Origin of the sequence: Streptomyces sp. H39-C1 (assembly GCF_027158125.1) — a bacterium.
GTDB lineage: Bacteria > Actinomycetota > Actinomycetes > Streptomycetales > Streptomycetaceae > Actinacidiphila > Actinacidiphila fildesensis.
In genome coordinates this window covers 88,744-145,884 of sequence record NZ_JAPVLS010000008.1, presented here as the reverse complement: position 1 = coordinate 145,884, position 57,141 = coordinate 88,744, and the positions used below count along the sequence as shown (strand labels likewise).

52 protein-coding genes (1 of these 52 only partly in view) are annotated in these 57,141 nt (G+C 70.9%); 36 read left to right on the top strand and 16 right to left on the bottom strand.

Translation table 11 applies throughout. The features are described from left to right. Together O3W51_RS08115 and uvrA are read right to left on the bottom strand one after the other, a co-directional pair. Positions 1–396, bottom strand: the 5' portion of a protein-coding gene (locus tag O3W51_RS08115) for a Rieske (2Fe-2S) protein (RefSeq protein WP_138356318.1). The gene continues 24 nt to the left of window position 1, outside the view; only the first 396 of its 420 coding nucleotides appear in the window; the start codon lies at positions 394–396; the stop codon falls past the left edge of the window. 88 nt (positions 397–484) lie between these two features. Further along, positions 485–3,478: an excinuclease ABC subunit UvrA gene (gene uvrA, locus O3W51_RS08110; protein ID WP_269284908.1), complete on the bottom strand. Its 2,994-nt coding sequence runs from the start codon at positions 3,476–3,478 to the stop codon at positions 485–487. A gap of 221 nt (positions 3,479–3,699) precedes the next feature. Here uvrA and O3W51_RS08105 point away from each other — a divergent pair, with 221 nt between their 5' ends. Together O3W51_RS08105 and O3W51_RS08100 are read left to right on the top strand one after the other, a co-directional pair. Continuing rightward, a complete protein-coding gene (locus O3W51_RS08105) occupies positions 3,700–4,431 on the top strand; it encodes a maleylpyruvate isomerase family mycothiol-dependent enzyme (protein ID WP_138356320.1) in 732 nt (243 codons plus the stop codon). Positions 4,432–4,465: 34 nt separating this feature from the next. Then, the gene (locus tag O3W51_RS08100; RefSeq protein ID WP_138356321.1) at positions 4,466–5,122 is read left to right on the top strand and encodes an MBL fold metallo-hydrolase; all 657 of its coding nucleotides are present in this window, start codon (positions 4,466–4,468) and stop codon (positions 5,120–5,122) included. Between the two features lie 105 nt (positions 5,123–5,227). Here O3W51_RS08100 and O3W51_RS08095 read toward each other — a convergent pair whose 3' ends face one another. Continuing rightward, positions 5,228–6,139 carry a hypothetical protein gene (locus O3W51_RS08095; protein WP_138356322.1) on the bottom strand — a complete coding sequence of 304 codons (912 nt, stop codon included), beginning with the start codon at positions 6,137–6,139 and terminating at the stop codon, positions 5,228–5,230. Between the two features lie 236 nt (positions 6,140–6,375). Here O3W51_RS08095 and O3W51_RS08090 point away from each other — a divergent pair, with 236 nt between their 5' ends. The 11 genes from O3W51_RS08090 (at position 6,376) to O3W51_RS08040 (ending at position 17,280) form a co-directional block, all read left to right on the top strand. Then, positions 6,376–7,023: a papain-like cysteine protease family protein gene (locus O3W51_RS08090; protein WP_138356323.1), complete on the top strand. Its 648-nt coding sequence runs from the start codon at positions 6,376–6,378 to the stop codon at positions 7,021–7,023. Between the two features lie 7 nt (positions 7,024–7,030). Then, the gene (locus O3W51_RS08085; RefSeq protein WP_138356324.1) at positions 7,031–7,903 is read left to right on the top strand and encodes a hypothetical protein; all 873 of its coding nucleotides are present in this window, start codon (positions 7,031–7,033) and stop codon (positions 7,901–7,903) included. A 74-nt stretch (positions 7,904–7,977) separates the two neighbouring features. Continuing rightward, complete coding sequence (gene uvrC / locus O3W51_RS08080) at positions 7,978–9,987, top strand: excinuclease ABC subunit UvrC (RefSeq protein ID WP_138356325.1); 2,010 nt, start codon at positions 7,978–7,980, stop codon at positions 9,985–9,987. 45 nt (positions 9,988–10,032) lie between these two features. Next, positions 10,033–10,956 (top strand): RNase adapter RapZ, encoded by a 924-nt coding sequence (gene rapZ / locus O3W51_RS08075; protein ID WP_138356326.1) that lies wholly within the window; start codon positions 10,033–10,035, stop codon positions 10,954–10,956. Then, positions 10,953–11,960, top strand: coding sequence for a gluconeogenesis factor YvcK family protein (locus O3W51_RS08070; RefSeq protein ID WP_381587700.1), 1,008 nt, complete (start codon positions 10,953–10,955; stop codon positions 11,958–11,960). Before rapZ ends, O3W51_RS08070 begins: the two co-directional genes overlap by 4 nt. Further along, positions 11,951–12,928 (top strand): DNA-binding protein WhiA, encoded by a 978-nt coding sequence (whiA, locus tag O3W51_RS08065; protein ID WP_138356327.1) that lies wholly within the window; start codon positions 11,951–11,953, stop codon positions 12,926–12,928. Before O3W51_RS08070 ends, whiA begins: the two co-directional genes overlap by 10 nt. Positions 12,929–13,312: 384 nt before the next feature. Next, complete coding sequence (gene gap, locus O3W51_RS08060; RefSeq protein WP_138356328.1) at positions 13,313–14,317, top strand: type I glyceraldehyde-3-phosphate dehydrogenase; 1,005 nt, start codon at positions 13,313–13,315, stop codon at positions 14,315–14,317. A gap of 101 nt (positions 14,318–14,418) precedes the next feature. Further along, the gene (locus O3W51_RS08055; protein ID WP_138356329.1) at positions 14,419–15,633 is read left to right on the top strand and encodes a phosphoglycerate kinase; all 1,215 of its coding nucleotides are present in this window, start codon (positions 14,419–14,421) and stop codon (positions 15,631–15,633) included. A 6-nt stretch (positions 15,634–15,639) separates the two neighbouring features. Then, positions 15,640–16,416 (top strand): triose-phosphate isomerase, encoded by a 777-nt coding sequence (gene tpiA, locus O3W51_RS08050; RefSeq protein WP_138356330.1) that lies wholly within the window; start codon positions 15,640–15,642, stop codon positions 16,414–16,416. 120 nt (positions 16,417–16,536) lie between these two features. After that, positions 16,537–16,773, top strand: coding sequence for a preprotein translocase subunit SecG (gene secG, locus O3W51_RS08045; RefSeq protein ID WP_138356331.1), 237 nt, complete (start codon positions 16,537–16,539; stop codon positions 16,771–16,773). 171 nt (positions 16,774–16,944) lie between these two features. Continuing rightward, positions 16,945–17,280 (top strand): RNA polymerase-binding protein RbpA, encoded by a 336-nt coding sequence (locus O3W51_RS08040; protein ID WP_138356332.1) that lies wholly within the window; start codon positions 16,945–16,947, stop codon positions 17,278–17,280. 194 nt (positions 17,281–17,474) lie between these two features. Here the strand turns inward: O3W51_RS08040 and O3W51_RS08035 are convergent, their stop codons facing one another. Next, positions 17,475–18,353 carry a MurR/RpiR family transcriptional regulator gene (locus tag O3W51_RS08035; protein WP_138356333.1) on the bottom strand — a complete coding sequence of 293 codons (879 nt, stop codon included), beginning with the start codon at positions 18,351–18,353 and terminating at the stop codon, positions 17,475–17,477. A gap of 61 nt (positions 18,354–18,414) precedes the next feature. On the opposite strand from O3W51_RS08035, the gene O3W51_RS08030 reads away from it, so the two are divergent. The 4 genes from O3W51_RS08030 (at position 18,415) to pgi (ending at position 23,318) form a co-directional block, all read left to right on the top strand. Continuing rightward, positions 18,415–19,494: an N-acetylglucosamine kinase gene (locus O3W51_RS08030; RefSeq protein WP_198357176.1), complete on the top strand. Its 1,080-nt coding sequence runs from the start codon at positions 18,415–18,417 to the stop codon at positions 19,492–19,494. A gap of 72 nt (positions 19,495–19,566) precedes the next feature. Continuing rightward, positions 19,567–20,331 carry a sugar isomerase domain-containing protein gene (locus O3W51_RS08025; protein ID WP_164296497.1) on the top strand — a complete coding sequence of 255 codons (765 nt, stop codon included), beginning with the start codon at positions 19,567–19,569 and terminating at the stop codon, positions 20,329–20,331. Positions 20,332–20,420: 89 nt separating this feature from the next. After that, positions 20,421–21,650: an MFS transporter gene (locus O3W51_RS08020; RefSeq protein WP_232484794.1), complete on the top strand. Its 1,230-nt coding sequence runs from the start codon at positions 20,421–20,423 to the stop codon at positions 21,648–21,650. A 9-nt stretch (positions 21,651–21,659) separates the two neighbouring features. Then, positions 21,660–23,318, top strand: coding sequence for a glucose-6-phosphate isomerase (gene pgi, locus O3W51_RS08015; protein ID WP_198357177.1), 1,659 nt, complete (start codon positions 21,660–21,662; stop codon positions 23,316–23,318). Between the two features lie 81 nt (positions 23,319–23,399). Here pgi and pgl read toward each other — a convergent pair whose 3' ends face one another. From pgl to tkt, 5 genes are read right to left on the bottom strand one after another with little or no spacing between them, the layout of a single operon-like run. After that, a complete protein-coding gene (gene pgl / locus O3W51_RS08010; protein ID WP_138356337.1) occupies positions 23,400–24,182 on the bottom strand; it encodes a 6-phosphogluconolactonase in 783 nt (260 codons plus the stop codon). Then, positions 24,179–25,273 (bottom strand): glucose-6-phosphate dehydrogenase assembly protein OpcA, encoded by a 1,095-nt coding sequence (opcA, locus tag O3W51_RS08005; RefSeq protein WP_138356338.1) that lies wholly within the window; start codon positions 25,271–25,273, stop codon positions 24,179–24,181. The genes pgl and opcA overlap by 4 nt, the downstream gene beginning before the upstream one ends. Next, complete coding sequence (zwf, locus tag O3W51_RS08000) at positions 25,270–26,793, bottom strand: glucose-6-phosphate dehydrogenase (RefSeq protein ID WP_138356339.1); 1,524 nt, start codon at positions 26,791–26,793, stop codon at positions 25,270–25,272. Before zwf ends, opcA begins: the two co-directional genes overlap by 4 nt. Position 26,794: 1 nt before the next feature. Continuing rightward, on the bottom strand, positions 26,795–27,913 hold the full coding sequence (gene tal / locus O3W51_RS07995) for a transaldolase (protein ID WP_138356340.1): 1,119 nt from the start codon (positions 27,911–27,913) through the stop codon (positions 26,795–26,797). 35 nt (positions 27,914–27,948) lie between these two features. Further along, on the bottom strand, positions 27,949–30,036 hold the full coding sequence (gene tkt, locus O3W51_RS07990; protein WP_138356341.1) for a transketolase: 2,088 nt from the start codon (positions 30,034–30,036) through the stop codon (positions 27,949–27,951). A 397-nt stretch (positions 30,037–30,433) separates the two neighbouring features. On the opposite strand from tkt, the gene O3W51_RS07985 reads away from it, so the two are divergent. The 3 genes from O3W51_RS07985 to O3W51_RS07975 all read left to right on the top strand — a co-directional run bounded on the left by O3W51_RS07985 (position 30,434) and on the right by O3W51_RS07975 (position 32,965). Then, positions 30,434–31,378 (top strand): heme o synthase, encoded by a 945-nt coding sequence (locus tag O3W51_RS07985; protein ID WP_138356342.1) that lies wholly within the window; start codon positions 30,434–30,436, stop codon positions 31,376–31,378. A 24-nt stretch (positions 31,379–31,402) separates the two neighbouring features. Then, the gene (locus tag O3W51_RS07980) at positions 31,403–31,762 is read left to right on the top strand and encodes a hypothetical protein (protein WP_138356343.1); all 360 of its coding nucleotides are present in this window, start codon (positions 31,403–31,405) and stop codon (positions 31,760–31,762) included. 63 nt (positions 31,763–31,825) lie between these two features. Beyond that, entirely contained in the window at positions 31,826–32,965 is a 1,140-nt protein-coding gene (locus O3W51_RS07975) for an amidohydrolase (protein ID WP_138356344.1), read from the top strand. Here the strand turns inward: O3W51_RS07975 and O3W51_RS07970 are convergent. Continuing rightward, positions 32,942–33,931 carry a COX15/CtaA family protein gene (locus tag O3W51_RS07970; protein ID WP_138356345.1) on the bottom strand — a complete coding sequence of 330 codons (990 nt, stop codon included), beginning with the start codon at positions 33,929–33,931 and terminating at the stop codon, positions 32,942–32,944. The genes O3W51_RS07975 and O3W51_RS07970 overlap by 24 nt on opposite strands. A gap of 100 nt (positions 33,932–34,031) precedes the next feature. On the opposite strand from O3W51_RS07970, the gene O3W51_RS07965 reads away from it, so the two are divergent. Then, the gene (locus O3W51_RS07965; protein WP_232484795.1) at positions 34,032–35,312 is read left to right on the top strand and encodes a glycoside hydrolase family 55 protein; all 1,281 of its coding nucleotides are present in this window, start codon (positions 34,032–34,034) and stop codon (positions 35,310–35,312) included. 21 nt (positions 35,313–35,333) lie between these two features. Here O3W51_RS07965 and O3W51_RS07960 read toward each other — a convergent pair whose 3' ends face one another. Together O3W51_RS07960 and O3W51_RS07955 are read right to left on the bottom strand one after the other, a co-directional pair. Further along, the gene (locus O3W51_RS07960) at positions 35,334–36,050 is read right to left on the bottom strand and encodes an ABC transporter permease (protein WP_187145279.1); all 717 of its coding nucleotides are present in this window, start codon (positions 36,048–36,050) and stop codon (positions 35,334–35,336) included. 86 nt (positions 36,051–36,136) lie between these two features. Then, positions 36,137–37,078, bottom strand: coding sequence for an ABC transporter ATP-binding protein (locus O3W51_RS07955; RefSeq protein ID WP_138356347.1), 942 nt, complete (start codon positions 37,076–37,078; stop codon positions 36,137–36,139). Positions 37,079–37,280: 202 nt separating this feature from the next. Between O3W51_RS07955 and O3W51_RS07950 the strand changes: the two genes are divergently transcribed. The 11 genes from O3W51_RS07950 (at position 37,281) to O3W51_RS07900 (ending at position 46,540) form a co-directional block, all read left to right on the top strand. After that, the gene (locus O3W51_RS07950) at positions 37,281–38,081 is read left to right on the top strand and encodes a helix-turn-helix transcriptional regulator (RefSeq protein ID WP_244809126.1); all 801 of its coding nucleotides are present in this window, start codon (positions 37,281–37,283) and stop codon (positions 38,079–38,081) included. Next, the gene (gene sufB, locus O3W51_RS07945) at positions 38,078–39,499 is read left to right on the top strand and encodes a Fe-S cluster assembly protein SufB (RefSeq protein WP_138356348.1); all 1,422 of its coding nucleotides are present in this window, start codon (positions 38,078–38,080) and stop codon (positions 39,497–39,499) included. Before O3W51_RS07950 ends, sufB begins: the two co-directional genes overlap by 4 nt. Before the next feature lie 104 nt (positions 39,500–39,603). Further along, a complete protein-coding gene (gene sufD, locus O3W51_RS07940) occupies positions 39,604–40,770 on the top strand; it encodes a Fe-S cluster assembly protein SufD (RefSeq protein ID WP_138356349.1) in 1,167 nt (388 codons plus the stop codon). Then, complete coding sequence (locus tag O3W51_RS07935; protein ID WP_138356350.1) at positions 40,770–41,108, top strand: non-heme iron oxygenase ferredoxin subunit; 339 nt, start codon at positions 40,770–40,772, stop codon at positions 41,106–41,108. Before sufD ends, O3W51_RS07935 begins: the two co-directional genes overlap by 1 nt. Before the next feature lie 7 nt (positions 41,109–41,115). Then, entirely contained in the window at positions 41,116–41,883 is a 768-nt protein-coding gene (sufC, locus tag O3W51_RS07930; RefSeq protein WP_138356351.1) for a Fe-S cluster assembly ATPase SufC, read from the top strand. Then, a complete protein-coding gene (locus O3W51_RS07925; protein ID WP_138356352.1) occupies positions 41,880–43,136 on the top strand; it encodes a cysteine desulfurase in 1,257 nt (418 codons plus the stop codon). Before sufC ends, O3W51_RS07925 begins: the two co-directional genes overlap by 4 nt. Before the next feature lie 10 nt (positions 43,137–43,146). Further along, on the top strand, positions 43,147–43,602 hold the full coding sequence (gene sufU / locus O3W51_RS07920; RefSeq protein ID WP_138356353.1) for a Fe-S cluster assembly sulfur transfer protein SufU: 456 nt from the start codon (positions 43,147–43,149) through the stop codon (positions 43,600–43,602). Beyond that, entirely contained in the window at positions 43,599–43,973 is a 375-nt protein-coding gene (locus O3W51_RS07915; protein ID WP_138356354.1) for a metal-sulfur cluster assembly factor, read from the top strand. Before sufU ends, O3W51_RS07915 begins: the two co-directional genes overlap by 4 nt. A gap of 230 nt (positions 43,974–44,203) precedes the next feature. Next, the gene (locus O3W51_RS07910) at positions 44,204–45,526 is read left to right on the top strand and encodes a hypothetical protein (protein WP_138356368.1); all 1,323 of its coding nucleotides are present in this window, start codon (positions 44,204–44,206) and stop codon (positions 45,524–45,526) included. Positions 45,527–45,587: 61 nt separating this feature from the next. After that, positions 45,588–45,908: a DMT family transporter gene (locus tag O3W51_RS07905; RefSeq protein ID WP_138356355.1), complete on the top strand. Its 321-nt coding sequence runs from the start codon at positions 45,588–45,590 to the stop codon at positions 45,906–45,908. Beyond that, positions 45,908–46,540 carry a TetR/AcrR family transcriptional regulator gene (locus tag O3W51_RS07900; protein WP_138356356.1) on the top strand — a complete coding sequence of 211 codons (633 nt, stop codon included), beginning with the start codon at positions 45,908–45,910 and terminating at the stop codon, positions 46,538–46,540. Before O3W51_RS07905 ends, O3W51_RS07900 begins: the two co-directional genes overlap by 1 nt. Positions 46,541–46,559: 19 nt before the next feature. Here the strand turns inward: O3W51_RS07900 and O3W51_RS07895 are convergent, their stop codons facing one another. Continuing rightward, complete coding sequence (locus tag O3W51_RS07895; protein ID WP_138356357.1) at positions 46,560–47,450, bottom strand: winged helix-turn-helix transcriptional regulator; 891 nt, start codon at positions 47,448–47,450, stop codon at positions 46,560–46,562. Between the two features lie 106 nt (positions 47,451–47,556). On the opposite strand from O3W51_RS07895, the gene O3W51_RS07890 reads away from it, so the two are divergent. After that, positions 47,557–48,861, top strand: a complete 1,305-nt coding sequence (locus O3W51_RS07890; RefSeq protein ID WP_138356358.1) for an MFS transporter — start codon at positions 47,557–47,559, stop codon at positions 48,859–48,861. A gap of 106 nt (positions 48,862–48,967) precedes the next feature. Then, complete coding sequence (dapD, locus tag O3W51_RS07885) at positions 48,968–49,966, top strand: 2,3,4,5-tetrahydropyridine-2,6-dicarboxylate N-succinyltransferase (RefSeq protein ID WP_138356359.1); 999 nt, start codon at positions 48,968–48,970, stop codon at positions 49,964–49,966. Positions 49,967–50,037: 71 nt separating this feature from the next. Here the strand turns inward: dapD and O3W51_RS07880 are convergent, their stop codons facing one another. Next, positions 50,038–50,652: a pyridoxamine 5'-phosphate oxidase family protein gene (locus O3W51_RS07880; RefSeq protein WP_138356360.1), complete on the bottom strand. Its 615-nt coding sequence runs from the start codon at positions 50,650–50,652 to the stop codon at positions 50,038–50,040. 164 nt (positions 50,653–50,816) lie between these two features. Continuing rightward, positions 50,817–52,649, bottom strand: a complete 1,833-nt coding sequence (locus tag O3W51_RS07875; protein WP_306664945.1) for an endonuclease/exonuclease/phosphatase family protein — start codon at positions 52,647–52,649, stop codon at positions 50,817–50,819. A 253-nt stretch (positions 52,650–52,902) separates the two neighbouring features. On the opposite strand from O3W51_RS07875, the gene O3W51_RS07870 reads away from it, so the two are divergent. Together O3W51_RS07870 and O3W51_RS07865 are read left to right on the top strand one after the other, a co-directional pair. Then, positions 52,903–54,399 (top strand): hypothetical protein, encoded by a 1,497-nt coding sequence (locus tag O3W51_RS07870; protein ID WP_269284882.1) that lies wholly within the window; start codon positions 52,903–52,905, stop codon positions 54,397–54,399. 354 nt (positions 54,400–54,753) lie between these two features. Further along, positions 54,754–56,214, top strand: a complete 1,461-nt coding sequence (locus O3W51_RS07865) for an alkaline phosphatase PhoX (protein ID WP_138356362.1) — start codon at positions 54,754–54,756, stop codon at positions 56,212–56,214. Positions 56,215–56,275: 61 nt separating this feature from the next. Here O3W51_RS07865 and O3W51_RS07860 read toward each other — a convergent pair. Then, the coding region (locus tag O3W51_RS07860; protein WP_269284879.1) for a TerD family protein at positions 56,276–57,141 on the bottom strand (866 nt) is incomplete at its 5' end.

Genomic DNA, 57,141 nt, shown 5'->3' with positions numbered 1-57,141 from the left:
TTTGCCGCCCTCGACGCGCACCTCGACGGCGGGCAGCGGCTCGGTCGCCGGGCCCTGGACGACGGCGCCGGTCGTGGCGTTGAAGCGGCTGCCGTGGCAGGGGCAGGAGATGATGCCGTCCTCGACCTTGTCCACCACGCAGCCGGCGTGCGTGCACACCGCGCTGACCGCCTTGTAGGCGCCCTGGGTGGGCTGCGAGACCACGACCTTGTCATCGCGGAACAGCTTGGCGCCGCCGACGGCGACCTCGGTGGCCGGGCCGAGGTCGACGGGACCGGTGGCCGCGGCCTTGTCCTTGCCGGATCCGCCGCAGGCCGTGAGGCCCAGGCCGGCGACTCCGGCGAGAGCCGCGCCCCGCAGGACGGTACGGCGGCAGGCGGCGTGCGGTTCGGTCATCGTGGTGCTCCAGGCTCAGGACGCGGAAAGGGACGCAGGGACTGATCTTGAGACCAGTACCCTACGTCCCGAACCTGTGCCCAGCGGGTCAGGCCTTGCCCGCTGCCTTCTTGCGCGGCGCCGCCTTCTTGGCGGGTGCCGCGACGGTTTCCGCGACCGTGGCCTTCTTCGCGGTGACCTTCCTGGCCGGGGCCTTCTTCACCGCCGGCTTCTTCCTCGGCGACACCGTGGCGTCACTCACCCGGTCGCCGAGGATGTCCCGCAGGAACTTGCCGGTGTGGCTGGCCGTCGACCCCGCGATCTCCTCCGGGGTGCCCTCGGCCACCACCAGACCGCCGCCGTTGCCGCCCTCCGGGCCCATGTCGATGACCCAGTCGGCGGTCTTGATGACATCGAGGTTGTGCTCGATGACGATGACCGTGTTGCCCTTGTCGACCAGGCCCGACAGCACCTTGATGAGCTTGCTGATGTCCTCGAAGTGCAGACCGGTGGTCGGCTCGTCCAGGACGTAGACCGTCCGGCCGGTGGAGCGCTTCTGCAGCTCGCTGGCGAGCTTGACGCGCTGCGCCTCGCCGCCGGAGAGGGTCGGCGCCGACTGCCCGAGCCGGACGTAGCCCAGCCCCACCTCGTTCAGGGTGCGCAGATGACGGGAGATCGTCGGGACGGCCTCGAAGAAGTCCAGCGCCTCCTCGATCGGCATGTCGAGCACCTCGGAGATGGACTTGCCCTTGAAGTGCACCTCCAGCGTCTCGCGGTTGTAGCGGGCGCCGTGGCAGACCTCGCACGGGACGTAGACGTCCGGCAGGAAGTTCATCTCGATCTTGATCGTGCCGTCGCCCGAGCAGTTCTCGCAGCGTCCGCCCTTGACGTTGAAGGAGAAGCGGCCCGGCAGATAGCCGCGCACCTTCGCCTCCATCGTCTCGGCGAAGAGCCTGCGGACGTGGTCGAAGACACCGGTGTACGTGGCCGGGTTGGAGCGCGGGGTGCGGCCGATCGGCGACTGGTCCACGTGCACGACCTTGTCCACCAGGTCGTCGCCCTCCACCCGGGTGTGCCGGCCCGGGACGCTGCGCGCCCCGTTCAGCTCGCGCGCCAGGTGGGTGTAGAGGATGTCGTTCACCAGCGTCGACTTGCCGGATCCCGAGACACCGGTGATGGCGGTGAGCACCCCGAGCGGGAAGGACACGTCGATGTCCTGCAGGTTGTGCTCGCGGGCGCCGTGCACGGTCAGCTGCCGGTCGCGGTCCACCGGCCGGCGCACGTCCGGCATCGGGATCGAGCGCTTGCCGGACAGATACTGGCCGGTCAGCGACTCCTCGTTGGTCAGCAGGTCCTTGAGCGAACCCGAGTGCACGACCTTGCCGCCGTGCTCACCGGCGCCCGGGCCGATGTCGACGATCCAGTCGGCGATCTTGATGGTGTCCTCGTCGTGCTCCACCACGATCAGGGTGTTGCCGAGGTCCCGCAGCCGCACCAGGGTCTCGATGAGCCGGTGGTTGTCCCGCTGGTGCAGACCGATCGACGGCTCGTCCAGCACGTACAGCACGCCGACCAGGCCGGAGCCGATCTGGGTGGCGAGCCGGATGCGCTGGGCCTCGCCGCCGGACAGGCTTCCCGAGGCGCGGTTGAGCGAGAGATAGTCCAGGCCGACGTCGACCAGGAACTTCAGCCGCTCGTTGACCTCCTTCAGGACCCGTTCGGCGATCTTCTTGTCGCGGGCGTCCAGCTTCATCGCGGAGAGGAAGTCGGCGCAGTCGCTGATCGACATCGCGGAGACATCGGCGATGGACCGGCCCTGGACGGTGACCGCGAGGACGATCGGCTTGAGCCGGGTGCCCTCACAGGTCGGGCACGGCACCTCGCGCATGAAGCCCTCGAAGCGCTCGCGGCTGGAGTCCGTCTCGGACTCCTGGTGCCGCCGCTTGACGAACGGGATCGCGCCTTCGAAGTTGGTCGTGTACGCGCGCTCGCGGCCGTACCGGTTCTTGTAAGCCACCTTGATCTGCGTCTTGTGCCCGTGGAGCAGCGCCTTCTTGGCGCGGACCGGCAGACCCGCCCAGGGAATGTCCGTACGGAAGCCGAGCTCCTCGCCGAGTGCCTCGACGAGCCGCTGGAAGTACCCCTTGGACATACCGCCGGACCACGGCGCGACCGCGCCGTCCTCCAGCGACTTCTCCTCGTCCGGGACGATCAGCTCCGGGTCGACCTCCATGCGGGTGCCGATGCCGCTGCACTGCGGGCAGGCGCCGAAGGGCGAGTTGAAGGAGAAGGAGCGCGGCTCCAGCTCCTCGAAGGAGAGGTCGTCATAGGGGCAGTACAGGTGCTCGGAGAACATCCGCTCACGCTGCGGGTCGTCCTCGGGCAGATCGATGAAGTCCAGGATCACCCTGCCGCCGGCCAGCCCGAGGGCGGTCTCGACGGAGTCGGTCAGCCGGCGCTTGGCGCTCTCCTTGACGGTGAGGCGGTCGATGACCACCTCGATGGTGTGCTTCTCCTGCTTCTTGAGCACCGGCGGCTCGGTCAGCTGGATGGTCACGCCGTCCACCCGGGCCCGGCTGTACCCCTTGGTCTGCAGGTCGGCGAAGAGATCGACGAACTCGCCCTTGCGCTCGCGCACCAGCGGGGAGAGCACCTGGAAGCGGCTGCCCTCCTCCAGCTCCAGCACCCGGTCGACGATGGCCTGCGGCGACTGGCGCGAGATCGGCCGGCGGCACTCGGGACAGTGCGGCTTGCCGATCCGGGCGAAGAGCAGCCGGAGGTAGTCGTAGACCTCGGTGATGGTGCCGACGGTGGAGCGCGGGTTGCGCGACGTGGACTTCTGGTCGATCGAGACGGCCGGTGAGAGGCCCTCGATGAAGTCGACGTCGGGCTTGTCCATCTGGCCCAGGAACTGCCGGGCGTAGGAGGAGAGCGACTCGACGTAGCGGCGCTGCCCCTCGGCGAAGATCGTGTCGAACGCGAGGGAGGACTTGCCCGAACCGGAGAGTCCGGTGAACACGATGAGCGCGTCCCGCGGGAGGTCGAGCGAGACGTTCTTGAGGTTGTGCTCGCGAGCGCCACGGACTGTGAGTCGATCGGCCACGCCAGTGCGCACCTTTCATAGAAAAGGAGAGGGTCGGCACCCCCAGTCAGCCTAAACGGGGCGCCGTCAACATTTCTTCCTGTTGTGACACACCGAGCCTATAGCACGCGCATTCGATTTACGGAGGGCGGCTGCCATGTTCACCCGACCGAGTGACCGCGCTAGCGTCGTCCGTGCACCGTCGATCAAGCTGTCGAGCACGTTGTCGATCAGGAGGCCCTGTGTCCGTCCAACGACCCGACCCCGCCCGCGATGCGGCTGCCGTACAAGCAGCCACCGAACGGCTGATCGAGGCGGTCGCGGCGCTCCCCGCCACCGCGGTCGCCGAGCCCTCGCTGCTGCCCGGCTGGACCCGCGGCCACGTCCTGGCCCACCTCGCCCGCAACGCCGACTCGCTCGTCAACCTCCTCACCTGGGCGCGCACCGGCGAGGAGACCCCGCAGTACATCAGCACCGAGGTGCGCGACAAGGACATCGCCGACGGCGCCGGCCGCCCGCTCGCCGAGCACCTCGACGACCTGCGCACCTCCGCCGACCGCTTCGCGCTGGCCACCGGGGAGATCCCGCCGCAGGCCTGGGCCGCCCAGGTCCGGATGCGGTCCGGCAAGGTGATCGCCGCAGCCGAGATCCCGTGGCGGCGGCTCGTCGAGATCAACTTCCACCATGTGGATCTCGGCATCGGCTGCGGCTTCGACGATCTGCCGGCGGACTTCACCGGGCGGCAGCTCGATGCGCTCCTCGACGGCCTCTCCGGCCACGAGGGCGTCGCCGCCGTCCGGCTGCACGACACCGGCAGCGGATCCTCCTGGGATCTCGGCGCCGCCACCGAGCCGGAGCTCACCGTCAGCGGTACCGGCAACGCCCTGCTGGCCTGGGTCAGCGGCCGCGCCAAGGGCGACGGCCTGACCACCGTCCCGGACCACCCGCTGCCCGTCCTCCCACCGCTCATCTGACGCCATTGACCTGGGCGCCACTAACCTGGGCGGCATGCCCTATAACGGAGAAGTGAAGGTCGGCGGCGCGCCGGACGTGCACGAGCTCACCGACCTCATCATCACCAAGGTCGCGGTCGGCCCGATGAACAACAACGCGTACCTGCTGCGCTGCCGGGACTCCGGTGACCAACTGCTGATCGACGCGGCCGCCGAGCCCCGGACGCTGCTCGGCCTGATCGGTGACGACGGAATCGCCTCCGTCGTCACCACCCATCGGCACGGCGACCACTGGAGCGCCCTCGCCGAGGTCAAGGCCGCCACCGGCGCGCGCACCCATGCCGGGCGCTACGACGCGGAGGGCATCCCGGTACCCACCGACGTCCTGGTCGAGGACGGCGACATCGTCCGGGTCGGGCGCATCGAGCTGACCGCCCGCCACCTGGTCGGCCACACCCCCGGCAGCATCGCCCTCGTCTACGACGACCCGCACGGCCACCCGCACCTGTGGACCGGCGACTGCCTCTTCCCCGGCGGCGTCGGCAACACCCACGACGACCCGGAGGCCTTCACCCGCCTCCTGGGCGACGTGACCGCCAAGCTCTTCGACGCCCTTCCCGACGAGACCTGGGTCTACCCGGGCCACGGCAGCGACACCTCACTCGGCGCCGAGCGCCCCCACCTCGCGGAGTGGCGCGAGCGCGGCTGGTGACCGGGTGGGGGCGGCCCGGCAACGGGCCGGCCCCACGCCGACGGATCCGTCCTGAGTGCGTTGGCGCCACCCCTCAGGACCGACCGGCCGGAACCGCCCGGCCCCTCAGGACCAGTCCCACGCGATGCCCAGCAGGCCCGGCCGTACCGTCTCCTCCACGAAGTGGACGGTGCCGCGGCCGTTGAGGAGCAGTTCGGCGACCGCCTGCTGGGGGGCGCCCTGGGTGGGTTGTTCGAAGCGGCGGCAGCGGACCGGGAGGGTGGTCGGGGCGAAGGCGGCCTGGAGGACGTACTGGCCGCCTCCGAAGGGGAAGCCGCGGACGTACTCGCCGCTCGGCGGGCCGCTGCCGTCGTCGAAGCCGTAGCCGAGCAGGGCGGTGTCGCCGCCGCGCAGGCGGCCGTCGAAGAGCAGCTCGGCGACGACCACGCCGGACTCCTGGTGCCGTCTGACCCGTCCGACGCGGCAGTTGTCGGCCGCCCGCACCCGGACCCGCTCGACATCGCAGCCGGGGTCCCCGTGGTGGATGGCCACATAGCGGTCCACACCGTCACGGTGTGCGCGGACCACATGCTGTGAGTCGTGGGCGAGCAGCTCGCGTGCCTCCCCGATCCGCACCCGCTCGTAGTGCACGACGGTGTGGAGCCCGCCGTCCGCCGGGGAGCCGAGCTCCGCGAGCAGGGTCTCCAGGGCCGCGGCGGGTTCCATCAGGTACTGGTAGGAGCGGGCCGGCGGCCGGTCGGGGTTCGTGCGGGGGACGAGCAGCCGGCTCAGGGAGTTCGCGGGCAGTTCCAGGACGTCCTCCAACGCCCGGACGGCGCGCAGCGATTCGGCCCGCTCCGGTCTGCGGATGCCGCTCTGCCAGTAGCTGAGGCTGGTGACGGACACCCGCACGCCGCGCTGCGCGAGACGGTGCCGGACCCGTTCCAGGGCCAGACCGCGGGCGGCCACGGCGGTCCGCAGCGCGTGGTGGAAGGGTCCGGTGCGCAGCGCCTCGGACAATGCGGTTCTCTGCGACATCGCGCTCCTCCGGCCGCGCGGTCTGTGAACGTTCACCCACGTGGTGGCCGGTACGTCTCGCGGCACGCTGCTGACCTGCTGATCCGATCCCTGTGTTCACACCCGTACCGCGGGCGTTCACACCTGGCTCGCCCCCACATTGAAGCCCGTTGACCGGTCCCCGACAACACCCGATGCTCTGATCCAGCGTCCGGACGCGCTCCTCCACCCCCCACTTCCCGACAGGGAGGAACGCCATGCTCCATCCCCTCCGCATGCGGTTGCGCGGCCGCGGGCGCCTCGCGGCGGTCGTGCTCGCACTCGCCGCGACACTCGGCCTCGGCATCACCGGCACCCCCACAGCCGGCGCCGCACCTGCCGCCGCATCCCTCGCCGCACCCGCCGCCGCGACCAGCACCCTGGCCGGCGCGAAGCAGCTGAACATCACCATGCAGGCGCAGCAGAACACCAACTGGTGCTGGGCCGCGAGCGGCAACACCATCGCCACCTGGTTCGGCCGCTCCTACTCGCAGAACCAGTTCTGCAACGCGGCCTTCAACCGGGCCCAGGGCTCGACCTGCGGCAACTGGCAGGCGTCGCTGGACAACGTGCAGAACGCGCTGGACTGGGCCGGCATCAACCCCGGCAGCTACGTCACCGGCTATCTGCGCTACACCACCGTGCAGAGCGAGATCAGCGCCAACCGGCCGGTGGAGACCCGTATCGCGTGGAGCTCCGGCGGCGGGCACATGCATGTGCTCTACGGCTACGACACCGCCACCAACTTCGTCTACTGGGGAGACCCGTGGCCGTCCAACTACCGCTACAACTGGGCGGACTACTCGTACTACGTCAACAACAGCTCGTTCTCCTGGACCCATTCGCTCTACCGGATCGGAGCGTGAGGCGCCGATGAAGACGAGCACGACACACAAGATCGCGGCAGTCGCGGTTGCCGCCCTGGCGTCCGGCGGACTCACCCTGGCCGCCGTCCCCGTGGCGCACGCCGACGACACACCCGCCGCCTCCGCCGCCGCCCGCGAAGCCGCCGCGGCGCCGGCCACCCTCGACACGCTCTCCCGCTTCTTCGCCCGTGACGGCGTCACCGCACTGAAGGCCGCGGCGCCGCACCTCGAAGGCGCGACCGTCACTGTCAACACCCTCAACCCCGGCTTCGTCGCGGGCGACCGGGGCGCGGCCGTCGCGCTGCCGGAGTTCGCCGCCACCAAGGCGGTCTCCGCCGACGGGCACACCGCCTCCGTGTGGACGGTGCGCAGCGGGACCGGCTGGAAGGTGGTGAACATCGCCACCGGCAGCGACGAGACCGACTACGTCGCCAAGGGCGGTGCTCAGCCCGGTTCCACGGTCTTCCGGGAACCGCAGATCGACGCCTGGTACGTGGTGCGCGCGGGCAGGGTCCTGCCGCTCGATCCGGACGCGGTCAAGGCCGTCGGCGCCGCCGGCACCACGCTGGCCGGCTACCAGCAGCTCGTCCACCGAAGGTACGGGGACAAGCTGCCCGGCTCGGCGTACGACCGGGCGGGCCTGGGCGGCGGCTACGACACGGGGGCCGCTCCCGGAGCCGCTCCCGGGGCCATCGGTCCCGCCGCAGCTCCGGCCGTCGCTCCGGCTGTCGCAGCGGCCCCCGAGGCGCAGGCCGCCCGGGCCGGCGCGGCGGACGGGCACCTCGGGAAGGGCGCCCCGCTCGGCGCGGTCGGCGCCGGTCTGGCGCTGATCACCGCCTTCGCCTTCGGCGTACGCCGCCGCACCACGCGGCGTAGCTGAACCGTCATTCCCGGTCCCCGCGCGTGACCCGTGCCGGGACCGGGAATGTCACCGCCCGCCAGTAGGGTGGTGGCATGGCAGACCCCTCCAGTTACAGACCGAAGCCGGGTCAGATCCCCGACTCGCCGGGGGTCTACAAGTTCCGGGACGAGCACGGCCGGGTGATCTACGTCGGCAAGGCGAAGAGCCTGCGCCAGCGGCTCTCCTCGTACTTCCAGGACATCGCCAACCTGCACCAGCGCACCGCCACCATGGTGACGACCGCCGCGTCCGTCGAGTGGACCGTGGTCGGCACCGAGGTCGAGGCGCTGCAGCTGGAGTACTCCTGGATCAAGGAGTTCGACCCCCGGTTCAACGTCAAGTACCGGGACGACAAGAGCTATCCCTCGCTGGCCGTCACCATGGGTGAGGAGTTCCCCCGGGTGCAGGTGATGCGCGGGCCCAAGAAGAAGGGCGTGCGGTACTTCGGGCCGTACGCCCACGCCTGGGCGATCCGCGAGACCGTGGACCTGATGCTGCGGGTCTTCCCCGTGCGGACCTGCTCCGCAGGGGTGTTCAAGCGGTCCGCGCAGATCGGCCGGCCCTGCCTGCTCGGCTACATCGGCAAGTGCGCCGCGCCCTGCGTCGGCCGCGTCACTCCGGACGAGCACCGCGAACTCGCCGAGGAGTTCTGCGACTTCATGGCCGGCCGCACCGGCACGTATCTGCGCCGCCTGGAGCAGCAGATGCGGGAGGCGGCCGGCGAGATGGAGTACGAGAGGGCCGCCAGGCTGCGTGACGACATAGAAGCGCTCAAGCGGGCCCTGGAGAAGAACGCGGTGGTGTTCAACGACGCCACCGACGCCGACCTGATCGCGGTCGCCGAGGACGAGCTGGAGGCGGCCGTCCAGATCTTCCACGTCCGCGCCGGCCGGGTACGGGGCCAGCGCGGCTGGGTCACCGACAAGGTCGAGGCGGTCGACACCGCCGGCCTCGTCGAGCACGCCCTGCAGCAGCTCTACGGTGACGAGAAGGGCGAGGGCGTCCCCAAGGAGGTGCTGGTCCCGGCCATGCCGCAGACCGCCGAGGCGCTCACCCAGTGGCTCGGCGAGCGGCGCGGTTCGCAGGTCAGCCTGCGGGTCCCGCAGCGCGGCGACAAGAAGGACCTGATGGTCACCGTGCAGCGCAACGCGCAGCAGGCGCTGGCGCTGCACAAGACCAAGCGCGCCTCGGACCTGACCACCCGCTCCCGGGCCCTGGAGGAGATCTCCGTGGCGCTGGAGCTGGAGACGGCCCCGCTGCGGATCGAGTGCTTCGACATCTCGCACCTCCAGGGTGACGACGTGGTCGCCTCGATGGTGGTCTTCGAGGACGGCCTGGCCCGCAAGAGCGAGTACCGCCGTTTCCAGATCAAGTCCTTCGAGGGCCAGGACGACGTCCGGTCGATGCACGAGGTGATCTCCCGGCGCTTCCGACGCTATCTGCAGGAGAAGCAGAAGACGGGCGAGTGGGACGTCGGCGCGGCCGGCGGCGAGGTCGGCGCCGAGGGTGGCGAGGCCGGCGAGGCGGTGGGCGGGCCCATCGACCCCGAGACCGGCCGGCCGCGCAAGTTCGCGTACCCGCCGCAGCTCGTCGTCGTCGACGGCGGGCAGCCGCAGGTCGCGGCCGCCCAGCGGGCGCTCGCGGAGCTGGGCATCGAGGACGTGGCCGTCTGCGGCCTCGCCAAGCGCCTGGAAGAGGTCTGGCTGCCGGACGACGACGACCCGGTGATCCTGCCCCGCACGAGCGAGGGCCTGTACCTGTTGCAGCGGATCCGGGACGAGGCACACCGCTTCGCGATCTCGTACCAGCGCACCAAACGATCGAAATCGATGAAGGCGGGCGCCCTGGACGCGGTGCCGGGCCTCGGCGAGACGCGCCGCCAGGCGCTGCTCAAGCATTTCGGCTCCCTCAAGCGGCTGCGGGCCGCCACGGTGGAGCAGATCTGCGAGGTGCCCGGCATCGGCCGCCGCACGGCCGAGACGGTCGCCGCGGCCCTGGCCGCAGCCGCGCCCGCCGTTCCCGCGGTGAACACCGCCACGGGAGAGATCATTGAGGATGAGTAGACGGCCGCACCCGGGGGCCGCCTCAGTGGAACGGGGGAGACAGCGATGACAGAGAACGACGGAGACGGAGCAACCGTGACGACCGGTGGAGCGGGTGAGGCCGCCGAGGCCATCCCCGAACTGGTGATCATCTCCGGCATGTCCGGAGCCGGCCGCAGCACCGCGGCCAAGTGCCTCGAGGACCTCGGCTGGTTCGTCGTGGACAACCTGCCGCCCGCCCTGATCCCCACCATGGTGGACCTCGGCGCGCGCTCGCAGGGCAATGTGGCGCGGATCGCGGTCGTCGTGGACGTCCGCGGCCGCCGCTTCTTCGACAATCTGCGGGAGTCGCTGGCCGACCTCGACACCAAGGGCGTCAAGCGCCGCGTGGTGTTCCTGGAGGCCTCAGACGACCTTCTGGTGCGCCGCTTCGAGTCCGTCCGCCGCCCGCACCCGCTGCAGGGCGACGGCCGGATCGTGGACGGCATCGCCAAGGAGCGCGATCTGCTGCGCGAGCTGCGCGGCGAGGCCGACCTGGTGATCGACACCTCCAGCCTGAACGTGCACGAGCTGCGATCGAAGATGGACGCCCAGTTCGCGGGCGACGGGGAGCCCGAGCTGCGGGCGACCGTCATGTCCTTCGGCTTCAAGTACGGGCTCCCGGTCGACGCGGACCTGGTGGTCGACTGCCGCTTCATCCCGAACCCGCACTGGGTCCCGGAGCTGCGCCCGTACACCGGGCTGAACGACGAGGTCGCCCAGTACGTCTTCAACCAGCCCGGCGCCAAGGAGTTCCTGGACCGGTACGCCGAGCTGCTGCACATCATCGCCGCCGGCTACCGCCGGGAGGGCAAGCGGTACGTGACGATCGCCGTCGGCTGCACCGGCGGCAAGCACCGCAGCGTCGCGATGTCCGAGCGGCTCGCCGCGCGGCTCTCCTCGGACGGGGTGGAGACCGTCATCGTCCACCGGGACATGGGGCGCGAGTGATCCGGACGGCACGGCGCCTGCGTCGCACGAGCCGTCGCTCCGGAGTACCGCCGAAAGTGGTCGCCCTGGGCGGCGGCCACGGCCTGTCCGCGTCGCTGAGCGCCCTGCGCCGGATCACCGGCGACCTGACCGCCGTCGTCACCGTCGCCGACGACGGCGGTTCCAGCGGCCGGCTGCGCGAGGAGATGGGCGTCCTGCCCCCCGGTGACCTGCGCAAGGCGCTGGCCGCGCTGTGCGGGGACGACGAGTGGGGGCGGACCTGGGCGCAGGTGATCCAGCACCGCTTCGTCAGCAAGGGCGATCTGCACGGACACGCCGTAGGCAATCTGCTGATTGTCGCCCTCTGGGAGCAGCTCAACGACGAGGTCGCGGCACTCGAATGGGTCGGCCGGCTGCTGGGTGCGCACGGCCGGGTGCTGCCCATGTCCGCGGTGCCGCTGGACCTCCATGCGAGCGTCCGCGGGCACGACCCCGCGGCGCCCGACGAGACCACCACGGTGCGGGGCCAGGCAACGGTCGCCCTCACCCCCGGTGACGTGCAGGAAGTGTGGCTGCAGCCGGCCGATCCGCCGGCCGTTCCGGAGGCCGTCCAGGCGGTCCTGGACGCCGACTGGGTGGTCCTCGGACCGGGGTCCTGGTTCTCCTCGGTGATCCCGCATCTGCTGGTCCCGGAGCTGGCCGACGCACTGGTGAACACCCGGGCCCGCAAGGTCCTCACACTGAACCTCGCACCCCAGCCGGGGGAAACCGACGGCTTTTCTCCGCAGCGTCACTTGGAGGTTTTGGCCCGACACGCCCCTAAACTCACCATCGACGTGGTGTTGGCCGACGAGGCCGCCGTGCCCGACCGCGACAGCCTGGTCAAGGCTGCCGAAGGGTTGGGCGGCACGGTCGAGCTGGCGCGGATAGCGGCCCCCGACGGGCCGCGGCACGATCCGGAGCTGCTGGCCACCGCGTATGACCGGATTTTTCGTATGCGTGGAAGGATCGGCCCATGGCGATGACGCCAGCGGTGAAGGATGAGATCTCCCGGCTCCCCGTCACCCGGACCTGCTGCCGGAAGGCGGAGGTCTCGTCGATCCTGCGGTTCGCGGGCGGTCTGCACCTGGTGAGCGGCCGCATCGTGATCGAGGCGGAGCTGGACACCGGGATCGCGGCCCGGCGGCTGCGGAAGGACATCCTGGAGATCTTCGGCCACTCCTCCGACCTGGTGGTGATGGCCCCCGGCGGGCTGCGCCGCGGCAGCCGGTACGTGGTCAGGGTGGTCGCCGGCGGTGACCAGCTGGCACGGCAGACCGGTCTGGTGGACGGCCGCGGCCGTCCCATCCGGGGCCTGCCCCCGCAGGTCGTCTCCGGTGCCACCTGCGACGCCGAGGCGGCCTGGCGCGGCGCCTTCCTGGCCCACGGCTCGCTCACCGAGCCGGGCCGCTCCTCGTCGCTGGAGGTCACCTGCCCCGGCCCCGAGGCGGCGCTGGCCCTGGTCGGCGCGGCCCGCAGGCTGCAGATCCCGGCCAAGGCCCGCGAGGTGCGCAACGTCGACCGGGTCGTCGTACGGGACGGCGACGCGATCGGCGCGCTGCTGACCCGGCTCGGCGCCCATGACTCCGTCCTGGCCTGGGAGGAGCGCCGGATGCGCCGCGAGGTCCGGGCCACCGCGAACCGGCTGGCGAACTTCGACGACGCGAACCTGCGCCGTTCCGCGCGGGCCGCGGTCGCGGCCGGCGCCCGGGTGCAGCGCGCCCTGGAGATCCTCGGCGAGGAGGTCCCCGAGCACCTCGCGGCGGCCGGCCGGCTGCGGATCGAGCACAAGCAGGCGTCGCTGGAGGAGCTGGGCTCGCTCGCCGAGCCGCCGCTGACCAAGGACGCGGTCGCCGGCCGTATCCGCCGGCTGCTGGCCATGGCCGACAAGCGCGCCTCCGACATGGGGATGCCCGGCACCGAGGCGAACCTCACCGAGGAAATGGTCGGCTGACTCCGCCGCTGTTCACCCACCGCACGCCCCGGTGTTCCGCACAGGACACCGGGGCGCGGTGCGTCCGGGTGCGGCCGGCGCCGCGGACCCCACGCGGAGCTCAACCGCCGTGCGGACGTGGCCCGGTGGCGGCGCCGAACGGTTTGTTGAATTGCGGGCCGGGCCGTCTCAGCATCCGGAGCCGCTACGGACGGCTTCCACGGTGACACTCCGTGACAGGTGGGGTGAACTGGGAAAACGGCCGCTGAGCGGGCGCTCAGAGCCCGTCCGGGCGCTGTCGATGTCACTGGGAACACGTGGGCGAGGTAGGGTCGTGGGTGGTCGGGGACATCCCATATTTCGCAGCCGGAGTGTATTCCGGCACATCAGCGAGGAGATCGGTTCGTGACGATCCGGGTAGGCATCAACGGCTTCGGTCGTATTGGTCGCAACTTCTTCCGTGCCGTGCTTGAGCAGGGCGCGGACATCGAGATCGTCGGTGTCAACGACCTGACCGACAACGCGACCCTGGTGCACCTTCTTAAGTACGACAGCATCCTGGGCCGTCTCAAGGCCGAGGTCACGCACACCGACAACACCATCACCGTCGGCGGCAAGACCTTCAAGACGATGGCGGAGCGGGACCCGGCGAACCTGCCGTGGGCCGAGCTCGGCGCGGACATCGTCATCGAGTCCACGGGCTTCTTCACCAAGCGCGACGACGCCGCCAAGCACCTCGCGGCCGGCGCGAAGAAGGTCCTCATCTCGGCTCCGGCCAAGGACGAGGACATCACCGTGGTCATGGGCGTCAACCACGAGAAATACGACGCGGCGAAGCACAACATCATCTCCAACGCCTCGTGCACCACGAACTGTGTGGCGCCGATGGCGAAGGTGCTCCTGGAGAACTTCGGCATCGTCAAGGGCATGATGACCACGGTCCACGCCTACACGAACGACCAGAAGATCCTGGACTTCCCGCACAGCGACCTGCGCCGTGCGCGGGCCGCCGCGATCAACATCATCCCGACCTCCACGGGTGCCGCCAAGGCCACCGCGCTGGTCATCCCCGAGCTCAAGGGCAAGCTGGACGGCACCTCGCTGCGCGTCCCGGTCCCGACCGGCTCGATCACCGACCTCGTGGTGACCGTCGAGCGCGACGTCACCAAGGAAGAGGTCAACGCGGCCTTCCAGAAGGCGGCCGAGGGCCAGCTCAAGGGCATCCTCGAGTACACCGAGGACCTCATCGTCTCCACGGACATCGTCAACGAGCCGGCCTCGTGCACGTTCGACTCGCAGATGACCATGGTCCAGGGCGACCAGGTCAAGATCTTCGGCTGGTACGACAACGAGTGGGGCTACTCCAACCGCCTGGTGGACCTGACCACCTTCGTCGGCGGCCAGCTCTGAGTCACGGCCTAGCCACGCAGATGTGAGTGACAGGGCTCGGCCGACGCGATGACGCGTCGGCCGGGCCCTGTCCCTTGTCGACCACGAGGAGCCCACCGGATATGAAGACGATCGACGACCTCCTGAACGAGGGACAGGTCGCGGGCAAGCGGGTGTTCGTCCGCGCCGACCTGAACGTGCCGCTCTCCGGCGCCACCATCACCGACGACGGCCGGATCCGTGCCGCCGTCCCGACCATCACCAAGCTCGTCGCCGCGGGCGCGAAGGTGATCGTCGCCTCACACCTGGGCCGCCCCAAGGGCGAGCCCGACCCGCAGTTCTCGCTCGCACCGGTCGCCGTACGCCTCGGCGAACTGCTCGGCACGGAGGTCGCGTTCGCGGCCGACACCGTCGGGGACAGCGCGCAGGCGGCCGTCGCCGGACTGGCCGACGGCGGCGTGGTGCTGCTGGAGAACCTGCGGTTCAACGCGGGCGAGACCGCGAAGGACGATGCCGAGCGCGGCGCCTTCGCCGACCGCCTGGCATCGCTCGCGGACGTCTACGTCGGTGACGGCTTCGGCGCCGTGCACCGCAAGCACGCCTCCGTGTTCGACCTCCCGGCGCGCCTCCCGCACTTCGCGGGCGGCCTGATCGCCACCGAGGTCGACGTACTGAAGAAGCTCACCTCCGAGGTGAAGCGGCCGTACGCGGTCGTGCTCGGCGGGGCGAAGGTCTCCGACAAGCTCGGTGTCATCGACCACCTGCTGGAGAAGGCCGACCGGATCCTGATCGGCGGCGGCATGGTCTTCACCTTCCTCAAGGCCCAGGGCCACGAGGTGGGCAGGAGCATGCTCCAGGAGGACCAGATCCCGGTCGTCCAGGAGTACCTCAAGCGCGCCGAGGCCAAGGGCGTGGAGTTCGTGCTGCCGGTCGACGTCGTCGCCGCGGGCGCCTTCCCCGACCTCAAGGCGCAGGCGCCGACCAACCCGGTGACCGTCGACGTCGACGCCATCCCGGCCGACGTGATGGGCCTGGACATCGGTCCGAAGTCCGGTGCGCTCTTCGCCTCGAAGCTCGCCGACGCGGCCACCGTGTTCTGGAACGGCCCGATGGGTGTCTTCGAGCACCCGGACTACGCCGAGGGCACCCGCGCGGTCGCCCAGGCCCTGATCGACAGCCCAGCGTTCACCGTGGTCGGCGGCGGTGACTCGGCCGCGGCCGTGCGCATCCTCGGCTTCGACGAGAACGCTTTCGGCCACATCTCGACCGGTGGCGGCGCGAGCCTCGAATACCTCGAGGGCAAGACGCTCCCCGGCCTCGCCGCACTGGAGGACTGACCCAGCATGAGCACCCGTACCCCGCTGATGGCCGGCAACTGGAAGATGAACCTCAACCACCTCGAGGCCATCGCGCACGTCCAGAAGCTCGCCTTCGCGCTCACCGACAAGGACTACGACGCCGTCGAGGTCGCCGTCCTGCCGCCCTACATCGACCTGCGTTCGGTACAGACCCTGGTCGACGGCGACAAGCTGAAGATCAAGTACGGCGCCCAGGACCTCTCCGCGCACGATTCCGGCGCGTACACCGGTGAGATCTCCGGATCGATGCTGGCCAAGCTGAAGTGCACGTTCGTGGCCATCGGCCACAGCGAGCGACGCCAGTACCACGGTGAGGACGAGGAACTCGTCAACGCCAAGATCAAGGCCGCGTACAAGCACGGGCTGACGCCGATCCTGTGCGTCGGTGAGGGACTGGACGTCCGCAAGGCCGGTCAGCAGGTCCCGCACACCCTCGCTCAGCTCGACGGCGCGCTGCAGGACATCCCGGCCGAGCAGGCCGAGACGATCGTCGTCGCGTACGAGCCCGTGTGGGCGATCGGCACCGGCGAGGTCGCCACCCCCGAGGACGCGCAGGAGGTCTGCGGTGCCATCCGCGGCCGCCTCGCCGAGCTGTACAGCCAGGAGCTGGCCGAAAAGGTCCGTATCCAGTACGGCGGCTCGGTCAAGTCCGGAAACGTCGCGGCGATCATGGCGCAGCCGGACGTGGACGGCGCCCTGATCGGTGGCGCGGCGCTCGACGCGGAGGAGTTCGTCAAGATCGTCCGCTTCCGCGACCAGTAGGACCAGCAGGCGGTGGGCCTAGCAGGCCCGCACGAAGTACCCTGTCGGGGCCGGACCGGCGCACTGGCGCCCGGTTCGGCCCTGCGCCGTCCATTTGTAGTCGAGAGAGTTGGTCCAGCCGTGGTAGTCGGGTTCTCCATCGCCCTCATCATCTTCAGCCTGCTGCTTCTGCTGCTGGTGCTGATGCACAAGGGGAAGGGCGGCGGCCTCTCGGACATGTTCGGTGGTGGCATGCAGTCCTCCGTCGGCGGCTCCTCGGTGGCCGAGCGCAACCTCGACCGGATCACCGTGGTGATCGGTCTGTTGTGGTTTACGTGCATTGTCGTACTTGGTCTGGTGCTCAAGTTCCAGAAGTAGCGCCCGCGGCGTACTCCCGTGAGTCCAGGGAGAACTGACGCCTCGTCGCAAACGCGGCTTATCATGGGAGGGCGTCCTACGGGGCCGGGTACACCACCTGCCACTGGACGGCACGTAAGGTCTCCGTAAACTGGGCGACCTCGCAGCACCATCACGCAGGGAGTTACGACCGTGGCAAGTGGCAACGCGATCCGTGGCAGTCGGGTCGGAGCGGGGCCGATGGGAGAGGCCGAGCGCGGCGAGTCCGCGCCACGCCTCCGCATCTCCTTCTGGTGCTCGAACGGGCACGAGACCCAGCCGAGTTTCGCCAGCGACGCGCAGATCCCGGAGTCCTGGGACTGCCCGCGCTGTGGTTTCCCGGCCGGGCAGGACGAGGAGAACCCGCCGGCGCCGCCGCGGACCGAGCCGTACAAGACGCACCTGGCCTATGTGCGGGAGCGGCGCAGCGCGGCCGACGGCGAGGCGATCCTCGCCGAGGCCCTCGCGAAGCTCCGCGGCGAGATCTGAGAGGTCTTCTCGCGTACGGCACGCGGATATCGCCCCTGTTCGCCGGGCGGGCCCGACCATGGCCTCAGTCGTGGGCCGAGCTGGACCTTTCCAGCTCGCCCCACGACTGAGGCCGGGGGTCACCCGGCGAACGGGGGTATTTTTCTCCCCTCTGCCGGTCCCGGGCGGCCGTCCGTGCCGGTGGTCGTGCCGGGTCAGCGGCGGCGGGCGCGGGCGGTGTGGCTGTCGGCGATGTGGGCGGTCAGCGCGACTGCCGCGGTGGCCCGCTCGTAGGTGAGCTGGGCGACCCGGGCCGACAGGCAGTCGATGATCAGCAGGACGGAGTGCCGGGTGCCGTAGCCGCCGCGCCGGAAGCTGGTCTCCGCCGAGGCCGAGGTGAGCCGGATGTCGGCGGCCTGGGCGATCGGCGAGCGCGGATCGCTGGTGACGGCCACCGTCGTCGCGCCGCGCTCCGCGGCCAGCCGCAGCGGGTCCAGGGCCTCGCGCGTCGTGCCGGAGTGCGAGATCGCCACGGCCACGTCGGAGGGCGTCAGCAGTGCCGCGGAGGTCTCCGCCGCGTGCACCTCGGTCCAGCCGCGGGCGGCGCAGCCGATGCCGAACAGCCGGGCCTCGGCCTCCCGCGCGGCGATCCCGGAGCCGCCGACCCCGTACACATCGATCCGGCGGGCCTTGGCGAGCGCCTGGGCGGCCCGTTCCAGGCTCTCCCGGTCCAGCTTGTCGACGGTGTGCCGCAGGGCCCGCAGATCGGCCTGGGCGACCACCGCGACGACATGGTCGAGATCGTCGTCGGGCCCGATGTCCGGGCCCAGCACCGGACTGAGCGGCCCCTCGCCGTCGCCGCCCTGGCTGCGGCCCTGCTCCTGCGCCAGCTCGATCAGCAGATGCTGGTAGGAGTCCAGGCCCAGCGCATGGCAGAAACGCGTGACGGTGGCCTGCGACGTGCCCGTACGGCGGCCCAGTTCGGCCGCGGAGCCACGGGTGGCCGCCACCGGATCCGCCAGCACCAGCTCGCCCACCTTGCGCAAGGAATCGGACATGCGGGGGAGTTCGGAGCGGATCAGGGCGATGACCATGACGACTCGTCTCGGCTGGGGTCTTGTCGGTCAGTGAATCTATCAATCACCATGCGGTGTGATGAATGAAATTCACAACCGAACCCATCGCGGTGACGACGACCGCCGGTCCGCGCCGGCCGGCCGGTCGCTGGTGGTCGGCATCGACGCGGGCGGGACCCGGATCCGCGCCTATCTGGCCGGGGCGACGGCCGGGGCCGGGGCGACGGCGGCGGACGAGGCCGGCGTCGTCGGCGGGGTGATCGGCGAGGGCGCCGGCGGTCCCGGCAACGCGATGAGCGTGCCGCAGCCGGAGCTGACCCGGCACCTGGCCGCCGCGCTCGGCGCCGCGGTCCCGGCGGAGCTGCGCGGCTCGGTCGCCGCCGTGCTGGGCGGCTTCGCGGGCGCCGCCCCGGACACCGGTCCCGACACCGGCCACGGCCTCGCGCTGTCCTGCCTCCGGGCGGCGCTCGCCGAGACCGGTATCGACGCCGCGAAGGTGGCGGTCCGCGGCGACATCGAGATCGCCTTCGCCTCCGCGCCGGGCATGCCCGCCGACGGGCTGCTGCTCATCGCGGGGACCGGCGCCGCGTCGGCACGCATCACCGGGCGCCGGCAGGTGCTGACGGTGGACGGTGACGGATGGCTGCTCGGTGACGAGGGCGGCGGCTTCTGGCTGGGCCGGGAGGCCGTCAGGGCGGCGCTGCGGGCGTTGACCGGGCGCGGGCCCTGGACCTCGCTGGTCGGCGCGGTGGCGGCGCACTACCTGGCGTCCGGTGGCGATCCGGCGGGCCTCCCCGGGTCGGTGGAGCAGACGGACCGGCAGCGCCTGGGGGAGCTGCGGGATCTGATCGTGCCCCTGGTGTACGCGCGGCCGCCGGTGCGGCTGGCGGCGCTGAGCCCGCTGGTCGTCGCCGCCGACCGGGCCGGCGACCAGGTCGCCGGGGAACTGCTCGACGCGGCGGCCGCCGAACTCGGCAGGACCGTCGCCGCGTTGCGTCCCGTGGCGGGCGAGCCGCTGGTGGTCACCGGCGGTCTGCTGGCTCCGGCCGGGCCGCTGCTGGACAGGCTGTCGCGGCGTGCGCTGGCGATGGGGCTGCGGGTCGTCCCGGTGCCGGACGGCGGTGCGGGCGCGGTGGCGCTGGCGAGGCTCTTGACGTGACCACGATAGTCGGTTCATTGTTTCAATGACTCGTCGGAATGATGGTTCATTCAACCAAGGAGGGTGTCGGCCATGGCCGAACCACAGCTCAGCGCCGCCCGGTTCGCCGAGCACGGCCGCGCCGCCGTCGAGCGGGCGATCGGAGCCAACACCGACTCCGTCGCCGCCGCGGCCCGCCTCATCGCCGACAGCGTCGCCGCCAACGGTGTCGTCCACGCCTTCGGCACCGGTCACTCGCAGGCCACCGCGCTGGAGATCGCCGGCCGGGCCGGCGGCCTCGTCCCGACCAGCCGCATCGGCCTCTCCGACCTGGTGCTGCGCGGCGGCGAGGACCGCTCCGTACTCGCCGACCCGCTACTGGAACGCTCCCCGGGCCTGGCCAAACGGCTCTACGAGCTGGCCACCCCGCAGCCGCAGGACCTCTTCGTGATCATCTCCAACTCCGGCGTCAACAACTCCATCGTCGACATGGCCCTCCAGGTCAAGGAGTCCGGGCACCGGCTGATCGCCCTCACCTCCCTGGAGCACACCCATGCGGTGCCCGCGCTCCACAGCAGCGGAAAGCGGCTCGCCGACCTCGCCGACGCCGTACTCGACAACTGCGCGCCGGCCGGCGACGCCCTGCTGCCGATGCCGGACGGCGGCGCGCTCTGCGGGGTCTCCACCATCACTTCCGCGCTGCTCGTCCAGATGGTCGTCGCCGAGGCGGTCGGCATCCTGACCGCCGAGGGGCACGAACCGCCGGTCTACATCTCGGCCAACCTGCCCGGCGGATTCGAGCGCAACGCCGTCCTGGAGGCCCGCTACGAGGGCCGGCTGCACCGCGGCGGTTTCTGAACGCGGCTCTTCCCACCGGTGCCACGGGCGTTGTCAGTGGCCGCCGCTACGGTGCCAGGACTGATCACATCCTGGCCCGAGGGGGAGCTTTGACCGCGAACGACAGCGATCTGCGGCCGGCCGTGGAGAGCGCCGTGCCGTCCTGGCGCGGCGGCTTCGGCCGGCTGTGGAGCGCCGCGGTGGTCTCGCGGCTGGGGGACGGACTGCGCACCGCCGCACTGCCGTTGCTCGCGGTCGGGCTCACCGACTCCCCGCTGCTCGTCTCGCTGGTCACGGCGGCCGGATTCCTGCCCTGGATCCTGTTCGGCCTGCTCGGCGGCGCGATCGCCGACCGCGTGGACCAGCGGCGCGCCATGTGGGCGGTCGACGCGGTGCGCTGCGCGCTGATGGCCTGCTTCGCGCTCGCCGTGTGGCTGGACGAGGTGAGCATCGCCCTGCTGCTGGTGCCGGCCTTCGTCCTGACGACGCTGCAGACCCTCTTCGACAACGCCGCGACCGCGCTGCTGCCGACGGTCGTCCCCACCGCCTCCCTCGGCCGCGCCAACGCGCGCCTGATGACCGGGCAGACCATCGCGGGCACCTTTCTCGGCGCACCCCTGGTGCCCCTGCTGATCGGGCTCTCCGCCGGACTGCCGTTCGCGGTCGACGCGGCGACGTATCTGCTCGCCGCGGCGCTGGTCGCCTCGATACGCACGGCCCCGCGCGAGCGCGCCCCGCGCCCGCCGGGCCGGACGTTGCGGCAGGACATCGCCGAGGGCATCCGGGTGCTGTGGGGGGACCGGGTCCTGCGGTCGCTCTGCACGGCCAACACCGTCGTCAACATCGGGATGGGCGCGCTCATCGCCACCCTGGTCCTGCACGTCACCGGGTGGCTGCACGCCGGGCACTCCGGGTACGCGGCCGTGCTCACCGCCTACGGCGCCGGCAGCGTGGCCGGCGGTCTGGCGGCCGGCCGGATCTCCGAACTCCTGGGCAGGACCAGAGCGCTGGTGGCCGGCCTGGTGCTGCAGAGCTGCGCCCTGATCGTGCTCGGCACCGTACGGTCGCTGCCCGTCGCGGTCGTCGTCCTGGCGCTCTTCGGCGCCATGGGGATGCTGTGGAACGTCAACGAGGTCACCCTCATGCAGGAGCGGACGCCCGCCGCCCTGCTGGGCCGGGTCAGCGCCGCCAACCGCACCCTGTCGACCGCCGGGGCCCCGCTCGGCGCCCTGCTCGGCGGCGCGGTGGCGACGGCGTGGGGACTGAACACCCCGGCGCTGGCCGCCGCCGCGCTCTTCGCCTGCGGGGTGATCGCGCTCCTACCGGCCGTCATCAATTAGTTTGGACCCATGTCCGACACCAATACGCACGGCCGTGCCCGGCTCGACCAGCTGCCCGAATGGCACGCCCTGGGCAAACACCGCGAAGAGCTGGGGGAGGTGCGGCTGCGCGAACTGTTCGACCAGGATCCGCAGCGCGCCGACCGGTACTCCCTGCAGGTCGGTGATCTGCACCTGGACTACTCCAAGCACCTGGTGACCGACGAGACCCTGCGGCTGCTGCGTGAGTTGGCGGCGTCGAGCGGCGTGGCCGAACTGCGCGACGCGATGTTCCGCGGCGAGCGGATCAACGTCACCGAGGACCGCGCGGTGCTGCACACCGCGCTGCGCGCACCGCGCTCCTCCGTCATCCAGGTCGACGGCCATGACGTCGTGCCCGCCGTTCACGCCGTCCTCAGCAAGATGTCCGTCTTCACCGACCGGATCCGCTCCGGCGAGTGGACCGGCCACACCGGCAAGCGCATCACCAACATCGTCAACATCGGCATCGGCGGCTCCGACCTGGGCCCGGCGATGGCGTACGAGGTGCTGCGCCCGTACGCCGACCGCGGGCTGACGCTCCGTTTCGTGTCCAACGTCGACGGCGCGGACCTGCACGAGGCGCTGCGGGACCTGGACCCGGCCGAGACGCTCTTCGTCATCGCCTCGAAGACGTTCACCACCATCGAGACCATCACCAACGCCACCTCCGCCCGCAACTGGCTGCTGACCGGCCTGAACGCCGACACCTCGGCCGTCGCCAAGCACTTCGTCGCGCTGTCCACGAACGCGGAGAAGGTCACCGAGTTCGGCATCGACCCGGCCAACATGTTCGAGTTCTGGGACTGGGTCGGCGGCCGGTACTCCTTCGACTCGGCGATCGGCCTCTCGCTGATGCTCGCCATCGGCCCGGACCACTTCCGCGAGATGCTGGCCGGCTTCCACCTCGTGGACGAGCACTTCCGCTACGCCCCGCCGGAGGAGAACGTCCCGCTGCTGCTCGGCCTGTTGGGCGTCTGGTACGGCGGTTTCCACGACGCGCAGTCGCACGCGGTCCTCCCGTACAGCCACTACCTGTCGCGGTTCACCGCGTATCTGCAGCAGCTGGACATGGAGTCCAACGGCAAGTCCGTGGACCGGCAGGGCAATCCGGTGGCGTGGCAGACCGGTCCGGTGGTCTGGGGCACCCCGGGCACCAACGGCCAGCACGCCTACTACCAGCTGCTGCACCAGGGCACCAAGGTCATCCCGGCGGACTTCATCGGCTTCGCCAATCCCATCGGCGAACTCGGCCCGCTCGCGGACCAGCACGACCTGCTGATGGCCAACTTCTTCGCGCAGACCCAGGCGCTGGCCTTCGGCAAGACACCGGAAGAGGTCGCCGCGGAGGGCGTGCCCGCCGAACTGGTGCCGCACAAGACGTTCCGCGGCAACCACCCGACGACCACCATCCTGGCCACCGAGCTCAGCCCGTCGGTGCTCGGCCAGCTGATCGCGCTCTACGAGCACAAGGTGTTCGTCCAGGGCGCGGTGTGGAACATCGACTCCTTCGACCAGTGGGGAGTCGAGCTGGGCAAGGTGCTCGCCAAGCGGATCGAGCCCGCGCTCAGCCAGGGCGCGACCATTCCCGGCCTGGACGGGTCCACGGAGGCGCTGGTCCGGCGCTACCGGGAACTGCGCGGCCGCTGAACGGCTGCTGAAAGCCGAACGGCCGCCGGCCGGGCTGAGGTCCAGCCCGGCGGGCGGCCGTCCGCCACGCCCGAGAGACCGCTAGGCCGAAGACGGCGGGTACAGCTGCGGTGGCAGCTTCGCCGCCGCGGTCCGGTCCAGCAGCCACAGCGTGCGGCGGCGGCCGCGTGCTCCGGCCGCCGGCGCCTGGATCTCGCCCGCGCCGGACAACGCCATCGCGACCGCGTTGGCCTTGTCCTCGCCCGCCGCGAGCAGCCACACCTCGCGCGCCGAGCGGATCGCCGGAAGGGTCAGCGAGATCCGGGTCGGCGGCGGCTTGGGCGCTCCGTGCACCCCCACCACCGTCCGCTCCGTCTCCCGCACCGCCGGGTGCTCGGGGAAGAGCGACGCGACATGCGTGTCGGGTCCCACCCCCAGCATCAGCACGTCGAACGTCGGCACCGGGCCGTGGTCCTCCGGCCCGGACGCCCTGGCGAGCTCGGCCGCGTAGCCGGCCGCCGCGGCGTCGACGTCACGGCCGTGGGTACCGTCGGACGCGGGCATGGCGTGCACCCGCGCCGGATCGACCGGCACCGAGTCGAGCAGGATCTCCCGGGCCTGGGTGACATTGCGCTCGGGATCACCCTCCCGTTCGAACCGCTCGTCGCCCCACCACAGGTCCAGCCGCGCCCAGTCCACCGCGTCCCGCGCCGGGGACCCGGCCAGGGCGGCGAGCAGCGCGTTGCCGTTGCGCCCGCCCGTCAGCACCACCGAGGCGGAGCCGCGGGCGGCCTGGGCGTCCACGATCTTCGTGATCAGCCGGGCCGCCGCGGCCTTCGCCATCAGCTCCTTGTCGCGGTGGACGACGACCTGCGGGGTGCTCATGTGGAGCTCGTCCGCTTGCCCGTCGCCGCCTTCTTCGCCGGCGCGGCCTTCTTGGCGGGAGCCTTGGCCGCCGACTTGGCCGCGGCGGTCCCGGCCGGCTTGGCGTCCTTGGCCGGGGTGATCACCTCGATCGTCCCGACGGGCTCCTCCGAGTCCTGCGGACCGGAGTCGGTCAGCCGGCCGACCCCGAACTTCACCGTCGACCGGTAGATGTCGTCCGGGTCCAGCCGCCGCAGCTCCTCGGCGATCAGCTCCGAGGTCTCGCGCCGCTTGAGCGCCACATGACGGTCCGGCTGCCCCGGCATGGCCAGCTCGGCCAGCAGGCCGTCGGCCCGGTCCAGCCGGATCTCGCCGTCGGCGGTGACCAGCTGGACCCCGGTGATACCGGGTCCGTCGGAGACCTTGCGCTCCACCGAGATCTTCAGCCGGTCGGCGAGCCACAGCGCGAGCAGTTCGGTGCTCGGGTTGTAGGCCTCGCCCTCCACGGTCGCGGAGGCGATCCTGGAGTGCTTCTGGTCCAGAGCCGCGGCCAGCATGCTGCGCCACGGCGTGATCCGGGTCCACGCCAGGTCGGTGTCGCCGGGCGCGTACGCCGCGGCGCGCTCGCCGAGCGCGATCACCGGGTCCTCGGCCGCCGCGGCGTCCGTGATCCGGCGCTGCGCGAGCCGTCCCAGCGGGTCCTCGGCGGGCTTGTCCGGCGACTCCTCCGGCCACCACACCACCACCGGGGCGTCCGGCAGCAGCAGCGGCAGCACCACGGACTCGGCGTGGTTGGCGAGCTCGCCGTGCATGCGCAGCACGACGGTCTCACCGGTGCCCGAGTCGGAGCCGACCAGCACCTCGGCGTCCAGCCGCGCCATCGCGCGGTCGCGCGGTGAACGGCCGGGCCGCTTGATGACGGCCAGGATCCGGGACGGGTGCTCCCGCGACGCGTCACTGGCCGCCTTGAGGGCGTCGTAGGCGCTGCCCTCGTCGGTGACGATGACCAGGGTGAGCACCATGCCGACGGCCGGAGTGCCGATGGCGCGGCGGGCCTCGATGAGCCCGGCGTTGATTCGGGACGACGTGGTGTCCGTCAGATCGATCCTCATGGCCGGCGCCAGCTCCTACCGTCTCGTGCGAGCATCTCGTCGGCCTCCGCCGGTCCCCAGGTGCCCGAGGCGTACTGGGCGGGCTTGCCGTGCGTGTCCCAGTACTTCTCGATCGGGTCGAGGATGTTCCAGGACAGCTCGACCTCCTGGTGGCGGGGGAAGAGGTTGGCATCGCCGAGCAGCACATCGAGGATGAGCCGCTCGTACGCCTCGGGGCTGGACTCGGTGAAGGACTCGCCGTAGGCGAAGTCCATCGTCACGTCCCGGACCTCCATCGAGGTGCCGGGCACCTTCGAGCCGAAGCGCACCGTCACGCCCTCGTCCGGCTGCACCCGGATGACCAGGGCGTTCTGCCCCAGCTCCTCGGTGGATCCGGCTTCGAAGGGCAGATACGGGGCCCGCTTGAAGACCACCGCGATCTCGGTGACCCGGCGGCCGAGCCGCTTGCCGGTGCGCAGGTAGAAGGGGACCCCGGCCCAGCGGCGGTTGTTGATCTCCAGCTTGACCGCCGCGAAGGTGTCGGTCTTCGACCTGGGGTCGATGCCGTCTTCCTCCAGGTACCCCACGACCTCCTCGCCGCCCTGCCAGGCGTGCGCGTACTGGCCGCGTACCGTGTGCGCGCCCAGGTCCTTGGGCAGCTCCACGGCGCCGAGCACCTTGAGCTTCTCGGCGACCAGGGCCTTCGGGTGGAAGGAGCCGGGCTCCTCCATCGCCGTCAGCGCGAGCAGCTGCAGCAGGTGGTTCTGGATGACGTCACGGGCCGCGCCGATGCCGTCGTAGTACCCGGCCCGGCCGCCGATGCCGATGTCCTCGGCCATCGTGATCTGGACATGGTCGACGTACGACCGGTTCCAGATCGGCTCGAACATCGTGTTGGCGAAGCGCAGCGCCAGGATGTTCTGGACGGTCTCCTTGCCCAGGTAGTGGTCGATCCTGAAGACCTCGTTGGGCGGGAAGACGTCGTGCACCAGCTGGTTGAGCTCCTGCGCGCTCTCCAGGTTGTGGCCGAACGGCTTCTCGATGACCGCGCGCCGCCAGGACTCGCCCTGTCCCTCGGACAGGCCGTGCTTCTTGAGCTGCTGCACGACGTTGGGGAAGAACTTCGGCGGTACGGAGAGGTAGAAGGCGAAGTTGCCGCCGGTGCCGCGCGCCTTGTCGAGCTCGTCGATCGTCGACTTCAGCTTCTCGAAGGCGGTGTCGTCGTCGAACTCGCCCTGAACGAAGCGGCAGCCTTCGGCGAGCTGCTGCCAGACCTCCTCGCGGAAGGGGGTGCGGGCGTGCTCCTTGACCGCGTCGTGGACCTCCTGGGCGAAGTCCTCGTCCTCCCAGCTCCGGCGGGCGAAGCCGATGAGCGCGAAGCCCGGTGGCAGCAGACCGCGGTTGGCGAGGTCGTACACGGCAGGCATCAACTTTTTACGGGACAAATCGCCCGTGACGCCGAAAATGACCAGGCCGGACGGCCCCGCGATACGCGGGAGCCGCCGGTCCTGTGCGTCACGCAGCGGATTGCTGCTGGTCAACTCATGCCTCCACGGGCGTCAGACGCTTGAGTACCGCCGAGGTGGAGTCCAGCAGCTCGTTCCAGGAGGCCTCGAACTTCTCGACGCCCTCGTCCTCGAGCAACTGCACCACGTCGTCGTACGAGATACCGAGAGCCGCCAGCGCGTCGAGCTCGGCCTGGGCCTGCTCGTACGTGCCGCGGATGGTGTCGCCGGTGACCTCGCCGTGGTCGGCGGTGGCCTCCATGGTGGCTTCCGGCATGGTGTTGACGGTGTTCGGGGCGACCAGCTCGGTCACGTAGAGCGTGTCCGGGTAGGCCGGGTCCTTGACACCGGTCGAGGCCCACAGCGGACGCTGCTTGTTCGCGCCCGACTTCTCCAGCGCGTTCCAGCGGTCCGAGGTGAAGACCTCCTCGTACGCCTGGTAGGCGAGCCGGGCGTTGGCCAGCGCGGCCTTGCCCTTGAGCGCCTTCGCCTGGTCGCTGCCGAGCTTGTCGAGGCGCTTGTCGATCTCGGAGTCGACCCGGGAGACGAAGAAGGACGCGACCGAGTGGATCTTCGCGAGCTCCAGGCCGGCGGCCTTGGCCTTCTCCAGCCCCGCCAGGTAGGCGTCCATGACCTCGCGGTAGCGGGCCAGCGAGAAGATCAGCGTCACGTTCACGCTGATGCCCCGGCCGATGACCTCGGTGATCGCCGGCAGGCCGGCCTTGGTCGCCGGGATCTTGATGAGGGTGTTCGGCCGGTCGACGAGCCAGGCGAGCTGCTTGGCCTCGGCGATGGTGGCCGCGGTGCTGTGCGCCAGCCGCGGGTCCACCTCGATGGAGACCCGGCCGTCCTGGCCCTCGGTGCGGTCGAAGACCGGCCGCAGGATGTCGGCGGCGTCGCGGACGTCCGCCGTGGTGACCATCCGGATGGCCTCTTCGACCGTGACCTTGCGGACCGCGAGGTCGGTGAGCTGGCTCTCGTAGCCCTCGCCGCCGACGATCGCCTTCTGGAAGATCGACGGGTTGGTGGTGACGCCCACGACGTGCTGCTGGTCGATCAGCTCGGCCAGGTTCCCGGACGTGATCCGCTTGCGGGACAGGTCGTCCAGCCAGATCGCGACGCCTTCGTCGGAGAGGCGCTTGAGTGCGTCTGTCATGGAAATTACATCTCCTACTGGTCGGGTGCGGGTCGTCAGCGGGTTGCCTTGTCGACGGCGTCGAGGGATTCCCGGGCGGCATTGGCGACGGCTTCGGCGGTGAAGCCGAACTCACGGAAGAGGACCTTGGCATCGGCCGAGGCACCGAAGTGCTCCAGGCTGATGATCCGGCCCTGGGCGCCGATGTAGCGGTGCCACGTCAGGCCGATACCGGCCTCGACGGCGACCCGGGCGTGGACGTCCGGGAGCAGCACGCTGTCGCGGTACGCCATGTCCTGCTCCTCGAACCACTCGACGGACGGCATCGAGACGACCCGCGTCGGGATCCCGTCGGCCTGCAGCGCGTCGCGGGCCTCGACGGCCAGCTGCACCTCGGAGCCGGTGGCGATGAGGATGACCTGCGGACGGCCGCCCTCGGAGTCGAACAGCACGTAGCCGCCCTTGGCCGCGTGCTCGTTCGGCGCGTACGTGGGCACACCCTGGCGGGTGAGCGCCAGGCCGTGCGGAGCGGGCTTGGAGTCGTGGCGCTTGAGGATCTCGCGCCAGACGATCGCCGTCTCGTTGGCGTCGGCCGGACGGACGATGTTCAGGCCCGGGATCGCGCGCAGCACGGCCAGGTGCTCGACCGGCTGGTGCGTCGGGCCGTCCTCGCCGAGGCCGACGGAGTCGTGCGTCCACACGTACGTGACGGGCAGCTGCATGAGCGCGGCCAGTCGCACGGCGGGGCGCATGTAGTCGGAGAACACCAGGAAGGTGCCGCCGTAGATGCGGGTGTTGCCGTGCAGCGCGATGCCGTTCATCGTCGAGCCCATGGCGTGCTCGCGGATGCCGTAGTGCACCGTGCGGCCGTACGGGTCGGCGCCCGGCAGCGGGTTGCCCACCGGTAGGAAGGACGAGCCGCTGTCGATCGTGGTGTTGTTGGAGCCCGCGAGGTCGGCCGAGCCGCCCCACAGCTCCGGTACGACCGCGCCGAGCGCCTGCAGGACCTTGCCGGAGGCGGCACGGGTCGCGAGGCTATTGCCGGTCTCGAAGGACGGCAGTGCCTTCTCCCAGCCGTCGGGCAGCTCGCCCGCGGCGATCCGGTCGAAGTCGGCCGAGCGCTCCGGGTTGGCGTCGCGCCACTCCTGGAACTGCTTGTTCCAGACGGCGTGCGCCTCGCGGCCGCGGTCGGCCACCTCACGGGCGTGCGACAGCACCGCGTCGTCGACCTCGAAGGTCTTCGCCGGGTCGAAGCCCAGCACCTTCTTGGTCGCGGCGACCTCCGCGTCACCCAGCGCCGAGCCGTGCGCGGCCTCGGTGTTCTGCGCGTGCGGGGCCGGCCAGGCGATGATCGAGCGGGCCGCGATGAACGAGGGCCGCGAGGTCTCGGCCTGGGCCGCCTTCAGCGCCTTGTACAGGGCCTTCGGGTCCAGGTCGCCGTCGGGCAGCTGCTCGACGCGCTGGACGTGCCAGCCGTACGCCTCGTAGCGCTTGAGGGTGTCCTCGCTGACGGCCGTCTCGGTGTCGCCCTCGATGGAGATGTGGTTGTCGTCCCACAGCAGCACGAGGTTGCCGAGCTTCTGGTGCCCGGCGAGCGAGGACGCCTCGGCGGAGACACCCTCCTGCAGGCAGCCGTCGCCGGCGATGACCCAGATGGTGTGGTCGAACGGGGAGGTGCCCGCCGCCGCGTCCGGGTCGAACAGGCCGCGCTCGTAGCGGGCCGCCATGGCCATGCCGACGCCGTTGGCGATGCCCTGGCCGAGCGGACCGGTCGTGGTCTCCACGCCGACCGTGTGGCCGTGCTCCGGGTGGCCGGGGGTCTTGCTGCCCCAGGTGCGGAACGCCTTCAGATCGTCCAGTTCCAGGCCATACCCGGAAAGGTAGAGCTGGGTGTAGAGCGTCAGGCTGGAGTGCCCGGCCGAGAGGACGAAGCGGTCACGGCCGGTCCAGTCGGGATCCGACGGATCGTGCCGCATCAGCTTCTGGAACAACAGGTACGCGGCGGGCGCGAGGCTCATGGCCGTGCCGGGATGGCCGTTGCCGACCTTCTGCACGGAATCCATGGCCAGGACACGAGCGGTATCAACGGCCCGCTTGTCCAGATCGGTCCACTCAAGGTCTGTGGTGGTCGGCTTGCTGCTCACCCTGGTTCAGGGCTCCTCTCCACATGTCGAAATGCCGGTGACGTGGCGCCTACCCGGCGTTGTCGAGCCTACCGCCGCAGGCGCGTGCACCTTTTCGAGCGTTCGACCCTCGGGACGACACCCGGAGCGCGGCTCCGGGCAGCGTTCCCGGCGGCACTCCGGGCAACCAGGACCGTGGCTGGGCCATTCCCGGCATGCCGGGATACTGACAGCCTGCCCCGGCCCGGCCGCGTTCGCCTCCTGAACACCTGGCGAAGGACGGGCGGCAACACGGGTCACCCCCCGGGGCAGGCGGAGTATTCCGTACGTCTACAGTGGCGTGGTACGCGCAAGGACTTACCGGACCTTCACGTCTGGGACCGGGACTTGCTGGACTTAATCCTCTCCAGGGGTGTTTGTGACGGCCGTCGAATCCCGACCCGCAGGGGTCATCGGGACGAGCACCGGACAGCGGCCGTTCGCGGCTCGTGTCATGGCGTTCGTGGCGCTGACCAAGCCACGCATTATCGAACTGCTGCTCATCACGACCGTTCCGGTGATGTTCCTGGCGGCGGGTGGCGTCCCCGATCTGTGGCTGGTGCTGACGACCGTCGTGGGCGGCTATCTGTCGGCGGGCGGTGCCAACGCGCTCAACATGTACATCGACCGCGACATCGACGCGCTGATGCACCGCACCGAGCAGCGTCCGCTGGTCACCGGCATGGTGTCGCCGCGCGAGGGGCTGATCTTCGGCATCACGCTCTCGGTGGTCTCCACCGTCTGGTTCGCGGTCCTGGTCAACACGCTCTCGGCGGCGCTGTCGCTGACGGCCATCCTCTTCTATGTCTTCGTGTACACGCTCGGCCTCAAGCGCCGCACCGCGCAGAACATCGTGTGGGGCGGCATCGCGGGCTGCATGCCGGTGTTCATCGGCTGGTCCGCGGTCACGAACTCCGTCTCGTGGGCCGCTCTGGTCCTCTTCCTGGTGATCTTCCTGTGGACGCCGCCGCACTACTGGCCGCTGTCGATGAAGGTCAAGGACGACTACGAGCGGGTGGGCGTGCCGATGCTGCCGGTCGTGGCCGGCAACCTGGTGGTCGCGCGGCAGATCGTCATCTACAGCTGGGCCATGGTGATCGTCTCGCTGGCCCTGTGGTGGCCGCTGGGCGAGACCTCCTGGCTGTACCCGGTGGCCGCGGTGCTGCTCGGCGCGATGTGGCTCAAGGAGGCGCACGGCCTCCACAGCCGGGCGAAGGCCGGGGTCAGCGGCGCGAAGCTCAAGGAGATGCGGCTGTTCCACTGGTCCATCACCTATCTGTCGCTGCTCTTCGTCGTCGTGGCCGTGGATCCTTTCCTTCACTGATTACCGACGGGTAGCATCTGCCTCATGGCTGAGACCGCGCAGAACACCGTGGAAGAGACTCCGAAGGCGGACCCGCGCGCCGAGCGCCGCACCGCCAGGCTGGCGAAGCAGATCGGTGCCTTCGCCAAGAGCCACGGCGGCGGCGCCGAGGCGAACATCGCCTACATCGGTGAGATCGGCGCCCGGATCGTCCTCGTCGGCGAGAACGGCGAATGGGGCGACCTGGTGGCCCCGACGTACGCCATGGCCGTCGCGGCCGTCGAGCGCGCCGGAGTCACCGTCCACGAGGACTTCGACGGCGAATTCGCCGCCAAGGTGCGCACCGGCCCGTACGAATGGTCGCGAATGGCCGGAATCCAGATCGGCGGTCCCAGCAACACCTGACGCCCCGCCCGCCCGTTAGGGACCATGGGAAACGGTCCCGGCCGGCGGTGCGAGGAGTCAGTGATGCTGGAGCTGCCACCTTGGGTGGACGCGCACTGCCACGGGGTCGTCCCCGGGGAGCTGGGCCTCGGCTCGTTCGAGGCGCTCCTCACGGGGGCCGCCGCGCCCGGCACCACGCTCTTCGACAGTCCCGCCGGCTTCGCCGTGCGCCGCTGGTGCCCGCCCCTCCTCGGACTGGAACCGCACTGCACCCCCGCGCACTACCTGGCAGGACGCCGGGAGCTGGGCGCGTACGAGGCCACCCGGCTGCTGTTGCGGGGCACCGGGATCGGCGCCCATCTGGTGGACGCCGCCGTGGGAGCCGGGGCCTGGGACGGCGCCGCCGGTCCGATGCCCGCCGCACAGGCCCCCGACCTCACCTCGCCCAAGGAACTGGGCGCGGCCGCGGCCGCCGCGGCGTACGAGATCGTCCGGCTGGAACCGCTGGCGCAGCAGGTCGCCGACACCTCGGGGACCACGGGTGCGTTCCTCACCAATGTCGCCGAGGCGGTGCACGGAGCGGCCCGGACGGCCGTCGCGTTCTCGGTGGCCGACACCTGTCCGCCCGGCTTCCCGGCCGGGCCGCCCGACGCCCGCCTGGTACGGCGCGCGGCCGGCGCCTGGCTGGCGGGTCGTACGGCCGGCGAACCGCTCGACGATCCGGTGCTGCTGCGCCATCTGGTGTGGAACGCCGTCGCGACCGGTCTGCCGTTGCAGATCCGCGGCCCCGCGGGCGCCGACCCGCTGCGGCTCACCGGCTTTCTGCGCGCCACCGCGGGTCTCGGCACCGACGTGGTGCTCTTACGGGGATTCCCGAACCACCGGCCGGTCGCCCGGCTGGCGGCCGCGTTCGCGCACGTCTACACGGACATCGGCTCCGCGCCGGCGGCCCCGGCGCTGGCCGGGACGCTGGAACTGGCGCCCTTCGGCAAGGTGCTCTTCTCGACCGGGGCGTACGCGCTGCCCGAGCTGTACGTGACCGGGGTCCGGTTCTTCCGCGAGGCGCTGGAGCGGCTGCTCACCGACCGGGTGGCCGACGGTGCCTGGACGCCGTCCGACGCGCGGCGCGTCGCGGGCATGATCGTCGCGGGGAACGCGCGGCGGGTCTACGGACTGGAGCGGCACGCGGACCGCGCCGGGTCAGGCCGTGGACGCGAGCGCTGAGCCGGACTGCGCCGGGCCCGGGATGCCGGGCTGCGCCGACGGGCGCTCGCGCATCGACAGCGCGACCCGCAGCACCCCGATCCAGATCAGTGCCGAGCCGAGCATGTGCAGCCCGACCAGCACCTCCGGCAGGTGCGTGAAGTACTGCACATAGCCGATGACGCCCTGCGCCAGCAGGACGAGGAACAGGTCCCGGGTACGGGCCTTCGGCCCGGCCGGCGCGTCCACGGCGCGCAGCACGAACCACAGCGCGAGCGTGAGGGCCACCACGACCCAGGCGAGGTCGGCGTGCAGCTGCGCGACGGTCTTCCAGTCGATGGGGATGCGGTGCACCTCGGTGGAGTCGCCCGCGTGCGGCCCGGCGCCGGTCACGACGGTGCCCACCGCGATCAGCAGCGCGCAGCCGACGGTCAGCACCCAGGCCAGCTGCTGCACCGGCCGGCCCACCAGCGGGCGCGCCGCCCCGTCGCCCTCGCGGGCCCGCTGCCAGGTCACCACGGCGACCGTGATCAGCGCGCTGGAGAGCAGGAAGTGCCCCGAGACGACATAAGGGTTGAGGCCGGTCAGCACCGTGATGCCGCCGAGTACCGCGTTGCCCATGACCACCCAGAACTGGGCCCAGCCGAGCCGGGTCAGGCTGCGCCGCCACGGCTTCTGCGAGCGCACCGCGATGATCGCCCAGCCGACCGCCGCGCACAGCACGTACGTCAGCATCCGGTTGGTGAACTCGATGGCGCCGTGGAAGCCCATCTCGCTGGTGGCCGTCAGGCTCTGGTCGGTGCACTTGGGCCAGGTCGGGCAGCCGAGCCCCGAGCTGGTCAGCCGCACCGCGCCGCCGGTCACCACGATGACCACGGCCATCGCGAGGGCGGCCGCGCAGGCCCGCTGGACCGTCACCGGGGACGGGGTCCAGCGGCGGGCGATGCGGGCGAGCGGATTACGGGCGACTTCGGGCAACTTCGGCACGCGCCCATCGTAAGCGGCAGCTTGTGCAACTTTTCACGAGGGGGTCAGGAGGCGCCCGGCACACTTAACATCGAGCGGAGAAACCGCGACTGGGGGAAATATGACAACCGACAAGAGCGGTTCGGTCAACCGGCGGAGAATGCTCTACGGGGGCGCCGCGGTGGTCGCGGGGGCGGGCATCGCGGGATACGCGAGCGGGGAGTGGAACGCGCCCGCGGCGGCGTCGGGGAACGCCGACCGTCCCGGTGTGGCGGACGTCATGGCGGACTTCGGGGCCAAGGGCGACGGAAAGACGGACGACAGCGCGGCCTTCGCCGCCGCGTACGCGTACGCCGAGTCGCGGATCTCGGGCGGTGTGGGGCACACCGTGATCGACGTGCCGCCGGGGGTGTACCTGGTCACGAAGCCGGGCGCGCTGCTCGCCGGCGACAAGGCGGACAAGCGCGCGAGCGGCCTGCGGTTCCGGGGCGCCGGGATGCGGATCAGCGAGATCGTCTTCGCGCCGAAGTCGGCCAAGGACGCCTACCTGTGCCGCAACAACAACATGTGGAGCAACATCTCGTTCGAGGGGCTGCGCTTCACCTCGGGCACGCCCGGCGCCTCGTTCTTCTCCTCGTACTCCACCGGCTGGGCCCAGAACTACCGCTTCTCCGAGTGCGAGTGGATGGGGGAGTGGGAGTACGGCCTCGCCCTGGACGGCAGCAACAACAACTCGGAGATGCGCTGGGAGGCCTGCCGGGTGGGCGGCGCCTACCGCAAGGCGTTCCTGTACTCCGGGCTCTCCAAGCGGTCGGAGAAGCGCGAGCAGCAGGACCAGTTCCTCAACTACTGGTTCACCGACATGACGGTCACCTACGACTGGGGCAACTTCCTGGAGTTCCCCTACGGGGGCTCGATCACCTGCCGCAGCGGCAGCTACATCATCACCGGCCGCCGCCCCACGCCCCATCCGGAGTACGGGTTCGAGAGCGCCTTCTTCCGTTTCCCGCGCGCCTCGCACTTCGACTCCGTGCAGCGCTTCCACGCCGAGGACATCCGCTTCGAGATACGCGACCCCGCGGTCGTGGTCATCGACTGCGAGTGGAACAGCGGCACGGTCCACTTCAACGACTGCGACGACACGTCCCAGTCGTACAAGCAGTACTCGGACGGCCTCACCGCGCACCGCTACAACATCGGCGCGAGCGGCCCGCTGGTGCGGTACGACATGTGCCAGCTCTCCGGGGCCCACCAGTACCGGCCCACGGCCGGTGCGCAGCTGCCGACCAGCGTCCGCTACGACATGTGCCGGATCGTGGACCACGCCGCGGACGCGTTCGTCGCCGCGGGCTCGCACGACAAGAAGTTCGCCCGCTTCGTCGACTGCATCATGCCGGGCTGAGGAGCCCTTCCGGCGGGCCCGTCACTCCCACTTGAAGAAGCGCGCCGCCGCGCCGAGCCCCACGACCGCCCACACCAGCAGGATCGCGAGATTGCCCCAGGGCATGCCCGCGCCGTCCCGCAGCACGTCGCGCAGGCCGTCGGACAGGGCGGAGACCGGCAGCAGCCGCAGCACGTCCTGCGCCGCGCCCGGGAACCTGTCCAGCGGCACGATGATCCCGCCGCCGACCAGCAGCAGCAGGAAGACGAGGTTCGCGGCGGCGAGCGTCGCCTCCGCCTTGAGGGTGCCGGCCATCAGCAGGCCGAGCCCGGAGAAGGCGGCGGTGCCCAGCACGAGCAACAGCACCACGAAGAGCGGGTTTCCGTGCGGCGACCAGCCCAGCGCGAACGCGATCGCCGTCAGCAGCACGATCTGCAGCACCTCGGTGACCAGCACCGAGCCGGTCTTCGCGGCCATCAGCGCCCAGCGCGGCAGCGGCGAGGCGCCGAGCCGCTTCAGCACGCCGTAACGCCGCTCGAAGCCGGTCGCGATGGCCTGGCCGGTGAACGCGGTGGACATCACGGCGAGCGCCAGGACGCCGGGAGCCAGGAAGTCGACGGCCTTGCCGGAACCTGTGTCGACGATCGGGACGGCGCTGAACAGGACGAGCAGCAGTGCCGGGATCACGACGGTCAGCAGCAGCTGCTCACCGTTGCGCAGCAGCATCTTCGTCTCGAACGCCGTCTGCGCGCCGATCATGCGGGACAGCGGCGCCGCGCCCGGGTCGGGAACGAATGTTCCGCCGGCCCCGGATGCGGTGTCCGCCGCCGTGTTCTCTGCCGTCGTCACGCGCGCAGCTCCTTGCCGGTCAGGTCCAGGAAAACGTCCTCAAGGGTGCGGCGCTCGACCGCCAGCCGGTCCGGCATGACGCCGTGCTGCGCGCACCAGGAGGTGACGGTGGCGAGCAGCTGGGGATCGACGGCGCCCTCGATCCGGTAGCTGCCCTGCGTCAGCTCGGCCGCCGCGGTGCCGTCCGGCAGCGCCTTGAGCAGCGAGACGAGGTCGAGGCCGGGGCGGCCGGTGAAGCGCAGGGTGTTCTCGGCGCCGCCCCGGCACAGCTCCTCGGGGGTGCCGTGGGCGATGGACCGGCCGTGGTCGATGATCACGACCTGGTCGGCGAGCTGTTCCGCCTCGTCCATGAAGTGGGTGGTGAGGACGACGGTGACCCCGTCGGCGCGCAGCTCCCGTACGAGATCCCAGGTGGCGCGGCGGGCCTGCGGGTCGAGCCCGGCGGTGGGCTCGTCGAGGAAGACCAGTTCCGGCCGGCCGACGACGGCCATGGCGAGCGCGAGCCGCTGCTGCTGGCCGCCGGACAGCCGGCGGTACGGGGTGCGGCCGCAGGACTCCAGGCCGAGCCGCTCGATGAGCAGCGCGGGATCCACCGGGCGGGCGTGCAGCGCGGCGGTGTGCCGCAGCATCTCCTCGGCGCGCGCCCCCGGGTACACGCCCCCGGACTGCAGCATCACTCCGATGCGCGGCCGCAGGGCGGCGCCCTCGGTGGCCGGGTCGAGGCCCAGCACCCGGACGCTCCCGGCGTCGGCGCGCCGGTAGCCCTCACAGGTTTCGACGGTGGTGGTCTTGCCCGCGCCGTTCGGCCCGAGCACGGCGGTCACCGAACCGGCCGCCACCGTCAGGTCCAGACCGTCCACCGCGGACTTGTCGCCGTACCGCTTGACCAGGCCGGCGATCTCGACCGCCGGTGACTGACTGGTGCTGCCGCTTCGCATGCCTGTGAGTCTAAGGAGCGCCGGTCGGTGCCCTGAACCCGCCCGGGGCGGGACGCCCGGCGGCCGGACGGAATGCGCGGGGAAAAGATCTTGATTCAGTAATTCCGCAGGTCAACTTAGGTTTGCCTAAGTGACGAACTCCACCGGGAGTGGAATCCGGCATGGGTTGCCGGGGCCCGATGAATTACGCAACAATGAAGTTGTGAAAAACGTCGGCGCGGCCCAGGAGGAGCAGACGACCGGGGAGCGGAGTACCCGCAACCGGGTCGCCCGGTCGATCCTGGACCACGGTCCTTCGACCACCGCCGACCTGGCGGAGCGGCTGGGCCTCACCCAGGCCGCCGTCCGCCGCCACCTGGACCATCTCGTCGCGGAGAACATCGTCGAGCCGCGTGAGCAGCGGGTCTACGGGGCACGCACCCGAGGACGCCCCGCCAAGGTCTTCTCGCTCACCGACTGCGGGCGCGACGCCTTCGACCAGGCCTACGACCAGATCGCGGCCGACGCGCTGCGCTGGATCGCGCAGTCCGCCGGCGGCGGGGAGACGGGCGATGCCGCGGTCACCGCGTTCGCCCGGGCCCGGGTCGCCAAGCAGGCGGACCGCTACCGTGCCGCCGTCGAGGCGGCGGACCCCGCCCAGCGCACCCAGGCGCTCGCCAAGGCCTTGAGTGAGGACGGGTACGCTGCTACCACCCGCAGTGCGTCGGCCGTCTCCGGCGCGCGGGAGCCCGCCGGCGAGCAGCTGTGCCAGCACCACTGCCCGGTGGCGCACATCGCCGAGGAGTTCCCGCAGCTGTGCGAGGCGGAGGCCGAGGTCTTCTCCCACGTGCTGGGAACCCACGTCCAGCGGCTGGCCACCATCGCCCACGGCGACGGCGTCTGCACGACGTACATCCCGCAGCACCCGCAACACCAGCAAAAACAGCAGGCCGGTACCGCAGTGAATACCAATACCGCAGTGAATAACGCATCCGCCAGTACGGCCGGGAGGAACCCCGCATGACTGCTCCCACGGAGACCACGCACCCGGAACTCGATGGGCTGGGCACGTACGAGTTCGGCTGGTCCGACTCGGACGCCGCCGGTACCAACGCCCGGCGTGGAATCAACGAGGATGTCGTGCGCGACATCTCCGCGAAGAAATCCGAGCCGGAGTGGATGCTGAAGCTGCGGCTCAAGGGTCTGAAACTGTTCGGCAAGAAGCCCATGCCGACCTGGGGCTCGGACCTCAGCGGCATCGATTTCGACAACATCAAGTATTTCGTGCGCTCCACCGAGAAGCAGGCCGCTTCCTGGGAGGACCTGCCCGAGGACATCAAGAACACCTATGACCGGCTGGGCATCCCGGAGGCCGAGAAGCAGCGTCTCGTCGCCGGTGTCGCCGCCCAGTACGAGTCCGAGGTCGTCTACCACCAGATCCGTGAGGACCTGGAGGAGCAGGGCGTCATCTTCCTCGACACCGACACGGCGCTGAAGCAGTACCCGGAGATGTTCCAGGAGTACTTCGGCACCGTCATCCCGGTGGGCGACAACAAGTTCGCCTCGCTGAACTCGGCCGTGTGGTCCGGCGGATCGTTCATCTACGTCCCCAAGGGCGTGCATGTCGACATCCCGCTGCAGGCCTACTTCCGTATCAACACGGAGAACATGGGCCAGTTCGAGCGGACGCTGATCATCGTCGACGAGGACGCCTACGTCCACTACGTCGAGGGCTGCACCGCGCCGATCTACTCCTCGGACTCGCTGCACAGCGCCGTGGTCGAGATCATCGTGAAGAAGGGCGGCCGCTGCCGCTACACGACCATCCAGAATTGGTCGAACAACGTCTACAACCTGGTCACCAAGCGCGCGGTCGCCTACGAGGGCGCCACGATGGAGTGGGTCGACGGCAACATCGGCTCCAAGGTGACCATGAAGTACCCGGCCGTCTACCTGATGGGCGAGCACGCCAAGGGCGAGACCCTGTCCATCGCCTTCGCGGGCGAGGGCCAGCACCAGGACGCCGGCGCGAAGATGGTGCACATGGCGCCGAACACGTCGTCCAACATCGTCTCCAAGTCCGTGGCGCGTGGCGGCGGCCGTACCTCCTACCGCGGTCTCATCGAGATCGGCGAGGGCGCGGCCGGAGCCAAGTCCAACGTGCTCTGTGACGCCCTGCTCGTCGACACGATCTCCCGCTCGGACACGTACCCGTACGTGGACGTCCGTGAGGACGATGTCTCCATGGGCCACGAGGCGACCGTCTCCAAGGTCTCCGACGACCAGCTCTTCTACCTGATGAGCCGCGGTATGACGGAGTTCGAGGCGATGGCGATGATCGTGCGCGGCTTCGTTGAGCCGATCGCGCGTGAGCTGCCGATGGAGTACGCGCTGGAGCTGAACCGCCTGATCGAGCTGCAGATGGAAGGCTCCGTCGGCTAGTACGACGTCACCGTACGGGTGCGCGAGCGCACCCGTACGGTCCGACGGCCTGTCCACCAGCGACGCGACGACGTTCATCCAGAAAGAGAGCAGTACGACAAGCCATGGCTGACAACATCCCTGCCGGCAGCACCACCGAAGGTGCCATCACGGTGGGTCACCCCGCCGATGCCCGGGTCAGCGCCGCGCCGTCCTACGACGTGGCCGACTTCCCGGTGCCGCACGGTCGCGAGGAGGAGTGGCGTTTCACTCCCCTGGAGCGGCTGCGCGGCCTGCACGACGGCACCGCGAAGGCGAACGGCGGCCTCCGGGTCGACGTGACCGCCCCCGAGGGCGTCACCGTCGAGACGGTGGACCGCACCGACGCCCGCGTCGGCAAGGCCGGCAAGCCCGCGGACCGGGTCGTGGCCCAGGCGTTCAGCTCCTTCGAGAAGGCCTCGGTCGTCTCGATCCCCAAGGACCTCGTGCTCACCGAGCCGGTCCGGATCGCTGTGCACGGCGAGGGCGGCACCGCCTACGGCCACCAGGTCATCGAGATCGGTGCCTTCGCCGAGGCGGTCGTGGTCATCGACCACACCGGTGACGCCACGCTCGCCGCCAACGTCGAGTACCTGATCGGCGACGGCGCCAAGCTCACCGTCGTCTCGGTCCAGGACTGGGACGACAGTGCGGTGCATGTCGCCCAGCACACCGCGCTGGTCGGCCGCGACGCCCGCTTCAAGTCCGTGATCGTCACCTTCGGCGGCGACCTGGTCCGGCTGCACCCGCGGGTCATCTACGGTGCCCCGGGCGGCGACGCCGAACTGTTCGGCCTGTACTTCACCGACGAGGGCCAGCACCAGGAGCACCGGCTCTTCATCGACCACGACACGCCGCACTGCCGCAGCAACGTCACGTACAAGGGCGCGCTGCAGGGCAAGGACGCGCACGCGATCTGGATCGGCGACGTCCTCATCCGCGCCGCCGCCGAGGGCACCGACACCTACGAGCTCAACCGCAACCTGATCCTCACGGACGGCGCGCGGGTCGACTCGGTCCCGAACCTGGAGATCGAGACCGGCGAGATCGCCGGTGCCGGCCACGCCTCGGCGACCGGCCGCTTCGACGACGAGCAGCTCTTCTACCTCATGTCCCGCGGCATCCCGACCATCGAGGCCCGCCGGCTGGTCGTGCGCGGCTTCTTCGGCGAGCTCGTCCAGCAGATCGGTCTGCCCGACCTCGAAGAGCGCCTGATGGCGAAGATCGACGCGGAGCTGGAGGCGTCCGTCTGATGGCCACGGCCCAGGATGCCCAAGGTTTCGTCATCGCCTGCTCGCTGAGCGAGCTGGAGGACGACACGCCCAAGCGCGTCGAGATCGGCAGTACGCCGGTGTCCGTGGTGCGCACCGAGGGCGAGGTGTTCGCGATCAACGACATCTGCTCGCACGCGAACGTCTCCCTCTCGGAGGGCGAGGTCGAGGACTGCCAGATCGAGTGCTGGCTGCACGGCTCCAGCTTCGACCTGCGTACCGGCAAGCCGTCCGGGCTGCCCGCGACGCGACCCGTACCCGTATACCCCGTAAAGATCATCGGCGACGACGTGCTCGTCTCCGTCACCCAGGAGTCCTGAGGCACCCATGGCAACGCTTGAGATCCACGACCTGCACGTCTCCGTCGAGGCCGAGAACGGCCCCCGCGAGATCCTCCGCGGCGTCGACCTGACCGTGAAGCAGGGCGAGACGCACGCCATCATGGGCCCCAACGGCTCCGGCAAGTCCACCCTGGCCTACTCGGTGGCCGGCCACCCGAAGTACACGATCACCAGTGGCACCGTCACGCTCGACGGCGAGGACATCCTCGCGATGACCGTCGACGAGCGCGCCCGCGCCGGCCTGTTCCTCGCCATGCAGTACCCGGTCGAGGTCCCCGGAGTCTCGGTCTCCAACTTCCTGCGCACCTCGGCCACCGCGATCCGCGGCGAAGCTCCCAAGCTCCGCACCTGGGTCAAGGAGGTCAAGTCCGCGATGGAGCAGCTCCAGATGGACCCGGCCTTCGCCGAGCGCAACGTCAACGAGGGCTTCTCCGGCGGTGAGAAGAAGCGCCACGAGATCCTCCAGCTGGAGCTTCTCAAGCCGAAGATCGCGATCCTGGACGAGACGGACTCCGGTCTGGACGTCGACGCGCTGCGCCAGGTCTCCGAGGGCGTCAACCGCGTCCGCGAGACCGGTGAGGTCGGCACGCTGCTGATCACCCACTACACCCGCATCCTGCGCTACATCAAGCCCGACTTCGTTCACGTCTTCTCGAACGGCCGCATCGCCGAGTCCGGCGGCGCCGAGCTGGCCGACAAGCTGGAGAACGAGGGCTACGAGGCATACAGCACGAAGGGCGGCGCTTCCGCGTGACACCACTGCATGGCCTCCTCGACACCGAGGCGATCCGCAAGGACTTCCCGATCCTGGACCGCATGGTCCACGACGGCAAGAAGATCGTGTACCTGGACAACGCTGCGACCTCGCAGAAGCCGCGCCAGGTGCTCGACGCGCTGAACGCGTACTACGAGCAGCACAACGCCAACGTCCACCGTGGCGTGCATGTGCTCGCCGAGGAGGCCACGGCGCTCTACGAGGGCGCGCGCGACAAGGTCGCCGCGTTCATCAACGCGCCGAGCCGTGACGAGGTGATCTTCACCAAGAACGCCTCGGAGTCACTCAACCTCGTCGCGAACATGCTGGGGTGGGCCGACGAGCCCTACCGGGTGGACCGCGAGACCGAGATAGTGATCACGGAGATGGAGCACCACTCCAACATCGTTCCGTGGCAGCTGCTCTCGCAGCGCACCGGTGCGAAGCTGAAGTGGTTCGGGCTGACCGACGACGGCCGGCTCGACCTCTCCGACATCGACCAGGTGATCACCGAGAAGACGAAGATCGTCTCGTTCACCCTGGTCTCCAACATCATGGGCACCATCAACCCGGTCGACGCGATCGTCCGGCGTGCCCAGGACGTCGGCGCACTGGTCCTCATCGACGCCTCGCAGGCCGCGCCGCACATGCCGCTCGACGTGCAGGCGCTCGGCGCCGACTTCGTGGCCTTCACCGGCCACAAGATGTGCGGCCCGACCGGCATCGGCGTGCTGTGGGGCCGCCAGGAGCTGCTCGAGGACCTGCCGCCGTTCCTCGGCGGCGGCGAGATGATCGAAACCGTCTCGATGCACTCCTCGACGTACGCCCCGGCGCCGCACAAGTTCGAGGCCGGCACCCCGCCGATCGCGCAGGCGGTCGGGCTGGGCGCGGCCGTGGACTATCTGACCGCGATCGGTATGGACAAGATCGAGGCCCATGAGCACGCCATCACCGAATACGCGGTGAAGCGCCTGCTGGAGGTCCCGGACCTGCGGATCATCGGCCCGACGACGGCCGAGGACCGGGGCGCCGCGATCTCGTTCGTGCTGGGTGACATCCACCCGCACGATGTGGGCCAGGTACTGGACGAACAGGGCATCGCGGTCCGCGTCGGACACCACTGCGCGCGCCCGGTCTGCCTGCGCTACGGAATTCCCGCGACCACGCGGGCGTCGTTCTATCTGTACTCCACCCCCGCGGAGGTAGACGCCCTCGTCGAGGGACTGGAGCACGTACGGAACTTCTTCGGGTGAGGGCTGACTGGTGAAGCTGGATTCGATGTACCAGGAAGTGATCCTGGACCACTACAAGCACCCGCACGGGCGTGGCCTGCGCGACGGTGACGCCGAGGTGCACCACGTCAATCCGACGTGCGGCGACGAGATCACGCTGCGGGTCAAGCTCGACGGCTCGAAGATCGTGGACGTCTCCTACGAGGGCCAGGGCTGCTCGATCAGCCAGGCCAGCGCCTCGGTGATGAACGAGCTGGTGGTCGGGCGCGAGCTGGACGAGGCGATGAAGGTCCAGGAGGTCTTCCTGGAGCTGATGCAGTCCAAGGGCAAGCTGGAGCCGGACGACGCGATGGAAGAGGTGCTGGAGGACGCTGTCGCGTTCGCCGGTGTCTCCAAGTACCCGGCGCGCGTGAAGTGCGCCCTGCTGAGCTGGATGGCGTGGAAGGACGCGACCGCACAGGCGCTGTCCGAAAGGGAGTCCGCATGACCGACAACGCAGAAGTGGCCGAGGTCGAGGCCGAGGCCGTGTCCGCAGTCACCACCAAGCCGGCTTCCGAGGAGGAGGTCCGCGAGGCGCTGTACGACGTCGTCGACCCCGAGCTGGGCATCGACGTCGTCAACCTGGGCCTGATCTACGGCATCCACGTCGACGACTCGAACGTCGCGACGCTGGACATGACGCTCACCTCGGCGGCCTGCCCGCTGACCGACGTCATCGAGGACCAGGCGCGTTCGGCGACCGACGGACTGGTCGCCGACCTCAAGATCAACTGGGTCTGGATGCCGCCGTGGGGCCCGGACAAGATCAGCGACGACGGTCGCGAGCAGCTGCGCGCGCTCGGCTTCAACATCGGCTGAGCACGCACCGCACCACCGGTACCACCGGACGGCCCGCACGCCTCGCGCGTGCGGGCCGTCCGCCGTTGTTCGCCGGATGTATGCCCTGCGGGGGTCCCTCGTTGTCGGCCGTGCCCGAGGGTTTGCCACGACATCAGCGACGTCGAAGGGCACTCCTCGTGCAGCCTTACGTTTCCCCGTCCGTCCGCAGGGCCGGTCTGGCCGCGGGTGCGGCTCTCGCCCTGGGCGCCATGGGCCTCGCCGCTCCCGCCCCCGCGCACGCCGCGAGCTACGGCACGCCGGTCATCACGCTGTCCGCCGCGTACCTGTCGGGTGCCGTCGGTGCGACCGGCGACCCGGTGGTCACCGCGACGGTCTCGCAGAGCGGCGCCGACGCCTCGGCGCTCACGGTGGCCGCCTCGGCCAGCTCGAAGTCCGCCGTCGCGGGCACGGGCGACGTCACGGTGACGGGGACCGGCGGGGCCCGCCGGGTCGCGGTGGCCGCGCACGGCTCCGGCTACACCGATCTGACGCTGAAGGTCACCGGTCTCGGCGGCAAGACCGCGACCAAGACGCTGCACTACGCGGCCTCGCCGGCGGTCCAGTTCGCGGCGGACACCCGCTACTTCACCGGTTCGAGTGACGCCTCGGCCGCGGTGGACGTCGGCGGCGGCTACGCCGTCGTGGCCGACGACGAGTCCAACACGCTGCGGCTGTACGACCGCGCCGCATCCGGGGCGCCGGTGCACACCTGGGACTTCAGCTCCTCGCTCGGCGTCTCCAAGGAGATCGACATCGAGGCGGCGGCCCGGGTCGGCAACACGATCTACTGGACCGGCTCGCTGGGCAACAACAAGGACGGCGAGATCAAGCCCGACCGCGCCACGCTGTTCACCACGACGGTGACCGGCTCGGGCGCGAGCACCCAGCTCGCGCTGGGCGGCAAGTACAAGGACCTGCGCGCCGACCTGATCGCCTGGGACAAGGCCAACGGCGACCACTACGGCTTCGCGGCCGGCGCCGCCTCGGGCGAAGTGCCCAAGCAGATCGACGGGTTCAACGTCGAGGGCCTGGAGTTCGCGCCCGGCAGCACCACCACCGCGTACATCGGCTTCCGCGCCCCGCTGGCCCCGCACGTGCCGGGCGGCAAGGCGCTGATCGTGCCGGTCACCAACATCGACAAGGTGATCACCGGCACCAAGGCCGTCTTCGGCGCCCCGATCGAGCTCGACCTGGGCGGCCTCAGCATCCGCGACATCCGCAAGAACGCCGCCGACCAGTATCTGATCGTGGCCGGCTCCTGGGCCGCCGACGACAACAGCGACCCGTACGCGCTGTACTCGTGGGACGGCGTCCCGGGCCACGCCCCGGTCCAGCGGGTCCAGTTGCCGACCACCGACGCGGGCGGCTGGGAGGCCGTCGTGGACGTCCCGGACCTGACCGTGCCGGGCGCCCGCGCGCAGCTCGTCACCGACGACGGTTCGGCCGACCTGTACGGCGACGGCACCGACGCGAAGGACCTCACGCACGCGGAGTGGAAGAAGTCCCGCGCGACCTGGTTCACGGTGAGCTGACCCGGCCGCCGGTTCCGACTCATGTGTACGGGCGTACGCATCGTTGCGTACGCTGGTACACATGGGGTACATCATGCTGGGCGGCGCCATCATCGCCGAGATACTCGGAACCACCGCGATGAAGTACAGCGACGGCTTCAGCAGGCTGTGGCCGTCGGCGATCACGGTCACCGGCTACGTCATCGCCTTCGCGCTGCTCGCGCAGACGTTGAAGACGGTCGAGGTCGGGACCGCGTACGCGATCTGGGCGGGCGTCGGCACCGCGATGATCGCGGCGATCGGGATGGTCTTCCTGGGGGAGGCGGCGAACGCCGCGAAGGTCCTCGGGGTGCTGCTGGTGATCGCGGGCGTCATCGTGCTCAACCTCGGCGGGTCGCACTGATGGCCCGCCGCTACGACCCCGACCGGCGCCGCCGCATCATCGACGCCGCGATCCGGGTGGTCGGCGAACGCGGCATCGCCGGGCTCAGCCACCGCTCGGTCGCCGCCGAGGCGGACGTCCCCCTCGGCTCGACCACGTACCACTTCGCGACCCTCGACGACCTGCTCGTCGCCGCCCTCCGCCAGGCCAACGAGGGCTTCGCCCAGTCCATCAAGGACAGCCCGCTCTTCGCGGATCCGAGTTCCGGGCCGGGGGCCGGGCCGGGCTCAGAGCCGGGCCCAGGGCCGGTAGCCGGGCCGGGGGACGGGCTGGAATCCCGGGTCGAACCGGCCACGCCGGCCGCTGTCGCGGACGAGCTGTCCCGGCTGCTGGAGGTGTGGCTCTCGGGCGACCGGACCCTGATCGAGCTGGACTACGACCTCTACCTCGCGGCCCTGCGCCGCGAGGCGGTCCGCCCCATCGCGGCGGAATGGGTCGACCAGGCCACCACCCTCCTCGCCACCCACACCGACCCGGCCACCGCCCGCGCCCTGATCGCCCTCATCGACGGCATCTGCCTCCAGGTCCTCCTGACCGGAGGCACCTACGACCGCGCCTACGCCCGCGAAATGTTCGGCCGCCTGCTCGGCTGACGCTCCGGTCGGTGCGGTGTCAGGGCCGGCTGTGGGTGCGGACGGTGGTCAGGGCGGTGTCGATGCTCTGGGTGATGTCGGTGATCGGGTAGATCACCTCGCGGATGACGCGGTCGGCGTCGATGACCAGGGTGAGGCGTTTGAGGCGGGTGGTGCCGCCGGCGCGGAAGGTGGGGAGGCGGAGGGCGGCGGTGAGGGTGAGGTCCGCGTCCGAGAGGAGCGGGAAGCGCAGGCGCTCCTTGGCGGCGAAGGCGCGCTGCTCGTCCGGGCGCTGGCCGCTGACGCCGTGCACCGCGGCCCCCGCCGCGGTGAAATCGGCGAGGCGGTCGCGGTAGGTGCACGATTCGAGGGTGCAGCCCGTCGCGCCCGGGATGCCGGCCCACCCCGGAGGGTAGGACTCGGGGCGGGCGTACGCGCCGGGAAAGCAGTACAGGACGGTGAACGCGGCGTCCGCGACCGGGTCGTGGGCCATGCCGTCCGCCCCGGGAAGGGTCAGTCGCGGCACCCGGGTGCCGATCAGGTCGTGGACGCGTCCGGCCTCGCGGGAGCCCTCGGCCGCGGTGGCGGTGGTGACGGGGGGCTCTCCGTCCCCGAGGATCCAGGCGTCGCCCCAGTCCTGGAGGGCGACCAGCACGGGCAGCAGCGCCCGGCCGCGCGGCGTCAGCCGGTACTCGTGGCGGACCGGCCGTTCCTGATAGGGCTCGCGGGCCAGCACCCCGGCGTCGACCAGCAGTTTCAGCCGTTCGGCGAGCACCTTGCGGGACATGCCGAGTTCGCGCTGCAGCTCGTCGAAGCGGTGCACGCCGCGGGCGCAGTCCCGGACGATCAGCAGCGTCCACCAGTCGCCGACCACGTCCAGAGCCTGGGCGATGGCACAGTTCGCGTCCCCGAGGTCGGTTCGCCGGGCCATGCGACACCCCCTGTCCTCCGGTCCGTTCCGGATACGCCGTTGACCGTGGCGTCCCATCCTGCCATGGTCAGTTCCCATAAGGAACTCATTCGGGTGGGGAGACGGCATGGCGAGCGGGGCGCGGGGCGGCGGCGGGATACGGGGCGGCGCGATACGGGACGTACCGAAGGTCGTGTGGCTGCTGGCCGCGGGGACGTTCGTCAACATGCTCGTCAGCTTCACCTTCGTGTACCTCTTCGTGTACCTGACCGGTCAGCGCGGGCTCGGCGTGCCGCAGGCCGGGCTCATCGCGGGCGCGGGCGGTATCGGTCTGGTCGCAGGCAACTTCACCGGCGGCTGGTTCGGGGACCACTACGGCCACCGCCGCACCATGCTCGCCGGAGCGTTCGTCTCCGGCCTCGGACTCGTCGCGCTGCCCGTCCTGCCGACGCCCGCCCTGATCCTGGTGCTGCCGCTGTGCCAGTACGCGAGCGGCACCGTCCGCGCCGCGAACGCCGCGCTCGTCGCGGTCTCCGTACCCGAGGGGGCGCGGCGGCAGGGCTTCGCCGTCCACCGTTTCGCGGCCAACGCCGGCTTCACCGTGGGTCCGCCGCTCGGCGCGCTGCTCGCCGCGCACTTCTCGTACGGCTGGCTCTTCGTGGCCGACGGCCTCGGCACCCTGGCCTTCGCCGGCTACGCGGCCCGCGTCCTGCCGGCGCACGTCGCACGCCGCCACCGGGCCTCCGTGCCGGCGGACGCCCCCGGGCTGTGGACGGCGCTGCGCGCCCGTCCCGCCGTCCTCGTCCTGCTCGCCGCGATCGTCGTCGTCGACACCGTCTACCGGCAGCAGTACTCGACCCTGCCGGTCTTCCTCGCCGACCACGGCATCGGCACCGGCGTCTACGGCTGGCTGCTCGCCCTCAACGGCGGTCTGATCCTCTGCCTGGAACTGCCGGCCGCCGTCGGGCTGCGCAAGCGCGCGCCCCTGAAGATCATCGGCGCCGGGCTGGTCCTCGTCGGAGCCGGCTTCGGCGGCCTCGCCGCCGGCGCGTACATCGCGACCGCCGTGCTCATGATGCTGCTGGTCACCGGCGGCGAGATCCTCTACAAGACCCCCGCCTCGGCCTATGTCGCCGACAGCTCGCCCGCGCACCTCCAGGGCCGCTTCCAGAGCCTGTACGCCGGCGCCTCGATCAGCGGCGCCGTCCTGGGCCCGCCGCTCGGCGGCGCGCTGTACTCGGCGGCGCCGGGGCTGCTCTGGCCGGTGTGCGGCGCGCTCGCCGCGCTGGCCGGGGCGGCGGTGCTGACGGCGGGGGCGCGGGAGCGGCGGTCCATGGACAAGGCACTCGTGTCGTCGCCGTCCCCTTCGCCGTCCTCGTCACCGTCCTCGTCACCGTCCCCGTCGCCGGTCCCGAGCGAGATCCAGACCTGACCGCCTTCCTCCCGGCACCCTCGGCCACGACGCCTCCGGCGGAAACCCGGTTCCGCATGCCGGGCCGGTTGGGCATCGGGCGTGACCAGCGGCTAGCGTGCGAGGCATGACTGACACGACCGCTTCGACCGTTAACCGCTCCACCGGCGCCGTTGCCGCCGGCCTTGCCACCATCGCCGATGACGGCACGGTCCTGGACACCTGGTACCCCGCCCCCGAGCTCGTCGCCGACCCCGGTCCGGCCGGCACCGAGCGGCTGACCGCCGAGCGCGCCGCCGAGCTGCTGGGCGCCGCCGCGCCGAAGGCGCTCGGGCCGGACCCGCGCCGCGGGGTGGAGGTCGTCGCCGTACGTACCGTCATCGCCTCGACCGACGACAAGCCGCTCGACGCGCACGACGCCTACCTGCGCCTGCACCTGCTCAGCCACCGTCTGGTGCGCCCCAACGGGCAGAACCTGGAAGGCCTGTTCGGGCTGCTCGCCAATGTCGCCTGGACCTCCATCGGCCCGGTACCGATCGCCGGGATCGAGGCCGCGCGCCTCGCCGCCCGCGGTGAGGGCCTGCACCTCTCCGTCTACGGCGTCGACAAGTTCCCGCGTATGACGGACTACGTCACCCCCGCCGGCGTCCGTATCGCCGACGCCGACCGTGTCCGCCTCGGCGCCCACCTCGCCGCGGGCACCACCGTCATGCACGAGGGCTTCTGCAACTTCAACGCCGGAACGCTCGGCACCTCCATGGTCGAGGGCCGGATCTCGCAGGGCGTCGTCATCGGCAACGGTTCCGACATCGGCGGCGGCGCGTCGATCATGGGCACCCTCTCCGGCGGCGGCAAGGAGGTCGTCTCCATCGGCGAGCGCTGCCTGCTCGGCGCCGAGTCCGGCATCGGCATCGCGCTCGGTGACGACTGCATCGTCGAGGCCGGCCTGTACGTCACCGCCGGCACCCGCGTGACGCTCCCGGACGGCCGGATCGTCAAGGCCCTGGAGCTCTCCGGAGCCGACAACATCCTCTTCCGCCGCAACTCCACCACCGGCACGGTCGAGGTCCTGCAGCGCACCGGCTCGTGGGGCGGCCTCAACGAGCTGCTGCACAGCCACAACTGACGCACCGGAACAGCGGACAGCGCGACGGCCGGCCCCTTCACCACCGGGGGCCGGCCGTTCCGCATGCGGTATCAGCGGTAGATGTTGTCGGCGTAGCGGGGGCCGTAGTAGGCCTCCAGGTCCGCCAGCTCCTCGTCCTTGCGTTCCAGGCTCTTCGCGATCCGGGCCCGGGACGGCGCCGCGTCCGGGTTCCAGGCCTCGTGCTTCCAGAGCGCGGAGCGCAGCAGCGACTTCGAGCAGTGGTGGAAGACCTCCTCGATGTCGACGACGAGCGCGAACTGCGGGCGGTGGCCCTTCACGATCATGTCGTCGAAGAACGCGGCGTCACGGACCAGCCGGGCGCGGCCGTTGATGCGGAGCGTGTCGCCGCGTCCCGGGATCAGATAGACCAGGCCGACGTGCGGGTTGGCCAGGATGTTGTGGAAGCCGTCGGCCCTGCGGTTCCCCGACCGCTCCGGGAGGGCGATCGTGGTGTCGTCGAGGACCAGCGTGAACCCGGCGGGGTCGCCCTTGGGGGAGACATCGCAGTTGCCGTCCGCGTCCGAGGTGGCGACCAGGCAGAAGGGCGAGGCGGCCAGCCACGCCTTGTCGTGCTCGTGCAGACTCGGCCGCTCCTTCGTCGCGTCCCGCCGCGACGGCTCCCCGAGCAGCTCCCGCAGTTCCGCCGCCGACGTGATCTCCCGCATCTCCAACGCCCCCTGTGAGTTCCACCGAGGAACCCACACGCTACCGGAGCCCTCCTCGACGAGGAGGGCGCGGGGCGCCCGCCGAAACCGGCGGGCGCCCCGGACCTCACGCTGCTACGGACCTCATGCCGCAACGGAGCTCATACCGCTACCGGCGCATGCCGTTACGGGCGGACGCGGACGACCTGCGGGTCGTGGTCGCTCGCCTGGTCGGCGAACTCGGAGTTGATGTGGACGACGTCGTAGTCGGGCGAGCCGAGGGAGGGGCTGACGAGGATGTGGTCCAGCACCTGCGAGTTGCCCTGGAAGACGTACGAGTAGCGCTCGCTGGGACGCAGCGTCAGGACGAGGTCCTTGAGCGCGCGGCCCTCGGTGAGGCGCAGGCCGGCGGCGGAGAACTCGTAGTCGTTGATGTCGCCGAGGACGACGACCCGGGCGTCCTTCTGGACCGCCTGGATCTGCCGTACGAAGGTGTTGACCTGGACGGACTGCTGCAGGCGCTTCGTCTCGGAGCTGCGCACCACCGGCTGGGTGCGGCTGGTCAGCGGGCTGTCGCCGCCCTTGGAGGCGAAGTGGTTGGCGATGACGATGACGGGCTTGCCGCGGAAGGTGAACTCACCGGCGAGCGGCTTGCGGCTGTCGGCCCAGGCGCTGTCGCCGGGGGCGATCCGGCCGGGGGAGACGCTGAGCGCGGCCTTGCCGTGGATGCTGGAGACCCAGACGGGGGTGGTGGCGTTGCCACCGGGGCGGTCGGTGAAGGAGACCCGCGCCGGGTTGTAGAGGAACGCCTGGCGGATGTTGCCGCCGGGCTCGCCGCCGTCGGTCCCGTTCGTCGGGTCGATGGAGCGCCACTGGTAGCGCGGGCCGCCGGCGGCGACGATCGCGTCGATGAACTTGTTCACCGTTTGGTCGGCGGCGACCGTACCGTCGTTGACGGCGCCGTTGTTGTCCTGGATCTCCTCCAGGGCGACGATGTCGGGTGAGGCGAGGTGCGTGACGACGCCGACGGCGAGCCGGTCGAACTTGGTCTGCGGGTCGGACGGGTCCAGGTTCTCGACGTTGTACGTCGCGACCGCCAGCTCGTCCTTCTTCTGCTTGCGCGTCGTCTCCGGCTGCAGACCGCCGGAGGTGACCGTGCCGATGGTGCGCGCGGTGAGGGTGTAGCCGCCGAACTGGTTGAAGTCCAGCGGGCCCTCGGTGGTGCCGGTGAGCACATCGCCGACGTTCGCGGTCGGGAAGGGCTGCTGGGCGGTCGGGATCAGGGACTGGATCTGCAGCCGGCCGGAGTTCTGGTTCGCGTAGGCGCCGTAGACGGTGCCGCCGCGCGGGGTCGGGTTCTCCTTGGGTCTGACCGTCACCCACAGCTCGGAGTACGGGTCGGTGGCGCCGACCACGCGGGTGTCGGCGACCTGGACGTTCATCCCTTCCAGGGATTCGTACAGGTCCAGTGCGTACGTCGCGGGCCGCAGCGGCAGCGCCTCGATGCTGTTGGCGGCCGCCGCGTCGCCGGTCGGGGCGTACGCGGCGGGGACGGCGGCGCTGTTCAGCACCACCGGGGCGGGCAGCGCGTTGCCGGAGGAGACGACGGTCACCACCGGCTTGGTGATCTCGGTGACGGACTGGTCGCCGATGGTCTTGCCGCCCGGGTAGTACTCGCTGACCGTGCCGGAGACCGTCACCGAGTCACCGACCGCCACCGTGGGGTTGGAGCTGGTGAAGACGAAGACGCCTTCGCTGGTCGCCGGGTCCGCGTCCGGTGTCGGGTCCTGCATCCAGAAGCCCTTGGAGGAGCCGTAGGCGCGGACACCGGTGACGATGCCGGGCACCGCGGTCACGGCCTGGCCGGACAGCGGGGACAGCCGGGTGGCGCCCTGGAGGTCGTGAATGCGCACGCCGTCGGCGGCGGTCGTGTTCGCGGTCGCGGACTGCGGCATGGCCAGCAGTCCGGCCGCGAGCGCGGCGGTGGCTATGGCGCCGATGGAGCGAGGGGTGGTCAACGTGGCCTCCGTGAGGGATACGGGCGAGCGCGTCACTGATGTGCGATCAACGGTCTCCGGTACAAGTTCTACGCGCGTCAATTTCCTTGTACGGCATGTGTGTTGTCAAGAGCCGGACAACGGACGAAAAGGGAACGAACCTTGACCGGAAGGTGAACCGGACGTGCCGCGTGCCGACGCGTCTAGGCTGGGTTCGCGCTGCCCCACCGGCGCGGCGCTGTCACCCCCCACCGCTGTTGAGGAGAACCCCGCCATGGACGCTGACCGCCTCGCCCTGCCGCCGGTGCGGCTGCTTCCCGAGGACGAGCTGGCTCGGCTCGCGCTCGCCGTACCGCTGCTCGAGCGTGCGGTCCGGCTGGCCCGCTGGGCCGGTCCCGACACCCGGGTCGACGTCATGGGCGAGCTGACGGAGGACGACCGGCTGCGCGCGGCGGCCGAACTCGGCCTCACCGCCGACCAGGACGGCCTGGCCGAGACCTCGCAGGCCTGGGGCATCGCCCTCGACACCGGCATGGTCGAGCTGGAGATCGACGAGGCCGCAGGCGAGGCCACGGAGCCCGGCGACCCCGCGGGCACCGCACTGCCCGGCGAGGCGCTCTCGCAACTGACCGCCGGTGAGCCGCAGGACGTCCTGGAGGTCTGGCTCGCCACCGCGGAGGCCGCCCTCGCCGAGGCCGCCTCTCCGGACTTCGAGGGGCTGCGCGCCGCCATCGGCGGCGACCAGGACGACGACGGGGTCCTGGACCTCGACGCGCTGGACTGGGACCCGGAGGAGGAGGCCGAGTTCCTCGACACGGCGCTCGCCAACCTGTACGCGTACAGCGCGATGGAGGAGGCCGGGTACGAGTCCGTGCCGCTGCCCGTCCTGGCGGCCTCGCTCGTCGTCCCCGAGGACATGGACGAGCCGACGGACGCCGTCCTCGAGGAGGTCACCGAGGTCATGATGCGGCTGGACGACCACTTCCGGCTGCTCGCCCCCACCGGCCTGATCGAGTACCGGCCGGTCGACGACGCGCTCATCGAGGAGACCGACGAGGACGGGAGCGCGGGCGACGAGGCCCTGCCGGCCGAACTCGACCCGGAGGAGATCTCCCGCTACGGCCTGGTCCGGCTCACCCCGCTCGGGGTGTTCGGCGTCCGCGCCCGGCTGCTCGACGCGGGCGCCCACGCCCCCGCCACCGGCGACCTCGCCGACCGGACCGCGGCCGTGCTCCTGGACGCGATGACCGACTACCCGGACCAGGCGGCCCGCGCCGAGGCCGAACTGTGGCTCGACGGCCGCAAGCCCGACGAAGCGGCGCGCGAGCTGCTCATCGCGTCCACCGGCGACGACCTGGGCGCGCCCGGCCGCCGGCTGATGTGCCAGCAGACCCTCGGCCTGCTCGGCCCGGACGCCGAACCCGCGCTGCGCGAGGTGCTCGACGACCGCCGGCTCGGCGGGCTGGCCCGGGTGTGGCTCACCGAGCGCGGAGCGCAGGACGTGCCGGCGCCGGACGAGGCGATGGTGTTCTGGCTGACCGTCGACACCCTGGCCGCGCAGCTCGACTCGGACCACGGCCCCGAGCTGCTCGCCGAACTCGTGACCGGCCTCGTCGCCCAGCACGACGGCTTCTTCGACGCGGTGTGGCGCGTCGACCACCCGGCCACGTCGGACGTCCTGGAGGCGATGGGACGGCTGCACCCCGACAAGGCGGTCGCCAAGACCGCCCGCAAGGCCGCGTTCAAGGCCCGCTCCAAGGCGAGTGGCTGAGACGGCAGATGCCGCACGGGCGCCGCACCAGGTGGTGCGGCGCCCGTTGGACCGAGCAGCGCCGTTGTACCGAGGGGCGGAGCGCCGCGGTTCCGCGCGGCGAGGCGCCGTTGCGCCGAGGGGCGGACCGCTGGGCCACCGCGCGGCGAGGCGCCGTTGTCCTGAGGGGCGGGCGCCGCTATACCGGGGGTGGGGCGCCGTCGCGCCTGGTGTCCGCCGGGCCGGAGGAAGCCGGTCCGGTCACGTTGTCGAGCTCATCCGTACGTCGCCCGCCTGTGGCCGGACGCAGTTCACACGGCGTTCTTGTCGGGGCAGGAGCGTAACCGCCGCAGCCCGCGACAGAAGGAGCCCAGAGTGCCGCTCACCCGAAGAGACTTCGTTCAGCGCACGGCGATCACCGGTGCCGGTGTAGCCCTGGCCGGTGCCGTCGACGTACTCGCCACCGCCCCGGGCGCGCTCGCCGCGGACACCCCGGCCACGACCGCCGCCAAGGCGGCGGCCGCCGGGCACCACGCGCCCGAGCTCGGCTACGGCCCGATCGTCGAGGACCCGCAGGGCCTGCTCGGGCTGCCGGCGGGCTTCTCGTACCGGGTCATCACCCGCACCGGCGTCACCACGCTGGAGACCGGTGAGTCCACCCCGTCGAACCACGACGGCACGGCCACCTTCGAGGGCGTGCGCGGTGCGACGCTGCTCGTCAACAACCATGAGCTGCGCGGCAAGCGGGCCGACTGGCCGCACCCGGTGCCGCTCATCGAGGGCCTGGTCTACGACCCGGCGGCGGCCGGCGGCTGCACCGTCGTCGAGGTAGCCAAGCACGGCGACCACGTGGCCGAGTGGGTCGGCATCGCCGGTACCTCCACCAACTGCGCGGGTGGCGCGACTCCCTGGGGCACCTGGCTGACCTGCGAGGAGACCGAGGACAAGGCCGGCTCCAACGGCATGACCAAGGACCACGGCTACGTCTTCGAGGTCGACCCGTACCACCGCAAGGCCAACCTCGACCCGAAGCCGATCAAGGCGCTGGGCCGGTACGCGCACGAGGCGGTCGTCGTCGACCCCAAGCGCGGCCACCTGTACCTCACCGAGGACGCCTCCGGCCCGAACGGGCTGCTCTACCGCTGGACGCCGCCGGCCGGCTTCCACCACGGCCGCGGCCACCTGGACACGCTCGGCGACACCGCTGGCGTGCTGCAGGCGTTCAAGTGCTTCGACTCCGGTGGCAAGTTCGTCGACGACCTGTCGCGGGCGACGAAGACCGGCACGGTCTACGGCGTGGACTGGGTCGACGTCCCGGACCGCGACGCGAAGACCGTCTCGGTGCGCAAGCAGTTCGCGGCCGGTGAGGTCACCCGGGCCCGCAAGCTGGAGGGCATGTGGTGGGGCGACGGCGGCACCTACATCGTCTCGTCCTTCGCCCGTGACGAGAGCCCCGTGCCGCACGACGGCGCGGTCTGGTTCTACGACCCGAAGCGCCGCACACTGACCCTCAAGGTGCTGCTCGGCGTCAACCCCGACCCGGGCGCCGACGGCCCGTTCGACGGCCCGGACAACATCACCGTCTCGCCCTACGGCGGCCTCGTCATCGCCGAGGACGGCGAAGGCATCCAGCACCTCTTCGGCGCCCTGGACGACGGCCGGACCTACCCGATCGCCCGCAACGAGCTGAACATCGGCACCGACCTGGAGCCGGCGTACAGCGAGTTCACCGGGGTGACCTTCTCGCCCGACGGACACACGCTGTTCGCCAACATCCAGGAGCCGGGGATCATGCTCGCGATCACCGGCCCCTGGCGTCGGCAGAAGCACTGCTGACCGGCCGCACCTGCTGACCGGCCGACGCTGCTGATCAGGTGACCAGCCGGCCGCTGTGGCGCTACAGCGCCGCAGCGGCCGGCTTCACCATGCCCTTGGCGCTGCGGGAGTCGATGAAGTCGCCCAGGGCGGTCATCTCCCACTCGCCGGAGAACTGCTTGACCATCTTGCACATCAGGGCCCCGGTGCGGGCCTCGCCGTTCGTCAGGTCGAAGCGCACCAGCTCCTCGCCGGTGGCGCCGTCCAGGAGCCGGCAGTACGCCTTGGCGACCTTGTTGAACTTCTGCCCGGAGTAGGAGTTGACGGTGAAGACGAGGCCGGTGACCTCGGGCGGCAGGCCGCCGAGGTGGACGGTGATCGTCTCGTCGTCCCCCGCGCCCGCGCCGGTGAGGTTGTCGCCGGAGTGCTGGATGGCGCCGTTGATGATGCTGAGCCGGCCGAAGTAGCAGGTCTCGATGTGGTTGCGGGTCGGGCCGTACGCGATGACCGAGGCGTCCAGGTCGATGGCCCGGCCGCCGAAGGCCGGCTCCCAGCCGAGGCCCAGCCGCACCGAGGACATCAGCGGCTTGCCGCCCTTGACCAGCGAGACGGACTGGTTCTTCGTGAGGCTGACCCGGCCCTTGTCCAGGTTGATCTTCGCCGGAGCGGCGGGCGCGGCCGGCGGCTGCGGCGGGGGCGAGCTCGGCATGACGGGCGGCGGGCCGAAGCCCTGCGGGGCGGCGGGCGGGGCCTGGGGGGCCTGGGGGGCCTGCGGGGCCGCGGGTGCCTGGGGAGCCGGGGGTGCCTGCGGGGCGGCTGCCTGCGGGGCGGCCGGGGCGGCGGTCGCGGGCTCCTCCACGCTCACCCCGAAGTCGGTGGCGATCCCGGACAGCCCGTTGGAGTACCCCTGGCCGACCGCGCGCACCTTCCACGCGCCACCGCGCCGGT

Coding starts and splice junctions, on each gene's coding strand:
- O3W51_RS08100 (WP_138356321.1), top strand. CDS start 4,466: ATGCCCTATAACGGAGAAGTGAAGGTCGGCGGCGCGCCGGACGTGCAC.
- O3W51_RS08095 (WP_138356322.1), bottom strand. CDS start 6,139: ATGTCGCAGAGAACCGCATTGTCCGAGGCGCTGCGCACCGGACCCTTC.
- O3W51_RS08090 (WP_138356323.1), top strand. CDS start 6,376: ATGCTCCATCCCCTCCGCATGCGGTTGCGCGGCCGCGGGCGCCTCGCG.
- O3W51_RS08085 (WP_138356324.1), top strand. CDS start 7,031: ATGAAGACGAGCACGACACACAAGATCGCGGCAGTCGCGGTTGCCGCC.
- uvrC (WP_138356325.1), top strand. CDS start 7,978: ATGGCAGACCCCTCCAGTTACAGACCGAAGCCGGGTCAGATCCCCGAC.
- rapZ (WP_138356326.1), top strand. CDS start 10,033: ATGACAGAGAACGACGGAGACGGAGCAACCGTGACGACCGGTGGAGCG.
- whiA (WP_138356327.1), top strand. CDS start 11,951: ATGGCGATGACGCCAGCGGTGAAGGATGAGATCTCCCGGCTCCCCGTC.
- O3W51_RS08055 (WP_138356329.1), top strand. CDS start 14,419: ATGAAGACGATCGACGACCTCCTGAACGAGGGACAGGTCGCGGGCAAG.
- tpiA (WP_138356330.1), top strand. CDS start 15,640: ATGAGCACCCGTACCCCGCTGATGGCCGGCAACTGGAAGATGAACCTC.
- O3W51_RS08035 (WP_138356333.1), bottom strand. CDS start 18,353: ATGGTCATCGCCCTGATCCGCTCCGAACTCCCCCGCATGTCCGATTCC.
- O3W51_RS08030 (WP_198357176.1), top strand. CDS start 18,415: ATGAATGAAATTCACAACCGAACCCATCGCGGTGACGACGACCGCCGG.
- O3W51_RS08025 (WP_164296497.1), top strand. CDS start 19,567: ATGGCCGAACCACAGCTCAGCGCCGCCCGGTTCGCCGAGCACGGCCGC.
- pgi (WP_198357177.1), top strand. CDS start 21,660: ATGTCCGACACCAATACGCACGGCCGTGCCCGGCTCGACCAGCTGCCC.
- pgl (WP_138356337.1), bottom strand. CDS start 24,182: ATGAGCACCCCGCAGGTCGTCGTCCACCGCGACAAGGAGCTGATGGCG.
- opcA (WP_138356338.1), bottom strand. CDS start 25,273: ATGAGGATCGATCTGACGGACACCACGTCGTCCCGAATCAACGCCGGG.
- tal (WP_138356340.1), bottom strand. CDS start 27,913: ATGACAGACGCACTCAAGCGCCTCTCCGACGAAGGCGTCGCGATCTGG.
- O3W51_RS07980 (WP_138356343.1), top strand. CDS start 31,403: ATGGCTGAGACCGCGCAGAACACCGTGGAAGAGACTCCGAAGGCGGAC.
- O3W51_RS07975 (WP_138356344.1), top strand. CDS start 31,826: ATGCTGGAGCTGCCACCTTGGGTGGACGCGCACTGCCACGGGGTCGTC.
- O3W51_RS07965 (WP_232484795.1), top strand. CDS start 34,032: ATGACAACCGACAAGAGCGGTTCGGTCAACCGGCGGAGAATGCTCTAC.
- O3W51_RS07960 (WP_187145279.1), bottom strand. CDS start 36,050: ATGATCGGCGCGCAGACGGCGTTCGAGACGAAGATGCTGCTGCGCAAC.
- O3W51_RS07955 (WP_138356347.1), bottom strand. CDS start 37,078: ATGCGAAGCGGCAGCACCAGTCAGTCACCGGCGGTCGAGATCGCCGGC.
- sufB (WP_138356348.1), top strand. CDS start 38,078: ATGACTGCTCCCACGGAGACCACGCACCCGGAACTCGATGGGCTGGGC.
- sufD (WP_138356349.1), top strand. CDS start 39,604: ATGGCTGACAACATCCCTGCCGGCAGCACCACCGAAGGTGCCATCACG.
- O3W51_RS07935 (WP_138356350.1), top strand. CDS start 40,770: ATGGCCACGGCCCAGGATGCCCAAGGTTTCGTCATCGCCTGCTCGCTG.
- sufC (WP_138356351.1), top strand. CDS start 41,116: ATGGCAACGCTTGAGATCCACGACCTGCACGTCTCCGTCGAGGCCGAG.
- O3W51_RS07915 (WP_138356354.1), top strand. CDS start 43,599: ATGACCGACAACGCAGAAGTGGCCGAGGTCGAGGCCGAGGCCGTGTCC.
- O3W51_RS07910 (WP_138356368.1), top strand. CDS start 44,204: ATGGGCCTCGCCGCTCCCGCCCCCGCGCACGCCGCGAGCTACGGCACG.
- O3W51_RS07905 (WP_138356355.1), top strand. CDS start 45,588: ATGGGGTACATCATGCTGGGCGGCGCCATCATCGCCGAGATACTCGGA.
- O3W51_RS07900 (WP_138356356.1), top strand. CDS start 45,908: ATGGCCCGCCGCTACGACCCCGACCGGCGCCGCCGCATCATCGACGCC.
- O3W51_RS07895 (WP_138356357.1), bottom strand. CDS start 47,450: ATGGCCCGGCGAACCGACCTCGGGGACGCGAACTGTGCCATCGCCCAG.
- O3W51_RS07890 (WP_138356358.1), top strand. CDS start 47,557: ATGGCGAGCGGGGCGCGGGGCGGCGGCGGGATACGGGGCGGCGCGATA.
- dapD (WP_138356359.1), top strand. CDS start 48,968: ATGACTGACACGACCGCTTCGACCGTTAACCGCTCCACCGGCGCCGTT.
- O3W51_RS07880 (WP_138356360.1), bottom strand. CDS start 50,652: ATGCGGGAGATCACGTCGGCGGCGGAACTGCGGGAGCTGCTCGGGGAG.
- O3W51_RS07870 (WP_269284882.1), top strand. CDS start 52,903: ATGGACGCTGACCGCCTCGCCCTGCCGCCGGTGCGGCTGCTTCCCGAG.